At 72.7% G+C, this 56,424-nt stretch carries 53 protein-coding genes (1 of these 53 only partly in view); 32 read left to right on the forward strand and 21 right to left on the reverse strand.

Annotated features, from left to right (window positions below; all coding sequences use genetic code 11):
- Positions 1–495: phosphorylase family protein (locus ACZ7BZ_RS22015; RefSeq protein WP_470359757.1), on the forward strand; the 495-nt coding region annotated here is incomplete at its 5' end.
- A 117-nt stretch (positions 496–612) separates the two neighbouring features.
- A complete protein-coding gene (locus ACZ7BZ_RS22020; protein WP_470359758.1) occupies positions 613–2,226 on the forward strand; it encodes a purple acid phosphatase family protein in 1,614 nt (537 codons plus the stop codon).
- Positions 2,227–2,495: 269 nt separating this feature from the next.
- Here the strand turns inward: ACZ7BZ_RS22020 and ACZ7BZ_RS22025 are convergent, their stop codons facing one another.
- The 7 genes from ACZ7BZ_RS22025 to ACZ7BZ_RS22055 form a co-directional block, all read right to left on the reverse strand.
- Positions 2,496–2,990: a hypothetical protein gene (locus ACZ7BZ_RS22025; protein ID WP_470359759.1), complete on the reverse strand. Its 495-nt coding sequence runs from the start codon at positions 2,988–2,990 to the stop codon at positions 2,496–2,498.
- An 86-nt stretch (positions 2,991–3,076) separates the two neighbouring features.
- Positions 3,077–4,252 carry a methyltransferase domain-containing protein gene (locus ACZ7BZ_RS22030; protein WP_470359760.1) on the reverse strand — a complete coding sequence of 392 codons (1,176 nt, stop codon included), beginning with the start codon at positions 4,250–4,252 and terminating at the stop codon, positions 3,077–3,079.
- A complete protein-coding gene (locus ACZ7BZ_RS22035) occupies positions 4,252–4,383 on the reverse strand; it encodes a hypothetical protein (protein WP_380455740.1) in 132 nt (43 codons plus the stop codon). Before ACZ7BZ_RS22035 ends, ACZ7BZ_RS22030 begins: the two co-directional genes overlap by 1 nt.
- Positions 4,384–4,494: 111 nt before the next feature.
- Positions 4,495–5,346 carry a helix-turn-helix domain-containing protein gene (locus ACZ7BZ_RS22040; protein WP_470359761.1) on the reverse strand — a complete coding sequence of 284 codons (852 nt, stop codon included), beginning with the start codon at positions 5,344–5,346 and terminating at the stop codon, positions 4,495–4,497.
- 27 nt (positions 5,347–5,373) lie between these two features.
- A complete protein-coding gene (locus ACZ7BZ_RS22045) occupies positions 5,374–5,910 on the reverse strand; it encodes a DUF6879 family protein (protein ID WP_470359762.1) in 537 nt (178 codons plus the stop codon).
- Positions 5,879–6,148, reverse strand: coding sequence for a hypothetical protein (locus ACZ7BZ_RS22050; RefSeq protein WP_470359763.1), 270 nt, complete (start codon positions 6,146–6,148; stop codon positions 5,879–5,881). The genes ACZ7BZ_RS22045 and ACZ7BZ_RS22050 overlap by 32 nt, the downstream gene beginning before the upstream one ends.
- 114 nt (positions 6,149–6,262) lie before the next feature.
- Positions 6,263–6,589 carry a hypothetical protein gene (locus ACZ7BZ_RS22055; protein WP_470359764.1) on the reverse strand — a complete coding sequence of 109 codons (327 nt, stop codon included), beginning with the start codon at positions 6,587–6,589 and terminating at the stop codon, positions 6,263–6,265.
- A 150-nt stretch (positions 6,590–6,739) separates the two neighbouring features.
- Between ACZ7BZ_RS22055 and ACZ7BZ_RS22060 the strand changes: the two genes are divergently transcribed.
- From ACZ7BZ_RS22060 to ACZ7BZ_RS22085, 6 genes are all read left to right on the forward strand, one after another.
- Positions 6,740–7,591, forward strand: coding sequence for a helix-turn-helix domain-containing protein (locus tag ACZ7BZ_RS22060; protein WP_470359765.1), 852 nt, complete (start codon positions 6,740–6,742; stop codon positions 7,589–7,591).
- 11 nt (positions 7,592–7,602) lie between these two features.
- Positions 7,603–7,800 (forward strand): DUF397 domain-containing protein, encoded by a 198-nt coding sequence (locus ACZ7BZ_RS22065; RefSeq protein WP_470359766.1) that lies wholly within the window; start codon positions 7,603–7,605, stop codon positions 7,798–7,800.
- Positions 7,801–7,814: 14 nt separating this feature from the next.
- Positions 7,815–8,708, forward strand: coding sequence for a phosphorothioated DNA-binding restriction endonuclease (locus tag ACZ7BZ_RS22070; protein ID WP_470359767.1), 894 nt, complete (start codon positions 7,815–7,817; stop codon positions 8,706–8,708).
- Positions 8,709–8,800: 92 nt separating this feature from the next.
- Positions 8,801–9,588, forward strand: a protein-coding gene (locus tag ACZ7BZ_RS22075; protein ID WP_470359967.1) for an IS5 family transposase whose coding sequence is annotated in 2 segments (ribosomal slippage) — positions 8,801–9,116 and positions 9,116–9,588 — 789 coding nt in all. Because the reading frame shifts where the segments join, the coding sequence is not laid out codon by codon here.
- A gap of 116 nt (positions 9,589–9,704) precedes the next feature.
- Entirely contained in the window at positions 9,705–10,343 is a 639-nt protein-coding gene (locus tag ACZ7BZ_RS22080) for a ClpP family protease (protein WP_470359768.1), read from the forward strand.
- A 1-nt stretch (position 10,344) separates the two neighbouring features.
- The gene (locus tag ACZ7BZ_RS22085) at positions 10,345–10,947 is read left to right on the forward strand and encodes a ClpP family protease (RefSeq protein WP_465740523.1); all 603 of its coding nucleotides are present in this window, start codon (positions 10,345–10,347) and stop codon (positions 10,945–10,947) included.
- Between the two features lie 70 nt (positions 10,948–11,017).
- On the opposite strand, the gene ACZ7BZ_RS22090 is transcribed toward ACZ7BZ_RS22085, so the two are convergent.
- Complete coding sequence (locus ACZ7BZ_RS22090; RefSeq protein WP_470359769.1) at positions 11,018–11,419, reverse strand: helix-turn-helix domain-containing protein; 402 nt, start codon at positions 11,417–11,419, stop codon at positions 11,018–11,020.
- Between the two features lie 381 nt (positions 11,420–11,800).
- Positions 11,801–12,373, reverse strand: a complete 573-nt coding sequence (locus ACZ7BZ_RS22095) for a TetR/AcrR family transcriptional regulator (protein ID WP_470359770.1) — start codon at positions 12,371–12,373, stop codon at positions 11,801–11,803.
- A 66-nt stretch (positions 12,374–12,439) separates the two neighbouring features.
- Between ACZ7BZ_RS22095 and ACZ7BZ_RS22100 the strand changes: the two genes are divergently transcribed.
- From ACZ7BZ_RS22100 to ACZ7BZ_RS22110, 3 genes are all read left to right on the forward strand, one after another.
- The gene (locus ACZ7BZ_RS22100) at positions 12,440–13,411 is read left to right on the forward strand and encodes an SDR family NAD(P)-dependent oxidoreductase (RefSeq protein ID WP_470359771.1); all 972 of its coding nucleotides are present in this window, start codon (positions 12,440–12,442) and stop codon (positions 13,409–13,411) included.
- Positions 13,412–13,792: 381 nt separating this feature from the next.
- Positions 13,793–15,226, forward strand: a complete 1,434-nt coding sequence (locus tag ACZ7BZ_RS22105; protein ID WP_470359772.1) for a class I SAM-dependent methyltransferase — start codon at positions 13,793–13,795, stop codon at positions 15,224–15,226.
- Between the two features lie 97 nt (positions 15,227–15,323).
- Positions 15,324–16,580, forward strand: a complete 1,257-nt coding sequence (locus ACZ7BZ_RS22110) for a cytochrome P450 family protein (protein WP_470359773.1) — start codon at positions 15,324–15,326, stop codon at positions 16,578–16,580.
- A gap of 177 nt (positions 16,581–16,757) precedes the next feature.
- Here the strand turns inward: ACZ7BZ_RS22110 and ACZ7BZ_RS22115 are convergent, their stop codons facing one another.
- A complete protein-coding gene (locus tag ACZ7BZ_RS22115) occupies positions 16,758–17,201 on the reverse strand; it encodes a DUF6210 family protein (protein WP_470359774.1) in 444 nt (147 codons plus the stop codon).
- Positions 17,202–17,297: 96 nt separating this feature from the next.
- On the opposite strand from ACZ7BZ_RS22115, the gene ACZ7BZ_RS22120 reads away from it, so the two are divergent.
- The gene (locus ACZ7BZ_RS22120; protein WP_470359775.1) at positions 17,298–18,545 is read left to right on the forward strand and encodes an MFS transporter; all 1,248 of its coding nucleotides are present in this window, start codon (positions 17,298–17,300) and stop codon (positions 18,543–18,545) included.
- Between the two features lie 40 nt (positions 18,546–18,585).
- On the opposite strand, the gene ACZ7BZ_RS22125 is transcribed toward ACZ7BZ_RS22120, so the two are convergent.
- Complete coding sequence (locus tag ACZ7BZ_RS22125; RefSeq protein ID WP_470359776.1) at positions 18,586–19,164, reverse strand: TetR/AcrR family transcriptional regulator; 579 nt, start codon at positions 19,162–19,164, stop codon at positions 18,586–18,588.
- A 57-nt stretch (positions 19,165–19,221) separates the two neighbouring features.
- On the opposite strand from ACZ7BZ_RS22125, the gene ACZ7BZ_RS22130 reads away from it, so the two are divergent.
- On the forward strand, positions 19,222–20,115 hold the full coding sequence (locus ACZ7BZ_RS22130) for an alpha/beta fold hydrolase (protein ID WP_470359777.1): 894 nt from the start codon (positions 19,222–19,224) through the stop codon (positions 20,113–20,115).
- Between the two features lie 44 nt (positions 20,116–20,159).
- On the opposite strand, the gene ACZ7BZ_RS22135 is transcribed toward ACZ7BZ_RS22130, so the two are convergent.
- The gene (locus ACZ7BZ_RS22135) at positions 20,160–20,855 is read right to left on the reverse strand and encodes a sirohydrochlorin chelatase (protein ID WP_470359778.1); all 696 of its coding nucleotides are present in this window, start codon (positions 20,853–20,855) and stop codon (positions 20,160–20,162) included.
- Entirely contained in the window at positions 20,855–22,006 is a 1,152-nt protein-coding gene (locus ACZ7BZ_RS22140; RefSeq protein ID WP_470359779.1) for a uroporphyrinogen-III synthase, read from the reverse strand. The genes ACZ7BZ_RS22135 and ACZ7BZ_RS22140 overlap by 1 nt, the downstream gene beginning before the upstream one ends.
- Before the next feature lie 192 nt (positions 22,007–22,198).
- On the opposite strand from ACZ7BZ_RS22140, the gene ACZ7BZ_RS22145 reads away from it, so the two are divergent.
- From ACZ7BZ_RS22145 to ACZ7BZ_RS22180, 8 genes are all read left to right on the forward strand, one after another.
- Entirely contained in the window at positions 22,199–24,325 is a 2,127-nt protein-coding gene (locus ACZ7BZ_RS22145) for a molybdopterin oxidoreductase family protein (RefSeq protein WP_470359968.1), read from the forward strand.
- Positions 24,322–25,524 (forward strand): NAD(P)/FAD-dependent oxidoreductase, encoded by a 1,203-nt coding sequence (locus tag ACZ7BZ_RS22150; RefSeq protein ID WP_470359780.1) that lies wholly within the window; start codon positions 24,322–24,324, stop codon positions 25,522–25,524. The genes ACZ7BZ_RS22145 and ACZ7BZ_RS22150 overlap by 4 nt, the downstream gene beginning before the upstream one ends.
- A gap of 65 nt (positions 25,525–25,589) precedes the next feature.
- Positions 25,590–28,127: a nitrite reductase large subunit NirB gene (gene nirB, locus ACZ7BZ_RS22155; RefSeq protein WP_470359969.1), complete on the forward strand. Its 2,538-nt coding sequence runs from the start codon at positions 25,590–25,592 to the stop codon at positions 28,125–28,127.
- The gene (gene nirD / locus ACZ7BZ_RS22160; RefSeq protein ID WP_470359781.1) at positions 28,124–28,528 is read left to right on the forward strand and encodes a nitrite reductase small subunit NirD; all 405 of its coding nucleotides are present in this window, start codon (positions 28,124–28,126) and stop codon (positions 28,526–28,528) included. The genes nirB and nirD overlap by 4 nt, the downstream gene beginning before the upstream one ends.
- Positions 28,525–29,871 (forward strand): nitrate/nitrite transporter, encoded by a 1,347-nt coding sequence (locus ACZ7BZ_RS22165; RefSeq protein ID WP_470359782.1) that lies wholly within the window; start codon positions 28,525–28,527, stop codon positions 29,869–29,871. Before nirD ends, ACZ7BZ_RS22165 begins: the two co-directional genes overlap by 4 nt.
- Positions 29,872–30,048: 177 nt before the next feature.
- Positions 30,049–30,795 carry an O-methyltransferase gene (locus tag ACZ7BZ_RS22170; RefSeq protein WP_470359783.1) on the forward strand — a complete coding sequence of 249 codons (747 nt, stop codon included), beginning with the start codon at positions 30,049–30,051 and terminating at the stop codon, positions 30,793–30,795.
- 98 nt (positions 30,796–30,893) lie between these two features.
- The gene (locus ACZ7BZ_RS22175; protein ID WP_470359784.1) at positions 30,894–31,964 is read left to right on the forward strand and encodes an LLM class flavin-dependent oxidoreductase; all 1,071 of its coding nucleotides are present in this window, start codon (positions 30,894–30,896) and stop codon (positions 31,962–31,964) included.
- Between the two features lie 61 nt (positions 31,965–32,025).
- Entirely contained in the window at positions 32,026–33,930 is a 1,905-nt protein-coding gene (locus ACZ7BZ_RS22180; protein WP_470359785.1) for a condensation domain-containing protein, read from the forward strand.
- A 69-nt stretch (positions 33,931–33,999) separates the two neighbouring features.
- On the opposite strand, the gene ACZ7BZ_RS22185 is transcribed toward ACZ7BZ_RS22180, so the two are convergent.
- The 7 genes from ACZ7BZ_RS22185 to dpgA are packed head-to-tail and all read right to left on the reverse strand — an operon-like array spanning position 34,000 to position 40,851.
- Positions 34,000–34,902 carry a hypothetical protein gene (locus tag ACZ7BZ_RS22185; RefSeq protein ID WP_470359786.1) on the reverse strand — a complete coding sequence of 301 codons (903 nt, stop codon included), beginning with the start codon at positions 34,900–34,902 and terminating at the stop codon, positions 34,000–34,002.
- A 34-nt stretch (positions 34,903–34,936) separates the two neighbouring features.
- A complete protein-coding gene (locus tag ACZ7BZ_RS22190) occupies positions 34,937–35,134 on the reverse strand; it encodes a ferredoxin (RefSeq protein ID WP_470359787.1) in 198 nt (65 codons plus the stop codon).
- 45 nt (positions 35,135–35,179) lie between these two features.
- Positions 35,180–36,382 (reverse strand): cytochrome P450, encoded by a 1,203-nt coding sequence (locus ACZ7BZ_RS22195; RefSeq protein ID WP_470359788.1) that lies wholly within the window; start codon positions 36,380–36,382, stop codon positions 35,180–35,182.
- Complete coding sequence (locus tag ACZ7BZ_RS22200; RefSeq protein WP_470359789.1) at positions 36,379–37,671, reverse strand: aminotransferase-like domain-containing protein; 1,293 nt, start codon at positions 37,669–37,671, stop codon at positions 36,379–36,381. Before ACZ7BZ_RS22200 ends, ACZ7BZ_RS22195 begins: the two co-directional genes overlap by 4 nt.
- Before the next feature lie 8 nt (positions 37,672–37,679).
- Positions 37,680–39,026, reverse strand: a complete 1,347-nt coding sequence (dpgC, locus tag ACZ7BZ_RS22205; protein ID WP_470359790.1) for a (3,5-dihydroxyphenyl)acetyl-CoA 1,2-dioxygenase DpgC — start codon at positions 39,024–39,026, stop codon at positions 37,680–37,682.
- Complete coding sequence (gene dpgB, locus ACZ7BZ_RS22210; RefSeq protein ID WP_470359791.1) at positions 39,023–39,751, reverse strand: enoyl-CoA-hydratase DpgB; 729 nt, start codon at positions 39,749–39,751, stop codon at positions 39,023–39,025. Before dpgB ends, dpgC begins: the two co-directional genes overlap by 4 nt.
- A gap of 20 nt (positions 39,752–39,771) precedes the next feature.
- The gene (gene dpgA / locus ACZ7BZ_RS22215) at positions 39,772–40,851 is read right to left on the reverse strand and encodes a 3,5-dihydroxyphenylacetyl-CoA synthase DpgA (RefSeq protein WP_470359970.1); all 1,080 of its coding nucleotides are present in this window, start codon (positions 40,849–40,851) and stop codon (positions 39,772–39,774) included.
- Positions 40,852–40,991: 140 nt separating this feature from the next.
- Here dpgA and dpgD point away from each other — a divergent pair, with 140 nt between their 5' ends.
- Complete coding sequence (gene dpgD / locus ACZ7BZ_RS22220; RefSeq protein ID WP_470359792.1) at positions 40,992–41,840, forward strand: enoyl-CoA-hydratase DpgD; 849 nt, start codon at positions 40,992–40,994, stop codon at positions 41,838–41,840.
- Positions 41,841–41,908: 68 nt separating this feature from the next.
- On the opposite strand, the gene ACZ7BZ_RS22225 is transcribed toward dpgD, so the two are convergent.
- On the reverse strand, positions 41,909–43,069 hold the full coding sequence (locus tag ACZ7BZ_RS22225; RefSeq protein WP_380455673.1) for a glycine amidinotransferase: 1,161 nt from the start codon (positions 43,067–43,069) through the stop codon (positions 41,909–41,911).
- A gap of 793 nt (positions 43,070–43,862) precedes the next feature.
- Here ACZ7BZ_RS22225 and ACZ7BZ_RS22230 point away from each other — a divergent pair.
- From ACZ7BZ_RS22230 to ACZ7BZ_RS22275, 10 genes are all read left to right on the forward strand, one after another.
- Positions 43,863–44,906: a methyltransferase gene (locus ACZ7BZ_RS22230; protein WP_470359793.1), complete on the forward strand. Its 1,044-nt coding sequence runs from the start codon at positions 43,863–43,865 to the stop codon at positions 44,904–44,906.
- 137 nt (positions 44,907–45,043) lie between these two features.
- Entirely contained in the window at positions 45,044–46,681 is a 1,638-nt protein-coding gene (locus ACZ7BZ_RS22235; protein ID WP_470359794.1) for an ABC transporter ATP-binding protein, read from the forward strand.
- A gap of 53 nt (positions 46,682–46,734) precedes the next feature.
- The gene (locus tag ACZ7BZ_RS22240; RefSeq protein ID WP_470359971.1) at positions 46,735–48,453 is read left to right on the forward strand and encodes an ABC transporter ATP-binding protein; all 1,719 of its coding nucleotides are present in this window, start codon (positions 46,735–46,737) and stop codon (positions 48,451–48,453) included.
- A gap of 83 nt (positions 48,454–48,536) precedes the next feature.
- A complete protein-coding gene (locus ACZ7BZ_RS22245) occupies positions 48,537–51,122 on the forward strand; it encodes an amino acid adenylation domain-containing protein (protein ID WP_470359795.1) in 2,586 nt (861 codons plus the stop codon).
- A complete protein-coding gene (locus ACZ7BZ_RS22250) occupies positions 51,122–52,495 on the forward strand; it encodes a preATP grasp domain-containing protein (RefSeq protein WP_470359796.1) in 1,374 nt (457 codons plus the stop codon). Before ACZ7BZ_RS22245 ends, ACZ7BZ_RS22250 begins: the two co-directional genes overlap by 1 nt.
- Positions 52,496–52,498: 3 nt before the next feature.
- A complete protein-coding gene (locus ACZ7BZ_RS22255; protein ID WP_470359797.1) occupies positions 52,499–53,032 on the forward strand; it encodes a flavin reductase family protein in 534 nt (177 codons plus the stop codon).
- Positions 53,033–53,296: 264 nt separating this feature from the next.
- Complete coding sequence (locus ACZ7BZ_RS22260; RefSeq protein WP_470359798.1) at positions 53,297–53,533, forward strand: phosphopantetheine-binding protein; 237 nt, start codon at positions 53,297–53,299, stop codon at positions 53,531–53,533.
- A gap of 594 nt (positions 53,534–54,127) precedes the next feature.
- Positions 54,128–54,601 carry a hypothetical protein gene (locus ACZ7BZ_RS22265; protein ID WP_470359799.1) on the forward strand — a complete coding sequence of 158 codons (474 nt, stop codon included), beginning with the start codon at positions 54,128–54,130 and terminating at the stop codon, positions 54,599–54,601.
- Between the two features lie 228 nt (positions 54,602–54,829).
- Positions 54,830–55,447 carry a hypothetical protein gene (locus tag ACZ7BZ_RS22270; RefSeq protein WP_470359800.1) on the forward strand — a complete coding sequence of 206 codons (618 nt, stop codon included), beginning with the start codon at positions 54,830–54,832 and terminating at the stop codon, positions 55,445–55,447.
- Between the two features lie 364 nt (positions 55,448–55,811).
- A protein-coding gene (locus ACZ7BZ_RS22275; protein WP_470359801.1) for a putative Ig domain-containing protein crosses the window boundary here: on the forward strand, positions 55,812–56,424 show its 5' end (the start). The gene runs 1,379 nt beyond the window's last position; only the first 613 of its 1,992 coding nucleotides appear in the window; it begins with the start codon at positions 55,812–55,814; its stop codon lies off the right edge, out of view.

Consider the following 56,424-nt stretch of genomic DNA (forward strand, 5'->3'; position numbering starts at 1 on the left):
ACCTTCTACGACGGGCGGGCGTTGCCGGACGGTTCGGTGCCGGGGGTGGTGCACGTGTCGATGGCGGATCCGTACTGTCCGGCGGGGCGGCGGGCAGTGCTGGGGGCGGCGCGTTCGGCGGGCTGGGAGCCGGTGGACGGCGGGACGCTGGTGGTGATCGAGGGTCCGCGGTTCTCGACCCGGGCGGAGTCGCGCTGGTTCACCGCGAACGGCTGGTCGGTGGTCGGGATGACCGGGCACCCGGAGGCCGTCCTGGCGCGTGAACTCGGGCTCTGCTACAGCTCGTTGGCTCTGGTCACCGACCACGACGCCGGTGTCGGGAGCGGGGACGGGGTGACCCACGCGGAGGTGCTGGAGGTCTTCGCGGGCAACGTCGACCGACTGCGCACGGTGCTGTTCAAGGCCCTGGAGGCCCTGCCCGCCGAGCGGGACTGCGTCTGCTCGCACGCACTGGACGGCGTGACCACCGGACTGCCGGGTGTGGTCGCGGGCTGACTCCCCGCCCGGAGCAGCGTTCGGCTCCCGTTCGCCTTCCCCACACGTGGACGTGGGGTGGACGTATCCCCCGGCTGGGAGCCTCCTCGGCGTTTCTCATAGCCAGGAGGTTCCGGCATGGCACACCCCTCTCGCAGAACGATCCTTCGGACGGGCACGGCGGTCGGCGCGCTGACCGCCGTGCCCGCCTCCACCCTGCTGTGGACCCAGCCGGCCGTCGCCGGCACCCCCGGACCGGAGCAGATCCACCTCCAGTGGGGCAACGAGCCGTCCCGTCAGATGACCGTCTCCTGGGCCACCGCCGCATCGGTGCAGCGCCCCCGGGTGCGCATCGGCACCCCGCGCGGCGGCGCCGGCCGCACCGTCGACGCGCGCAGCCGCAGCTACGTCGACGGGCTCAACAAGGTCGAGACCTTCACCCACCACGCCCGGCTGGACGGGCTGCGCCCCGACACCACGTACGTCTACGAGGTGCTGCACGACGGGGCCGAGCCCGTCCGCGGCACCTTCCGCACCGCGCCCGCCCGCGGCCGCGCCGCCTTCCGGTTCACCAGCTTCGGCGACCTCGGCACCGGCGACAACGTGTTCAAGAAGTCGTCGATCCACGGCGCCGCCGCCGTCCGCCAGGTCGAACAGTTCAACCCGCTGTTCCACCTGCTCAACGGCGACCTCGCGTACGCCAACAACAACCCGCAACTCCAGCCGCAGGCCTGGAACGCGTTCATGAACAACATGGCCGGGTCCGCCGCCAACCGGCCCTGGATGCCGGCCCCCGGCAACCACGAGGTCGAGGCGGGCGGCGGCGACCTCGGGTACGCCTCCTACCTCACCCGCTTCGAGCTGCCCGACAACGGCACCCGCGACCACTGCGGCAACTGGTACGGCTTCCAGGTCGGTTCGGTGCTGTTCGTCAGCCTGGACGGCAACGAGATCGCCGTCGAGGACGACGCCAGCCTCGACCCGGCCACCGGGCAGTCGATCTACATCAGCGACTACAGCGATGGTGCCCAACTCCGTTGGCTGGAGCGGGTGCTGTCCCGGGCCAGGAGCGGGAGCGCGGTCGACTGGATCGTCGTCAACCTGCACCAGTTCGCGATGTCCTCCTCCGCCGCCAGCCACGGCGGCGACATGGGCATCCGGGAGAAGCTGCTGCCGCTGCTCGACCGCTACTCCGTCGACCTGGTGCTGGCCGGACACGACCACGACTACGAGCGCACCCACCCCGTCCGCGGCACCGAGCCGGGCGGGCTGCTCACCCCCGCCGTCGTGGACGACGACCTGCGGCAGATCGACACCTCCGAGGGCACCGTCCACCTCATCCTCGGCGGTGGCGGCACCGCCGGCCACGACGACGTCTACCTGCCGGTCGGTCCGGACGGCGTCCGCGAGGCCGCCGTCCGCACCCAGCGGCTCACCTTCAAGGCCGACCCGGACGCCAAGGAGAAGGCCCACTGGTCCGCCGTCACCGACCCGGACACCAAGTACCCGTACGGCGTCGCCGTGTTCGACGTCGACCCGGGGCTGGTGCCCGGCGGCCGCACCACCATCACGGTCTCCTACTACCACTCGGTGCCGGCCACCGCCGCGAACCCGGTGCCGACGCCGGTGCTGTACGACCGGTTCACGCTGTACCGGGACCGCAGCGACGGCTGGGGCGGGGACGACCAGGGCGAGGACGACCAGGGCGAGGACGAGAACTCCCAGGGCGAGCGTGCCGCCGCCCGGCGGTAGCCGACCCCTGCTGGGCCCGTCGCGCCGTTCCGGTGCGGCGGGCCCGTCCCCGGCGGCATCGGCCGGCGCCCCTGCGCAGGAAGTCGGCCCGTCGACTCTGCTGGCAAAGTCGAGGGCTGGATCTGTGGTATTGCGCCAGATTTGTCTCACAATATGAGACCCCGAGACGGGTACTTCCAGATTATTTGTCACGAATTGCTCGCTGCGACATACCCGGCAAATCGACTTTGCCAGCAGAGTCGCCCGTCCGACTTCCTGCGCGGGCGCTCTCAGGTGCCGGTGGCCCGGACGTAGATGTCGGCGGCGCCCCTGCGGCCGGAGGGCCACGGCGCGACGAAGACCTGCCGCCCGGCCCGCCCCTCTGTCACCAGCGCGCCCTCCGCCGGCTTCGCGCCCGGCAGCGCTGATCTGAGGTCCTCCGGCAGCGGGGCGGCGGCGCCGGGCTGCGGCAGGTCGTAGGTGGAGAGGAAGTCCTCGACGTCGGCACCCTCGCCGCCACCGACCTCGTAGCGCAGGTAGGCGACGCGCGAGCCGTCGGCGGCTCGCGCCAGCACGGCATTCGTCGGATGGTAGTACCGCCCCTTGTGGGGATGCTGCTCCCGGTCCAGGCCCGCCAGCCGCTCCGCGCGGGCGGTGTCGCCCTCCGGCTGCTGGCCGAACCGGAGGAACGCCGTCACTATCCACCAGACGCACCCCACGGTGATCAGCACGCACACAGTGAGGAACGCCCCCAGCACCCAACGCCCGAGTCGGCGAGACGCCATGTCAGTGCCTTACCTCTCGCCCGGGACGGTCCTGGTCCTCACGCTAGCGAGAGGGGTGGGCGGGCGCAGGTGATCGGTGCGATTCGTCACGGCAACGGCCAGGAGCCCGCCGGGTCGTCCAACCAGGCCCGGTGACCTTCGGGGGTGACGGTGAGGCCGAACCGCTCCGGTCCGGGGGAGTCGTTTCCCTCCCACCACGAGTGCGCCTGTTCGATCTCGTCCCACAGGCGACGCGGACCGTGCTGCCGCACCGTGAACACGTCGTGCTCGCCGCCGTCGTGGTCCACGGCCGCCCACGAGGTGCGGTCCGTGGTGGCGATCCAGAGCCGGTCCGCCACCCCGTCGATCGGGCTGTCCTGCCAGGCGTACCAGATGTCGCCGATGCGGTGTCCGATGGCGAACGCCGCATCCCCCCACACCACCCCGCGGCGCGGCAGGGTGGTGGCGGACACCTGCGGGGTATGGCCCTCCTTCACCACGTCGCCGTAGATCTCCAGGTCCTGGCGCTGGGTGCGCATGAGCATGAACGAGCTGACCGGCAGGTACCTGCCGACCGCCACCCCGTCCCCGCCGACGGTGAGCCGTAGCAGGCCCCAGCAGATCCACGGGTTGTCCCACGGAGTGAGGATGACGCCGCCGGGCTTGGTCTGACCGATCCACCGGGTGGGGATGCGGCGTACGGAGCAGGTGGACACCACACGGTCGTAGGGGGCGTGCCGGCCCCACCCGAGCGCCCCGTCTCCGCAGACCACCTCGGGGCCGAACCCGGCCTCCTTGAGTGCCACGCGGGCGCTCAGGGCCAGAGCCGGGTCCACCTCGATCGTGGTGACGTTGGCGTCGCCCAGGCGGTGGGACATGAGGGCAGAGGTCCACCCGGTCCCGGTGCCGATCTCCAGCACCCGCACGCCCGGTCGCAGGTCGAGCAGTTCGAGCATCCGGAAGACGACCGAGGGGGCGGAGGACGAACTGGACGGCCACGCCTGCGAGGGGTCGTCGGGTACGGCACCGTCGTTGAGCTGGGTCACCACCGGCTCGTTGGCCAGGGCGCTGGCCAACCAGGCGTCGGCGTCGTCGCGGCGGTCCACATTGCGGTAGGTCCCGTCGCGGTCGAGCCAGATGCGGTCGGGGAGGAAGGCATGGCGCGGGGCCGCGTCGGCGGCCTTGATCCACTCGGGGGCCACGTCGTGACCGAGGACGTCGCTGACGGCTCGGAGCAGGTCGCGCATGGCGGCCTGCTCCGCAGAGTGCTGGTCGTCCGTCATCAGCGGTGCTTGCCGCCCTTGTCGGGGCCCTGGCCGTCAGGACTGGGCTTCGGGCCGATCACGGGACCGCCGGGCTTGGCGTGCTGCCCTCCGCTGCCGTCGTTCGGGCCGCCCTTGTTCTGGTCTCCCATGGGGGTTCTCCTACTCGGTCGTTGTGGTGGCTGGAGCCGGCGGGCTCGCAGAAACCACGGTGCCGAGCAAGCGCCGTGCGAATCAAAGGAGTTGCTGGAAGTTGCGGAGATTCACCCGATCGTGCTGATCGCCGAATCGATCAACTGCCGTGCTGCGTCGCCGTGGACGGCCACGGCCGCCAGATCCCGAAACGCCTTGAGATAGTCGGCGACCTCGCGTGGCTGTGTGATGTTGATCTCGGCCGTCAGCGTCTCCACCAGGGCCCGCCGGTCGTCGTAGACGTAGTACGCCTCCAACGGCCAAGTGCCCTCCCGCTGCGCGGTGGAGGGGATCACGCCCAGCGAGAGAGACGGCAGCGGCATCACGGCCAGCAGATGGCGCAGCTGGCCGACCATGGCCTCCGGTGGCGCGATGCGCGAGCGCAATACCCACTCCTCGATCAGCACCACGAACCTGCGGTGCCCCTCGTACAGGAACCGACTGCGGGCGATCCGGGCGGCCACGGCCTCGGTGACGTCGTCCGGGGTGTTCTGGAAGCGTGTGATGGAGGTCAGCAGTGCCGTTGCGTAGGCCGGCGTCTGGAGGAAGCCGGGGACGACGTTGGAGACGTAGGCGCGCACCAGGCTGGTCCGCTCATGGCGGGTATAGAAGTCCTCCTGGGTCCTGCGCATGCCGTTCCGGTGCAGGCGACGCCATTCCAGGTACATCGAGTCCACGGCGCGAGCGGTGGCGATCAGGTCGTCCACCTGGTCGTCGGCCCCGCAGGCCGCGCACCACGCGCGGATGTCGGCGTCGGTGGGCTGGGTCTCGCCCTTCTGGATGCGGGTGGTCTTGGCGGGGTGCCAGCCGCACCGGGCCGACAGCTCGCGCCCGTTGATCCCGGCGTCCTTGCGGAGGTGCGTCAGGCGCACCGCGAGCGCTTCACGAGCACCTTGGGCGCTGGAGGACGGGGAAGCGGGCATGAGCTGTCATTCCGGTGGGTGAGAGAGTCAGACGGAGAACTGCTTGTGGGGGGTGGCGCGCTGCCACACCTGCTCGAACGCGTCGGCACACAGCTTGATCGTCGCCGGGTCGTCGCTCCACACCTTGGGTTCCTCGGGGTGCCAGTCTCCGGCTCCCGTCCAGTTGTGGAACTGGACCAGACGTTCGTCGAACAGCCAGAAGTCGGTGCCGGGCAATGCGAGGTCGAAGGCGAAGCGGCGCGGCAGCCACCGCACCAGCTCGCCGGCGCCGATGTTCAGTGGCGTGGAGGCGTGTTCCCAGCGGATGTAGTCCGTCACGGGTTGCGAGACGATCCGGGCCCGGCGCATCACGACACCCCTGTCGACGGCCTCATGCACGGTGCCGAGCCACTCGGGCCACCACCGTGCGGTCGGGTCGAGGTTCACATGGCCGGTGCGCCGGAACTCGTCGAACTCCTGCACTTCGTCGCCCACCGCATAGGAGTCGCGCATCTCCAGGTGGACGGCCGAGTGCCGGGTGTCGGCCAGCAGCTCAGCGAAGCTCTTCGGCGCGGCGTTCCGCACGATCACATGCCTCCCTCAAGATCGGCACCATGCGGGCGGGAATGCGGAACACCTTCTCGTGGGCCGGGATTCCGACCGCGTGCCCGGCTACCCACTCCGCCTTGCCCACCAGTGCCTTCAATAGTTCGTCGGCCTCTTCGGCCTGGACCACCAGGTCGGCCGTCTCCTCGTCCACCCACACCGTGGGCGAGCCCTCGCCGCCGGTGTTCGGGTCCATTCCGATGAACCGTAGATCCACGATGCTCTCCAGTGCCAGGTCACTTGCGTGGATTTGCGTGGTCGTGCAGGTCCAGCCTGCCGGGTGGTCGAGGTCGCTCGACAGGGCCGATCCGGCCAACGCGGTGGGCGGCCGTCAGGCGGCTTCGGGGTGGTCCAGGGCGGCGGTGTCCGGGTGGGTGAGCCAGATCAGGCGGGCGGTGAGGCCCGGGTGGCGGGTGAAGTGGCGGAGGGCGCGCTCGGGTGAGGCGAGGGTCAAGCGGGTCCGGCCGTCGAGGGTGATCACGTGGGTCGGCCCGTTGGGGTCGGAGAGCCCCCAGGCTGCCACCCACCCGTCGGCGTCCGCACTGCTGGCGCCGCACATCTGGACGACGGCGAAGAGCCGGGGTGCGGTGTCGAGCACGAGTTCGCACAGCTCCTGGTCGAAGGACCGGTCGGGGTTCGGCGGGGGCGTAGCGGTCACGGAAGTCTCCAGCCTCAAGACATGGTTGAAGCGTGGCCAGCACGTTTTGTGACCGGCCCGTTTCATACCGTAGCGCTAACATGGCATAGTTTCCATGCTGGCTATTGAAGGCTTGCTATTTCACTCTTGGTGGTGAATGGGAGGATCGCGATGTCGTCGAGCGGTGCCCCGACGCTGCGGCAGCAGCGTCTTGGGTTTGAACTGCGGAAACTCCGCGAAAGGGCTGGGCTCACCTCAACTGCGGCTGCAGCTCTGGTCGGTGTGAATCAGGGCCACATGAGCCGGATCGAAGCGGGTCGGTACGCGGTGAGCGCGGAGCGTGTGCGCGCGTTCGCTCGCGCGTACACGTGTACGGACCAGAGCCTGATCGAGGCCCTCGCCGGCATGACCGGGAGGCGGACTCGGGAATGGTGGGAGGAGTACCGTGACATCCTGTCGCCGAACATGCTCGATCTTGCCGAAACGGAACACCATGCCACGGCGATGCGTATCGCCTCGGTGATTCACATTCCCGGCCTCCTTCAGACACTTGACCACGCTCGTGCGATCTTCAGGGACACGTTCCCTCCTCTGTCGCCGCCCGAGGTGGAGCATCGGGTCTCCTATCGCATCAAGCGGCAGGCGGTGCTATACGGTCAGCGGGCGATTCCGCTCACTGTGATCGTCCATGAGGCGGCCCTGCGGATGGAGTTCGGTGGGCCGGTCGTAGCCCGGGCGCAGCACCGGCACCTCATCGAGGCGAGTACTCGCGAGAACATCACAGTGCGCGTGATCCCCTTTGGTTCCGGCACGTTCCCTGGCTCCGGGCAGTCCATCGTCTACTGCTCCGCAGTCGTGCCCCAACTCGACACCGTGCAGCTCGATACGTATCACGGCTCCGAGTTCCTCGATGCCCATGCGCAACTGGTGAAGTACCAGAAGGTCCTGGACATCATGGAAGACCGGGCCCTCAGTCCCGAGGAGTCACGTGATCTCATTGCCCGTATCGAGAAGGACACCTGAGGGGAGACGCCGTGGCGGTAATCAACTGGCAGAAGTCCAGTTACAGCTCTGAGTCCGCGAACTGCATCTGTCTTGCCGCGGCTCCCGAGCGTGCCGTCAAGATCCGCGAGAGTGACGAACCCGAGGTCGTCATCACGACCACCTCCGACCGGCTCCACGCCCTCCTGCGCGGGATCAAGGCCGGGGAGTTCGACCACCTGGCCCCGTAGCTACCCTGGCACCCATGGACTGGCTGGAGCGGGTGGCGAACCTGAGGCGCTGGACGAAGAGCGGCGTCCGGGCACCGCACAAGCCGTTGTTGCTGCTGTACGCCCTCGGCCGCTACCAGGAGGACAGCGACGGGGAACTGCGCTACAGCGCGGTGGAGGAGGAGCTCAGGCGGCTGCTCGTCGAGTACGGGCCGTCGAATCCGACCACTCCCGGCTATCCGTTCCACCACATGGTCACTGACGGGGTGTGGGAGGTCCGGACCGACGACGGCCCGGGGAGTCCCGGGAGCGGGGTCGGGGTGCTCCGGTCCAGTGGGGCGACGGGCCGGCTCGCGGCGGAGCTGCGCCTGGCGCTCGGGCGGGAGCCGGCCCTTTTGGGGCGGATGGCCAGGGTGGTGCTGGATGCGCACTTCCCCTCCTCCCTGCACGCCGACCTGTGCGAGGCGGTCGGTCTCGACCTGGAGCAGACCGAGGCGGCCGCCGCCCTCGTCGCCGCCCGGCGGCAGCGGGACCGGCGGATGCGGGAACTGGTACTCACCGCCTACGAGTTCCGGTGCGCGTTCTGCGGCTACGACGGTGCCATCGGCGCGAGCACGGTCGGCCTGGAGGCCGCCCACGTGCGCTGGTGGTCGCACGACGGGCCGGACGAGGTCGACAACGGCCTGTGTCTCTGTTCGCTGCACCACAAGCTCTTCGACAAGGGCGTCCTGGGCCTGGGGGAGGGGCGTCGGATCCTCGTCTCGCAGTGGTTCGTCGGCCGCAGCGAGGCGAGTCGACAGCAGGTGCTGAACCTCGCCGGACGGCCGGTGATCGGCCCGCAGCCAGGGGTCCCGCCGGTGGCGGACCGGCACCGGGAGTGGCACACGAGGGGGGTTTTCCGCGGGGCGCCGCGCCTGGTGCACGGTTAGAACTCGTAACACGATCTTGCTGATCGTTGCTGGTGGGACGTGACCGATGTGACGATCCGTCTGTTCGTGATGGCGTGAGCAACAAACCGTGGATCGTGGACGACGAGCTGTGGGCCCGGATCGAGCCGCTGCTGCGGGCCTGGCCGGAGCGCTCGCCGAGCCCGCGCCCCGTGGACGACCGGCGGTGCCTGCAGGGCATCCTGTTCGTGCTCTACACCGGCATCACCTGGCAGCAGTTGCCGCTGGAGCTGGGCTTCGGCTCCGGGCAGACCTGCTGGCGGCGGCTCGGCCGCTGGCAGGAGGCCGGTGTGTTCGAGGCCCTGCACCGCATACTCCTGGCCGAGTTGAACGCGGCCGGACTGATCGACTGGACGCGCGCGTGCGTGGACGCCTCCCACGTGCGCGAGAAAAAAGGGGTGAGGCAACCGGCCCATCGCCGGTCGACCGCCGCAAGACCGGCAGCAAACACCACCTGATCGGCGACGGCGGAGGTATCCCGTTCCACGTGATCACCACCGCCAACGTCAACGACGTCACCCAGACCCTCACCCTGGTCGACGGCATCGCGCCGGTCGCCGGCCAGGTCGGCGGCCCCCGCAAGCGCCCGGACGCCCTGCTCGGCGACAAGGGCTACGACAGCAACCCCAACCGTCGCGAGCTGCGCAAACGCCGGATCCTGCCGGTCATCTCCCGCAAAGGATCTCGGGACATCATCGGTCTCGGCAAGCTCCGCTACGTCGTCGAGCAGACCTTCGCCCCCCTCCACCAGTTCAAGCGCCTCGCCGTCCGCTGGGAACGACGCCTCGCCCTCCACAACGCCTTCGTCTCACTCGCCTGGGCGGTCATCTGCTGGCGACGCCTCAACGCCCAAGACCGGTGATCGTGTTACGAGTTCGTAGCGCTCTGCCCTCGGCGAATCTGCGGCGGGCAGATGCACGGCATCCGGGGGGCGGTGCGGGGTGAGAGTGGAGTCAACGGCTCGACAAGGAGGAGCAGATGACTTCGCTCAGTACGTTGTTGCCCCGGGCGGGGCAGGGGGAGACGGCGCCGAGTGCCTTCGACGACCATCTCGCCGCCCAACTGCTCGCCCAGCGCATCGTGTTGCTCGGCACGCAGGTCGACGACGTGTCGGCGAACCGGGTGTGCGCGCAGCTCATGCTGCTGTCGGCGGAGGACCCGCGCAGTGACATCGGCCTGTACGTCAACAGCCCGGGCGGGTCGGTGTCGGCGGGGCTGGCCATCTTCGACACCATGCGGCTGATCCCGAACGACGTGTCGACGCTGGCGATGGGGTTCGCGGCCAGCATGGGGCAGTTCCTGCTCACGGTGGGGGCACGCGGCAAGCGGTTGGCGCTGCCGAACGCGCGGATCATGATGCACCAGCCGTCGGCGGGGATCGGCGGTACGGCTGCGGACATCGAGATCCAGGCGGAGAACCTGGAGTTCACCAAGCGGACCATCGAGCGGATCACCGCCGAGCACACCGGGCAGAGCGAGGAGACGATCGCCCGGGACGGCGACCGGGACCGCTGGTTCACGGCGGAGCAGGCAGTGGAGTACGGGCTGGTGGACCGGGTGGTGGAGTCGGTGGCCGACATCCGCCCGGCCTCGTCGCGGCGACGGATGGGGCTCTGACATGGGGTCGTACACGGTTCCGTACGTGATCGAGCGGACCGCGCAGGGTGAGCGGTCCTACGACGTGTTCAGCCGGCTGCTGAACGAGCGGATCATCTTCCTCGGCACCGACATCGATGACGGGGTCGCGAACGTGGTCATCGCCCAGCTCCTGCACCTGGAGTCGGAGAACCCGGAGCGCGAGATCTCGATCTACCTCAACTCGCCCGGGGGATCGTTCACTTCGCTGATGGCGATCTACGACACGATGACCTTCGTGCAGGCGCCGATCTCGACGTTCTGCGTCGGCCAGGCGGCGTCGACGGCGGCGGTGCTGCTGGCCGGCGGGGATCCCGGGCGGCGGTTCGTGCTCCAGCACGCGCGGGTGCTGCTCGGGCAGCCGGCCAGCGGCGGGCGGCAGGGGATGGTCTCCGACCTCACCCTCGCGGCCAAGGAGATGGTGCGGATCCGCTCCCAGGTGGAGGAGGTGCTGTCCCGGCACACGGGGCACGACGTCGCGACGCTGCGCGCGGACATGGACCGGGAGAAGGTGCTCACCGCCGAGGAGGCCGTCGGGTACGGGCTCGCGGACGAGGTGCTGAGCCGGCGGCTGGCGTTCGGCTGATCCCCGGTGCGTGATTCCCGGCGCGTGACCGGTGGCCGGTACCACGGGGGTGTACCGGCCGCCGGTCCGTTCAGGCGGCCAGGCAGAGGCCGTTGGTCCGCGCCGACGGAGCCGTGCGGCGGTGGGCCGGCCGGCTGCGGGCGTGCCGGACCAGTTCGTCCTGGGCGAGCGAGAGGAGGTCGCCGAGGCCGAGTCCGAGGGCCCTGGCGGCGGCCGAGAGCACCTCGGAGGAGGCCTCCTTGCGTCCGCGCTCCAGCTCGGACAGGTACGGCATGGAGATCCGGGCCTCCTCCGCGACGTCCTTCAACGTGCGCTCCTGGGCGAGCCGTTCGCGCCGCAGTACGTCGCCGACCAGGTCACGCCAGAGCGGTTCCTTGGGGGCGGCGGGTTGGGGACCCGGGCCGGAATGCGGCGGCGGGGTCTGCGGGCGCAGCGGGATGACGCGGGCTTCGTTCGGCGCTTGAGTGCTCACCCCTTCAGCCTAGGGATCCGGGGCCCCGGGGGAAGGGGGCGGAGTTCTGCCCTGGGTGAAGTCGTGCGCACCGAGCGGCCTTTGGCCGCTGCTGCGGCAGGCCGATGTCCCGTATCGGTCAGCGTGGCGAGTTCGGCCTCGTCCGTCTCGGTGAACTTGGCGAAGGTGGTGTCCTGTCGCACTGCAGATGGCGGGTTCTCACTCGGTCCCATCCGTGTTGTCGCGATCTCACCGCTTCGCGTGCGGCGTGCGGGTCTTTGCCTCGCGCAGGCGGTTTGGTGTCGCTTCGCAGGCGGCCTTCTCGTCGCTCCTGCCACCGTCGGCCGAGTGTTCGCTGGGACCGTAGGTGCCGGCTCTGGGTGTGCGGCGTGCCGCATGCCTTCAGTGCACCAGGAGATCGACGGCGACCTTCAGGCGTTCGAGGTAGAACTCCCGCGACTCGGCCTGGTGCTTGAGGCCGATCGATGTGCTGATCATCGTCTGCGCTACGAGGGCGGCCCGCTTCTGGCCCGAGTCGACGGCGATCGCGTCCGTGATCAGCTCCTCGAAACGCCGTGGGGCGGTCCGCGCGATCTCTCCGAGGAGGTCGGGGTTGTCCTCGACGACCACGGCGACATCGCGGGCCATCGGGCCGACGTAGCGGCCCGCCCATCGGTCGAAGGCTTCGAGGAGACGTTGCGGAAGCGGGCGGTCGACATCGCTCAGGACGTGTTCGACCGCCGCGATGTCGCGTTCCAGTGCTTGGGTGACCGCCGCACGGAACAGGGCTTCTTTAGAGGAGAAGAGGAAGTAGAGCCCTGGGCGGGAGATGTGTGCCGCCCGCGCCACTTCCTCCATCGAGGTCTTCCGGTAGCCGAATCGAGCGAAGGTGGCCAGGGCGGAGTCCAAAACCGTGGTCCGACGGTCGGTCTCGGTGGTCGGTGATGCCAGGGGGCCGGCCTCGGGGCTGTTCATGGGGCGATCGTAGAGGGCAGGAGTCTTGCTATACAACTTCAGTAAAGCGTGTATAGCATCGGAATCATGGCAGCTCGCGAACCTCTCTCCACCTCCTTCACCGCCGCGACCACGGCCGCCGAGGTGGTGCGGGACGTTGACCTCACCGGTGTCCGGGCGATCGTGACGGGAGCTTCCTCCGGAATCGGGGTCGAGACGGCTCGCGCGTTGACCGCGGCCGGGGCACGGGTGACACTCGCCGTGCGGAACACGGCCGCGGGTGACGCCGTCGCCGCAACGATCGAGAACTCGACCGGACGGATCCGTCCACGGGTTGTCCGGCTGGACCTCGCCGACAGGGCCACCGTCGCGTCCTTCGTCGAGGCGTGGAGCGGCCCGCTTCATCTGCTGATCAACAACGCGGGCGTGGTGACGGGCGGCCTCGAACGAACCCGCGAAGGTTGGGAGTTGCAGTTCGCGACAAACCACCTGGGTCATCTCGCCCTCGCCGTCGGCCTGCACGACGCCTTGGCCCTCGGAGCGTCCGAGCGCGACGGGGCACGGATCGTCTCGGTCAGTTCGACGGCGCACATGCGTTCCGGCGTCGACTTCGACGACCTCCACTTCGAGCGGCGCCGCTACGATCCGCGGATCGCCTACGCCCGTTCGAAGACGGCGAACTCCCTGTTCGCCGTCGAGGCGACCCGCCTGTGGGCGTCCGATGGCATCGTCGCCAATGCGGTGAATCCCGGTGGTGTCGCGACGGGCCTGCAGCGGAACTTCACCGCGCAACAGAAGCGCTCACTCGATGCGGCCGAGGCCGCCGGAGTCTTCACGTACAAGACGCTCCAGCAGGGAGCCGCCACCACGATGGTCGCGGCCGTCGCCCCGCAGTTCGCCCACTCCGGAGGCCACTACCTCGATGATTCGCAGGAGGCCTACACCGTGCCGAACGACGCCGACCTCGCGCAACACCCGCACGGTGTCAAGGAGTGGGCACTCGATCCCGCTCTCGCCAAGCGCCTCTGGGCGGTCTCGACCGACCTGCTCAGCACCTGATCTCCCGACGCCACGGCACCGCGCGCCCGCTCTCCGGACGGCGACAAGCCGGCCCATTCTGCCCTGCCCTGCCCTGCCCTGCCCTGCCCGGCTGCGGCGGCCGGGGGCCGGGGTTCGCGCTCAGGGGCCGGTTGACGGGACATGGGTAGCGGGCGGCTGCCCGGGCGATGCAAGAGCACTCGATGGGGTGATCCCATAGGTTCTTGATCGTTTACGCATGATCGTTCCTGTTCGCCAACTCCGGCCTAGACACGCCCGGTTGGCAAGGTGGCGGCGCGACGATCATGGTTGCGCCGGGAACCGTACGGTTTGCGCTCGCGCACTTGGCGCGCCACCCGTGCCGGGTGGCCCTTGTCGTACCGACTCCCTGGAGCCTTCTTCATGACCAGCGCCACCGGGCAGAGCCATGCTGCCTACTTCGCGTTCCGCGACGACCTGCTGGGCCCCTCGCGCACCCGTGTCCTCGGCGGGGACGAGCTGTGCGAGGCCGGCCGCCTGATCTACGGCACCCCGCAGGGGTTATCGCTCTACGGAGTCCCCGCGCCGGACATGGCGGCCAAGGGCCTGAGGTTCCTGGGCCGCACCACAATCGAGTGCTCGGTGGACGCCTACTCCGCGGCCGTCGCGCGGGCGGTCGCCGAACTGCAGGCCGCCATGGCCCCGGCGAATGACGCCATGGTGGTGGACCTGTTCTGCGGCTCGGGCAACTTCGGGTTCCACCTCGGCAGGCAGCTGGGCCGCCCCGTGTTCGCCTCCGAGCTCGACCCGGACGTCTTCGAGGCGACCCGCCACAATCTGGACCGCATCGGCTCCGACGTCGAACTGCACCTGCTGGACTACCGCGACCTGCTCGGAAAGCTCCCGCCCAGCAGCCCACAGGACACCTACATCGTCGAGCCGCCCTGGGGCCCGGCGTTCACCGCCGCCGGCCTGGACCTGACCCGCACCTCACCGCCGGTGCCCGAGATCCTCGACGACATCATGCGCTCCCGCGACGGGGAACCGTGCATGGTCGTCATCAAGACCAACGACCAGATCGCCCACGACTCCCTGAACATCGCCTTCAAGGGCGCCGTCCACCTGCGCTCGGTCACCCCCGCCCCGACCCTGCCGCACGGCGCGAACATGGACTTCCACATCTACCGCCTCGGCGCCGGGGGCACGGCCGGGGAATCGGTCGCCTCGGCCGAGGCGGTGGCCGGACTGTTCGACACCGTCGGCCTGCGCTACGAGCAGGCGTACCACCACCTGCCCGAGCAACTCGCCTCCCTGGAATGGCTCCTGGGCCGCCTGCCCGCCCACGCCCGGGTGCTGGACATCGGTTCGGGCACCGGACGCCCCACCGCCGAGCTGCTGGCCCAGGCCGGCCACCGGGTCACCGGCATCGACGTCTCGGCCACCATGGTGGACCTCGCCGCAGCCCAGGTTCCGACCGCACACTTCGAGCTGGCCGACGTACGCACCTACCCCGGTCTGGCCTCCGGATGGGACGCGGTGTGCGCGTTCTTCCCCCTGCTGTCCATGCCCCGCCCCGAACTCGACGCCACCCTCGCCGCCATCACCGAGGGCCTGGCCCCGGGCGGCTATTTCATCTTCGCCACCGTCCCCTGCGACTGGGACGACGACACGATGATCTGGATGGGCCACCAGGTCAAGGCCACCAGCTACCCGGCCGAGACCTACCTGGAGAAGCTGCGCGACTGCGGACTGGAGCTCCTCCACCACGCCGAAACCAGCTTCCGCCCCCGCTTCCCCGGCATGGACGACGAGAACCACCTCTTCGTCTACGCCCGCAAGCCGGCAGCCGGCAGCTGACCACAGCCCGCCCTGTCCGGCACGCCACCCCCGTAACAGGAGGCGGTGTGCCGGACACCAGCCCCAGCCACCACGGCCGCCCTGCAAGGAGCCCCGAATGACCCCCGCTGAAGCCGACCTGCGCTGCCCGGTCACCGACCCGGGATCCATCGCCGCCCACGGCACCCACGATCCCGCCTCCCTCTACGCCCACCTGCGCCGCGAGCACCCGATCTACCACGACCCGGCCCTGAACGTCTGGGTGGTCTCCCGGCACCGGGATGTCGAGGAGGTCCTCCACGACCGGACCGGCACCTACAGCCCGGCCGAGACCTACGCACCCCTGCAGCGCCTGGACCCCGCCGCGAAAGCGGTCTACGACCGCATCGCCTTCGTCCCGGTCACCGCCTCCACCGATCCGCCCCAGCACACCCGCTTCCGCCGCGCCCTGACCGCCCTGTGGCCCACCAGCGCCCCCCAACTCGAGCCCTGGGAACCACAGGTCCAGACCCGGGCCAACCAAGCCGCACACGCCTTCGCCGCACGCCCCGACCGCACCGGCGACCTGGAAGCCGACTACGCCCAGCCGCTCGCCGCCCAGATCATGGGCGACATCATCGGCATCCCCGACGACGGCCTGGCCCTCGTCTCAGCCGGATCCTCGGCCATGTCCGACCTCCTCTGGGGCCACCTGCCCCCCACCGCCCAACACCACGCCGCCGAAACCGTCGAACAGCTGTGGAACTACTGCCTCCACCTGACCGACCAACGGCAGGCCCACCCCCAGGACGACCTGATCACCTCCTGGCTCCACTACCAAGACCCCAACGGCGACAACCTCACCCCCACCGAGATCGCCTCCATGCTCATGGAAGTCCTCAGCACCAACGCCGAAACCACCGCCCTACTCATCTCCACCACCCTCCACCACCTCCTGGCCACCGACACCTACCCCCACCTGGCCACCCACCCCGAACAGATCCCCGCCACCGTCGAAGAGACCCTGCGCCACGACCCGCCCCTGATCGGCTGGCTACGCAACACCACCCGCCCCACCCGCCTCGGTCAGACCGAACTGCCGGGAGAAGCCCGCCTCCTGCTCCTGCTCGCCTCCGCCGCCCTGGACGAACACCACGGCCTCGCCGACCCCCACACCTTCAACCACCACCGCACCGACACCCCCTCCACCCTCAACCTCGGCGCAGGCATCCACTTCTGCCCCGGCGCCCTCTACGTCCGCCTCACAGCCAGACACGCCATCGAAGCCCTCACCCACGCCCTTCCGCTCCTCACTCCCACCCCACATCCGCACCCCCCCGCCCGGCCGGCCAACACCATCCTCCGCAGCCCCCGCCGCGTCCCCGTCACCTGGTAGACCAACGGCCAGCCCAACACGCACCCCCGCCGAAGCAGGGGCGGGGCCGCCTCGTCAGCGAGACCGGACAGGACCTAGTCGCAATGCCACTGACTTAACAGTGACCGCAAGCCTCTGAACTGCGGTGACGCTGGATCCAGAAGGCTCTGAAAGGCCTCAGAGTCAGTGGCGTTGGACCTAGTCGGAGTTCTCCCAGACCAGGATGCCGGGCCCGTCCGGGGTGAGGACCGGGACCCAGGCCTCGTCGGCCTGGGCGAGGCGGGACTCGTCGAGGACCAGCGGGGTGGGGAGGGCGTCGTCGCGGTTGTCGGAGGCGTAGACGGAGAAGCCGACGGCGGCCCGCAGGCGGTCGAGGAGGTCGGCGGGCCAGTCCAGGCCGCTCGATCCCTGCTTCTTCAGCTCGCGGACGAAGATCGCCCGCAGTTCGTCGTCCAGCCGGCGGCCGAGGAGGGGGATCAGGTAGCCCTCCTGCTCGTACTGGGCGCAGCGGAGGCCGCCGCCCTGGTTCTGGTAGACCACGCCGGTGGGCGCCGCCACGATGACGAACATCCAGCCCAGGCCCGTGCCGGAGCTGACCGGATCGAGGAAGACGTACCGCTTGCCATGGTTCGGGTGAGACATGGTCGGAGCGTCGCACAGAACTGCCGATTGCCGCACCGGGATTGACCGGGGGCGGGCCGAAGGGCGGCGTGTGGGGCCTCTGTTAGCCTGCTTGACGTGATCAGGAGGGGGCCGGGGACGGGTGCGCAGCGGGCCCTGATCGCCGCGAGTTTCGTCAGCAGGGTCGGCAACGGGCTGTTCAACAGTGCGGCCATCCTCTACTTCACGCTGGTGGTGCACCTGCCCGCGACCCAGGTGGGGGCCGGGCTGACGGTCGCCGGGCTGTGCGGCCTGGCGGCGGGCGTGCCGGCGGGGAACCTGGCCGACCGGTACGGGCCGCGCCGGGTCTGGCTGACGGCCCTGGCCGTGCAGGCCGTCACCATGGCGGCCTTCGTGCTCATCGACGGCTGGCTGGTGTTCGCCCTGGTCGCCGCCCTGGACCGGCTGGCCGCCACCGCGGCGGGTGCCGCGGGCGGAGCGCTGATCGCGCGGGTCGGCGGGGAGCGGCCGGCGGCGTTCCGGGCCAGGCTCCGGACGTTCGTCAACCTGGGGGTGGTCGTGGGCACCCTGGGGGCGGCCGTCGCCGTCCAGTCGGACACCCGGGCCGCGTACACCGGGCTGATCCTCGCCAACGCCGCCAGCTTCGCCTTCGCCGGGCTGATCGCCCTCCTGCGCGTCCCGGACTACCCGCCGCTGGCGCGGCCCGCGGCGCATGGGCGGTGGTCGGTGCTGGCCGACCGGCCGTACGTGTCCTTCGTTGCGCTGTACAGCGCCATCGGGCTGCAGTACCAGACCGTCTCACTGCTGCTGCCGATCTGGCTCAGCGCCCACACCGACGCCCCGCGCTGGACGGTGGCGGCGGTCTACGCGGTGAACAGCGCGGTCTGCGCGCTGCTGCAGAGCAGGCTCGGCTCCGGGGTGGAGACCCCGCGGCAGGGCGGTCGGGCGTTCCGGCTCGCCGGGCTGGTGTTCCTGGTGAGCTGCCCGTTGATGGCGCTGACGGCGGACGTGCCGACCTGGGTCGCGCCGGTGCTGGCCGTGCTCGCGGTCTGCGTCCACAGCGTCGGGGAGGTGTGGGAGTCCTCGGCGGGCTACGCGCTCGGTTACGGGCTGGCGCCCGATCACGCCCAGGGGCAGTACCAGGGCCTGTTCGGCGTCGGCTTCGACGCGGGCCAGGCGCTCGCCCCGCTGGTGCTGACCGGGCTGGTGCTCCCGCTGGGCCGGCCGGGGTGGCTGCTGCTCGGGGTGTTCTTCGCCGTCCTGGGGGCGGCGGGGCCGTCGGTGGCCGCCTGGGGCGAGCGGACCCGCCCGGTGCCGCCGGGCGCGGGGTCCGCCGCCGAGGCCGGGCTGACGCCCACAGGCTGAACCCCGGTGCGTCCGCCGCGCCCGCCGCGCCTGGGGCCGATCAGGGGAAGAGCCGGCCCAGGTGGTGGTGCAGGGCGGCGGTGGCGTCCTCGGGCGTGCGCTGGTGGAGGAGGACGCTGAGGCCGAGGCCGGCGGAGAGGGCGAGCAGGACGACGGCCTCCTGGCGCGGGTCGGCGGCGCCGGCGGCGGTGAGCTGGGCGGTGAGGAAGGCTTCCATCTCGTCGGGGGCGGCGAGGAAGGCCCGGCTGGCGAGGGTGGGGTCGGTGACGGAGAGCACGGCGTACTCGGTGTAGATCAGGTGGAAGGCCCGGCTCTCCTGGTCGGTGGGGACGGCTTCGAGCAGGACGGCCTCGATGATCCGGCGCGGGTCGGTGCCGGCCCCGGTGGCGCGGACGCGCTGCTGGACGCGTTCGCCCATCCGGGTGGCGAGGCGGGTCATGGCGGCGAGGAGCAGCTGCTCCTTGGTGTCGAAGTAGTACTGGACGAGCCGGACGGAGACGCCGGCCTCGGCCGCCACGGAGCGCATGGTGACGGAGTGCAGGCCGCTGTGCGCCGCCGAGCGGAGCAGGGCGTCGATGAGGTGGGCCCGTCGTTCCTCGTGATCCACCAGCTTGGGCATCGGGTTCCCTCCGGATGTTTTCGTGGTACAACAATACCATCAAAACCGGGAGGGATCATGACCAGGACCAGCGTCGGACACTTCGCCAGCGAGGCGGCGAAGGCGAAGTTCCTCAAGGCGTACGACCGGGCGATGGAGCTCTGGCCGGGCCCTCGACGGGAGCTGGACGTCGAGACCGGCCACGGCACCGTCCACGTCCACCACTACGGGCCCACCGAGGGCGAGCCGATCGTGCTGCTGCACGGCCACGCCGGGCACGCGTCCAACTGGTACCCGCAGATCGCCGCCCTCGGCGAGCACCACCCGGTGTACGCGATCGACACCCTGGACGACCCGGGCCGCAGCGTGCAGCGCGCCGTCGCCGCCGGGTCGCCGGAGAACGCGGCATGGCTGGGGGAGGTGCTGGCCGGGCTCGGGCTGGAGCGGGTGCACCTGGTGGGGGTCTCGTACGGCGGCTGGCTGGCGCTCAACCAGGCCGTCCACGGGCCCGAACGCCTCTCCTCCGTCACGTCGTTGGACCCGGGCGGGATCGAGAAGGTCCCCGCGCGGTTCTACGCCCACATGATCGGCGGGCTGTTCGGCATGCTGGCCCCGCGCCCGCTGCGCCCCGCCGTGGGGCGACTGCTGGCCAACCCGGCGCTCGGCGCGCCGCGCGAGATGATCGCCCCGCTGATGCTCGCCATGCGCAGCTACAAGCCGAGCAGCCGCCCGTCGGCCCGGCCGTTCACGGACGGGGAGTTGGGCTCGATCGGGGTACCCGTGCTGATGCTGGTCGGCCGGCGCAGCGCGCTGCTGCGGCCGCGCCAGGTGGTGGAGCGGGTCACCGCGCTGATCCCGGGCGTGCGGGCGGAGATCGTCGAACGGGCCGGGCACGGGCTGAACCTGGAGCAGCCCGAGCTGGTCAACGAGCGGCTGCTGGGCTTCATCGCTTCGGTGCAGCAGTCGGCGTAGGCGGGGCCCCCGTCAGGAACCCGCCAGGCCTCCGTCAGGCCCCGTCAGGCGGCGACGGCCCCGGTCGCCCCGGCCCGGGCCTGGTCGTAGCGGTGGAGGACCAGCCGGGCGACCGCCGGGTGGTCGGCCAGCGGGGCGCTGGTCCAGCGGGCCGGCGTGCCGGCCGCGCGGCGGGCGAAGAAGCCGGGGGAGAGGAGGTAGGTGGCGAGGCCGACGTGCGGGTGCCCGGCGGCCCGGAGCGCGGCCACGGCCTGCTGGGGGGTGGGGGCGGCGGCCGAGAGGTGGGCCGGGGTGACGGGGCGGCCGAGGCGGGCGGCGAGCAGCCGGGCGGTGTGCGCGGTGTCGGCGAGGGCGGTGGGGTCGGAGGAGCCGGCGCCGGCCAGCACCACGGGGGCGTCGGCGGGGGCGCCGGCCTCGGTGAGGCGGTCGGCGAGGGCCTCGGCGAGCAGCGGGTGGGGGCCGAGGGCGGGGGCGAGGTGGGCCGGCGGGAGGCCGGCGGCCGCGAGCGCGGCGGGCAGGTCGACCCGCAGGTGGTAGCCGGTGCCGAGCAGTAGCGGGACCAGGACCGGCCGGGCGCCCGCGAGTCGGTCGAGGGCCTGGTCGAGGGACGGCTGCGCGAGGTCCAGGAAGCAGCACCGGACCGGGAGTTCGGGCCGGAGCGAGCGGACCGTCCGGAGCAGTGCACGGATCGAGGCGGCGGCCGACGGGTCCCGGCTGCCGTGTGCGACCGCGAGCAGCATCAGCTCGCCGCCAGCCGGTAGCCGCGTTTGGGGACGGTGCGGATCAGGGCGGCGTGCGGTCCCAGGGCGGCCCGGAGCCGGCCGACCGCCGCCTCGACGGCGTGTTCGTCGGCGGCTGCGTCCGGCCAGGCGGCGCGCAGCAGGTCGGCGCGGCTGAGCACCCGGCCGGGCCGTTCGGCGAGCGCGCGCAGCACGGCGGCGCCGCGCGGGCTGAGCCAGTGGCTCTCGCCGTCGACCAGGGCGGCGTTCCCCTGAAGGGTCAACACCATTCCCGCGAGGGTGACTTCACGGCTGGAGCGGCCCGGCAGGGTGTCCGCGAGCAGTCGGACCAGGGCGCCCAGCCGGCCGCGTTCGGGGTGGACGGCGGGCAGCCCGAGGTCGGTGAGCGGCCGGGCGCACAGGCTCCCCACGCAGACCGGCAGCACATCGGCGCGCAGGGCGTCCAGCAGCGCCTCGTAGCGGCCCTCGGCCCGGGCGGTGACGAGCAGTGCGCTGATGGCGGGGGCGCTGGTGAAGGTGAGTGCGTGGAGCTGGCGGCGGACGGTCTGGTCGAGCAGCCTGCGCACCGCGCCCGGGTCCTCCGGGGGCGCCCAGCGGTAGACCGGGACGGAGATCACCTCGGCGCCGCGTTCGCGCAGGGCCGCCGCGAAGGCGTCCAGCCGCACCCCGTGTTCCTGGACGGCGATCCGGCACCCGGCGAGCGGGCGGGCCAGCAGCCAGGTGAGCAGCTCGTCGGTGGCCTCGGTGTCGGGGGAGTAGCCCTCGCCGAGCCCGCTGGCGCGGACCGCCCCGGTGGCCTTGGGGCCGCGGCTGAGCACCACCGAGGCGCGGCAGGCCTCGGCGAGGGCGGCCCCGCGGCCCCAGCCCTCGGCGGCGCTCATCCAGCCGCGCCAGCCGACGCCGGTGGTGGCCACCACGTAGTCCAGCGGGGCGGCCAGGCAGCGCTCGGTGGCCTCGCGCAGGGCGAGGTCGTCGGCGAGCGGCAGGATGCGCAGCACCGGCGCCTCGACCACCTGGGCGCCGCGCCGGGTGAGCAGGGCGGTGAGCTCCTCGCGGCGGCGCGCCGCGGTGACGCCGACGGTGAAGCCGGTGAGCGGGCCCGGCGGTCCTGCCGGTAGGGCCGGTCCCGGCGTGGTGGGGGTTGCTGCCATGCGGGCCAGCCTGCGGGGCGCTTGTTACGGGGGCATTGCCCGGCCGTCACCTGCCGGTAAGCGAAGGTGCCGCTGCGGTTACGCCGGATGTCGTGGTGTGCACCCCGGTGGCCGGGCGGTGTGAGCGAGGCGTACCGCGCCCGCAACATCCGCGACCCGGTCGCGAAACAGCGGGCGGCGACCTTTCTCGGCATGACACCGATCGCCGCCCCGGCCGCCCCCGCCGCCACGGACACCCACTGCCCGTACTGCTCGCTGCAGTGCGGCATGCGGCTGTCGCCCGGCGCGCCGGGCGCCGGGCTGCCGGTCGAGGTGCTGGAGCGCCCGGACTTCCCGGTGAACCGGGGCGCGCTGTGCGGCAAGGGCCGGACGGCGCCCGCCCTGCTGGCCCGGGGCGCCCGGCTGGACGGACCGCTGCTGCGGGACCGGCCCGGCGGTCCGCTGCGCTCGGCCGGCTGGCCGGAGGCGCTGGACCGGGTGGCCGCCGGGCTGGCGAGGGTGCGGGCCGAGCACGGGCCGGACGCGGTGGGCGTGTTCGGCGGCGGCGGGCTGACCAACGAGAAGGCCTACCTGCTGGGCAAGTTCGCGCGCGTCGTGCTGGGCACCGCCAACATCGACTACAACGGCCGGTTCTGCATGTCCTCGGCCGCCGCCGCGCACCGCCGGGCCTTCGGCCTGGACCGCGGCCTGCCGTTCCCGCTCGCCGACCTCCCGCACACCGGCTGCCTGATCCTGGTCGGCGGCAACCCGGCCGAGACGATGCCGCCGGCCGTCCGCTACCTGCGCGAACTACGGGAGAACGGCGGGAAGTTGATCGTGGTCGACCCGCGTCGCACGCGCACCGCCGAGCTGGCCGACCTGCACCTCCAGCCGCGCCCCGGCGGGGACCTCGCGCTCGCCCTGGGCCTGCTCCACCTGGTGATCGCGGACGGCCTGGTGGACAAGGAGTTCATCGCCGAGCGGACCACCGGCTTCGACGCGGCCCGGGAGTCGGCGATGGCCCACTGGCCGGACCGGGTGGAGCGGATCACCGGCGTGCCCACACATCGACTCCGTGCCGCCGCCCGGATGTTCGGCGAGGCGGCGACCGGCATCGTGCTCACCGCGCGCGGCCCCGAACAGCAGAGCAAAGGCACCGACACCGTCGGCGCCTGGATCGACCTCTGCCTGGCCACCGGCAAGGCGGGCCGCCCGTACAGCGGTTACGGCTGCCTGACCGGGCAGGGCAACGGACAGGGCGGGCGCGAGCACGGCCAGAAGGCCGACCAGTTGCCCGGCTACCGCTCGATCGAGGACCGGGCGGCCCGCGAACACGTGGCCGCGGTGTGGGGCGTCCCCGCCGAGCGCATCCCCGGTCCCGGCGTGTCCGCGTACGAGCTGCTGGACGGCCTCGGGCAACCGGGCGGGGTGCGGGCGCTGCTGCTGGCCGGCTCCAACCCGGCGGTGTCCGCGCCGAACGCCGGGCACGTCACCGAACGGCTGCGCGCCCTGGACCTCCTGGTGGTCGCCGACGTGGTGCTCTCCGAGACCGCCCGGCTGGCCGACGTGTTGCTGCCGGTCACCCAGTGGGCCGAGGAGGACGGCACCACCACCAACCTGGAGGGCCGGGTGATCCTGCGCCGCCGCGCCCTCGACCCGCCCGAGGGCGTGCGCAGCGAACTGTGGCTGCTGCGCGAACTGGCCGCCCGGCTGGGCGTGCCGGAGGGCTTCCCCGCCGAGGCCGAGCAGGCCTTCGACGAACTGCGGCGCGCCTCGGCCGGCGGCGACGCCGACTACGCGGGCATCAGCTACGCCCGGATCGCCGCCGAGGACGGCGTGTTCTGGCCCTGCCCGACGCCCGGACACCCCGGCACGCCACGGCTGTTCCTGGACCGCTTCGCCACCCCGGACAGCCGGGCCCGGTTCGCCGGGGTCACCCACCGCCCGGCCGCCGAGGAGCCGGACGACGCCTACCCGCTGTTCCTGACCACCGGCCGGGTGCTCTCCCAGTACCAGAGCGGCGCCCAGACCCGCCGGGTCGCCGAGCTCAACGCGGCCGCGCCCGGCCCGTTCGTCGAGCTGCACCCGCGGCTGGCCGAGCGGCTCGGGATCGCCGACGGCGAGCCGGTCGCGGTGACCAGCAGGCGCGGACGGGCCGTCGCGCCGGCGCGGATCACCGACGCCATCCGGCCGGACACCGTCTTCATGCCCTTCCACTGGGCGGGCGCCGGCCGGGCCAACAGCCTCACCAACCCGGCCCTCGACCCGGTCTCCCGGATGCCCGAGTTCAAGCTCTGCGCCGTCCGGGTGGAGCGCGCACAGACGGAGGTGACGCCATGAGGATCGCGGTGGTCGGCGGCGGCATGGCGGCCGCCCGCTTCGCCGAACGGTACGCCGCCCTCGGCGGGCCGGGCACGGTGACCGTGTACGGCGCCGAGCCGCGCCCCCCGTACAACCGGGTGCTGCTCGCCGAGGTGCTCACCGGCCGGTACGACGCCGAGGCGATCGCGCTGCCGCTCGGCGGCGCCCTGGCCCGGCCCGGCTGCGAGGTGGTCGCCCTCGACCCGGCGGCCCGGACCCTGCGGCTGGCCGACGGCACCGAGGAGGAGTGGGACGAACTGGTGCTGGCCACCGGCGCCAACCCGGTGCTCCCGCCGGTGCGCGGACTGCGCCGCCCCGACGGCCGCGGCCTGGCCGAGGGCGTGCACACGCTGCGCACCCTGGGGGACTGCGCCCGGCTCGCCGAGGAGGCCGTCGGCGCCGAGCGGGCGGTGGTGATCGGCGGCGGGGTGCTCGGGGTGAGCGCCGCCCGGGCGCTGGCCGCGCTCGGCGTGCGCACCGAGATCGTCCACCAGGCGCCCCACCTGATCGAGCGCCAGCTCGACCCGGAGGCCGCCGCCGTGCTGCGCGAGCGCCTGCGCACCCTCGGCGTCGACTGCTACCCGGGCAACCGGGCCCGGGCCGTGCACGGCGGGGAGAGGGTCGGCGCGGTCGAGCTGGCCAACGGCTACCGGCTGGACTGCGACCTGGTGGTGCTCGCCTGCGGCACCCGCCCGCGCACCGCGCTGGCCCACGCCGCCGGACTGCCCGTCGGCACCGGGATCCTGGTGGACGACCGGCTGGCCGCCGCCCCGCGGGTGTCCGCGATCGGCGACTGCGCCGAGCACCGCGGCACCGTCCACGGACTGGCCGGCCCCGCCTGGGAACAGGCCGACGTGCTGGCCCGCCGGCTCTCCGGCGCCGAACCCGACGCCCGCTACCCGGGCACGAGCCCGCGGGCCCGGCTCACCACCGGGGACCTGGAGTACGCGGCCTTCGGCGCCGTGGACGAGACCCTCGACCCGGACCTCGACGTGCTGCGGCTCACCGACGCCACCCGCGGCAGCTACAAGAAGCTCGTCCTGCGCGGCGACCGGCTGGTCGGCGCCATCCTGCTCGGCGACCTGGCCACCGTGGACGCGCTGGCCGGCGCCTTCGCCGACGGCGGCGCCCTCACCGGCCACCCCCTGCACCTGCTCACCGGAGGAGTACCACAGTGACCCTTGACGACCGCACCGCACGGGACCGCGGTGCCGTTCGGGACCTCGTCCTGGTCGGCCACGGCATGGTCGGCCAGCGCTTCCTGGAGGCCTGGAGCGAGCAGCCGGCCGCCCGCGGCTGGCGGGTCACCGTGCTCGCCGAGGAGCCCCGGCCCGCCTACGACCGGGTCCACCTCAGCTCGCTGTTCTCCGGCAGCACGCCCGAGGACCTGGAGCTCTGCCCGTCCGGCTTCCTCGCCGAGCACGGCATCGACCTGCGGCTCGGCGACCCGGTCGCCACCATCGACCGGGCCGGCCGCACCGTCACCACCCGGTCGGGCTCCGAAGTCCGGTACGACGTCCTGGTGCTGGCCACCGGCTCGGTGCCCTTCGTGCCGCCGGTGCCCGGCACCGACGCGCCCGGCTGCCACGTCTACCGCACCATCGAGGACGTCGACGCGATCCGTGCCCAGGCCGCCGACGCCGCCACCGGCGTGGTGGTCGGCGGCGGACTGCTCGGCCTGGAGGCGGCCGGCGCCCTGCGGGCCGGCGGACTGGCCACCCACGTGGTCGAGTTCGCGCCCCGGCTGATGGCCGTCCAGGTGGACGACGGCGGCGGCGCCGCGCTGCGCCGCAAGATCGAGGAGCTGGGCGTCACCGTCCACACCGGCGCCGGCGCCAGCGGGGTGCTCACCGGCCCGGACGGCCGGGTGCGCGGCCTCGCCCTCTCCGACGGCCGGGAACTCCCCGCCGACCTGGTGGTCTTCTCCGCCGGGGTGCGCGCCCGCGACCAGCTCGCCCGGGACTGCGCACTGCCGGTCGGCCAGCGCGGCGGCATCGTGGTCGACGCCCACTGCCGCACCGAGGACCCGGCCGTCCTCGCCATCGGCGAGTGCGCCCAGGCCGTCGACGGCCGGGTGTACGGGCTGGTCGCCCCTGGCTACCAGATGGCCGAGACGGCGGCCCGCACCATCGCCGAGCAGCAGGGCGGGGGCTTCACCGGCGCCGACACCTCCACCAAGCTCAAGCTGCTCGGCGTGGACGTCGCCAGCTTCGGCGACCCGCACGGCAGCGCCGAGGGCGCGCTCGACGTGCTGTACAGCGACAGTCGCAGCGGCGTCTACCGCAAGCTGGTGATCGGCGCCGACGGCGCGCTGCTCGGCGGCGTCCTGGTCGGCGACACCGAGGGCTACGGTGCGCTGCGCCCGCTCGCCGTCGCCGGGAAGCCCCTCACCGTCGCCCCCGAACAGCTGGTGCTGCCGGCCGGGTTCGCCTCCGCCGGGCCGGTCGCGCTGCCCGACGAGGCGGTGCTCTGCTCCTGCCACAACGTCACCCAGGGCGCCGTCCGGGCCGCCGTCCGCGAGCAGGGCGCCGACAGCGTCGCCGCCGTCAAGAAGTGCACCCGGGCCGGCACCGGCTGCGGCAGCTGCCTCAAGCAGCTGGGCACCGTCGTCAAGGAGGAGCTGGAGGCCGCCGGGGTCGCCACCGTCCAGGGCCTGTGCGAGCACTTCGCCCACAGTCGCGCCGAGTTGTACGAGATCGTCCGGGTCACCGGGCTGGCGAGCTTCTCCGAACTGCTGGCCAAGCACGGCACCGGCGGCGAGGGCTGCGAGGTCTGCAAGCCGACCGTCGCCTCCATCCTGGCCAGCCTCGGCAACGGCCACATCCTGGACGGCGAACAGGGTGCCCTCCAGGACTCCAACGACCACTTCCTGGCCAACCTCCAGCGCAACGGCTCCTACTCGGTGGTTCCCCGGGTGCCCGGCGGCGAGATCACCCCCGAGGGCCTGATCACGATCGGCGAGATCGCCCGCGACCACGGCCTCTACACCAAGATCACCGGCGGTCAGCGGATCGACATGTTCGGCGCCACCGTCGACCAACTCCCGGTCATCTGGCGCAAGCTGGTCGACGCCGGCTTCGAGTCCGGGCACGCCTACGGCAAGTCGCTGCGCACCGTGAAGTCCTGCGTCGGCGAGACCTGGTGCCGCTTCGGCGTCCAGGACTCCACCACCCTCGCCATCGAACTGGAGCTGCGCTACCGGGGGTTGCGCTCCCCACACAAGCTCAAGGCCGCCGTCTCCGGCTGCGCCCGGGAGTGCGCGGAGGCGCAGAGCAAGGACTTCGGCATCATCGCCACCTCGGCCGGCTGGAACCTCTACGTGGGCGGCAACGGCGGCATGACCCCCCGGCACGCCGACCTGCTGGCCGCCGACCTCGACCGCGACACGCTCATCCGCACCATCGACCGCTACCTGATGTTCTACATCCGCACCGCCGACCGGCTGGAGCGCACCTCGGTCTGGCTGGAGCGGCTGGAGGGCGGACTCGACCACCTGCGGGCCGTGGTGCTGGACGACTCGCTCGGCATCGCCGCCGAACTGGATGAACTGATGGAGCGTCACATCAGCGGTTACCGGGATGAATGGGCCGAAACCCTGGCCGACCCGGAGCGGATGCGCCGCTTCGCCTCCTTCGTCAACGCCCCCGGCACCCCCGACCCCGCCGTGACCTTCGTCCCCGAACGCGGCCAGATCCGCCCCGCCCGCCCCGGCGAGGCCGGCCGCCCCCTCAACGCCCCGGTGCTGATCGCCGGGCCCCGACCGGAGGTGCTCACCCCGTGACCGTACAGATCCACGACGGCAGCCACTGGCGCACCGTCTGCGCCCTCACCGACCTCCAACCCGGCCGCGGCGTAGCCGTGTTGCTCCCCGACGCCGGGCAGGTCGCGCTGTTCCGCGGCCGCTCCGGGGAGCTGTACGCGGTCGACAACCTGGACCCGTTCAGCGGCGCCCCGGTGCTCTCCCGCGGCCTGCTCGGCAGCCGCGGCGACCGGCCGACCCTCATCTCGCCGATGTACAAGCAGGTGTACGACCTCACCGACGGGCGCTGCCTGGACGAGGACACCGCCCCCGACGGCGCCCCGGCCGTGCTGCGCCGCTGGCCGGTCCGGGCTCTCGACGGGAAGGCCGTCTACGGGAACGCCGTCGACGGCGAGGCGCTCGAAGAGGAGGCGGCGGCATGACCACCGCGGTCGCCACCAGAACGCCCTCCCCGCTCGCCGACTGGGACCCGGAGGACGAGGAGTTCTGGGCCCGCACCGGCGCCCGGATCGCCCGCCGCAACCTGGTCCTCTCCGTCCTCTCCGAGCACATCGGCTTCTCGGTGTGGAGCCTGTGGTCGGTGCTGGTGCTCTTCCTCGGGCCCGAGTACCACATCGACACCGCGGGCAAGTTCACCCTCACCGCCCTGCCCACCGCGCTCGGCGCCCTGCTGCGGCTGCCGTACACCTTCGCGGTGGCCCGCTTCGGCGGCCGCACCTGGACGGTGGTGAGCGCCCTGCTGCTGCTGGTGCCGACGGCGCTGGCGGCCGTGGTGCTGGAGCCGGGCGTCTCCTACGGCACGCTGCTGGCGGTCGCCTGCGTGGCGGGCGTCGGGGGCGGCAACTTCGCCTCCTCGATGGCCAACATCAACGCCTTCTACCCGCACCGGCTGAAGGGCTGGGCGCTGGGCGTCAACGCGGGCGGCGGCAACCTCGGTGTCCCCGCCGTTCAGCTGCTCGGGCTGCTGGTGCTGGCCACCGCGGGCGCCGCCCACCCCCGGCTGCTGCCGCTGGTCTACCTGCCGCTGATCGTGGCGGCGGCGGCCGGGGCCTGGTGGCGGATGGACGACCTGCCGGCGTCCGCGCACGGCCGGGGCGCGGGGCGGGCCCTGCGCGAGGTCGCCCGGGATCCGTACGGCTGGGCCGTCTCCGCGCTGTACATCGGCACCTTCGGCTCCTTCATCGGCTTCGGGTTCGCCTTCGGCCAGGTGCTGCAGGTGCAGTTCCACCAGCACTTCGACACCCCGGTCAAGGCTGCCGCGCTGACCTTCCTCGGGCCGCTGCTGGGCTCGCTGCTGCGGCCGGTGGGCGGGCGGCTGGCCGACCGGTTCGGCGGTGCCCGGGTGACGCTGGCGACCTTCGTGGCCATGGGCGCCGGGACGGCGCTGGTGCTGGCGGCCTCCCGGGCGGGCTCCCTGCCGCTGTTCCTGGGCGGGTTCATCGCGCTGTTCGTGCTCAGCGGGATCGGCAACGGCTCGACGTACAAGATGATCCCGGCGCACTACCGCGGCGTCGCCCGGCGCGCGGTGGCGGCGGGCGCCGATCCGGCGACCGCCGAGGCCGACGCACGCCGGCGGTCGGCGGCGCTGATCGGGCTGGCGGGCGCGGTCGGGGCGTTCGGCGGGGTGCTGGTGAACCTGGCCTTCCGGCAGTCCTTCCTCTCCAGTCACAACGGTGACACCGCGTATCTCGCTTTCCTGGCGGCCTACTTGGTGTGCTCGGCGCTGACCTGGGCGGTGTGGCTCCGGCCGTCGGTGCGGGTGTGACGGGTTGGCCGAATGTCCTGACGAGATGTCAATTCGGCTTGATGTGACCCGAACAAGCCGTATGTGAACCAAGCGTACGGTTCCCGCCCTCGGGGGGCCTGGGAGGGCTGCTACAGTCCGAAGGTCAATCCACCTCACTCCCTCCCCCCGAACAGGGCAACCGACGGTAGGTGTTGCATGATTGATGACGCGTTCGCCGCGACCGTGAAGTCCCTCCACGTCCCCGAGATGGGAACCGACTCCACCGCCCCGCTGCTCTACTGGCTGATCCGGACGCTGCGGCCGCAGCGCGTCCTGGAAGTGGGCATGGGATACACCACCCCGTTCCTGGCCAAGGCCCTCCAGGACAACAAGGAGTCCTGGGAGGCGGAGCGGGCGCTGCTCGGTACCCCGGAAGCGGCCGAGGTCCAGCCGCTCGCCCACACCGCCTACTACGACGAGCCGTACGAGCCCCAGCTCATCTGCATCGACCGGATGACCGACCCGACCTCCTCCGCCCCCCGGGCGCTCAAGGTCATGGACGAGCTCCAGCTCTCCGGGGTCTGCCGGATCATCGAGGGCGACCTGCGCGGCTCGGCCGACAAGGTCCGGGACGCCTTCGGCCTGGTCGACTTCGCCTGGATCGACACCTGGGACACCCTCGCCTTCGTCCGCGAGTACTGGGACCTCGTCAACCCGGCCGGCGGACTGTTCGCCGCCCACTACCTGATGGCCTACCCGGAGGGGCGCGCGGTGCTGCGCTACCTGGAGTCCCTGCGCGGCCGCGAGGGCGGCCGGCTGGAGATCACCAACCTCCGTGAGCCGCACCGCTTCGGCCAGAACAGCACCACCCTGATCCGCCGCATCCGCGACTACGTGGACCCGGAGGACCTCCGGCCGCAGGGCAGCAGCAACGACCCGACCGGCGTCCTCGGCATCGGCTGACGTCCGGCCGTTCGGGGCCGCCCAGGCCCGCGGCCAACCATGGTGACCACCCTGAACCGCGGGAAACGGTTCCGCGGACGGCATCGAAGGCGGCGATCGTGCAGCTCTACTCGGTCACTCCGGAATCGGCGAGCGAGCACCAGGTGCTCGACCAGGACTTCCTCACCCGCGTGCGGGAGACCGCCACGGCCTGCGAGCGCGCGGGCTGGGGCGGCATCCTCGTTCCGCACAACCTCCACGAGGTGGACCCCTGGCTGGTGGCCGGCTACCTGGGGTCGGTCACCAGCGGACTCGTCCCGCTGATCGCCGTCCAGCCGGCCTCGGTGCCCCCGCACACCGCCGCGGCCATGGCGGCGGCGTACGCCGCGCTGTACGGCCGCCCGGTGCACTTCAACCTGGTGGCCGGCGCCCGCGACGACGAACTGCGGCGCACCGGAGACCACTTGACCCACGACGAGCGCTACGATCGGATGCGCGAGTACGGCCGGGTGCTGCGAGCGCTGCTGCAGGGCGAGGAAGTCGACGGCCGGGGCAGCTACTACGCCTTCGAGCGGTTCAGCCTGGAGCCGAGGCCCGACGCGCTGTCCCGCTGCAAGCTGTTCGTGGCCGGCTCCTCGCCCGCCAGCCTCGGTGTGGCCCGGGAGATCGCCGACGTGGTGGTCACCCACCCGGCGCGCTTCCCGGAGTGGGAGGAGACCTTCCTGCGGCCGCTGCTGGCCGACGGCTACACCGGAGAGATCGGGATCCGGATCGGCATCCTGGCCAAGCCCGCGGCGGAGGAGGCCTGGGCGACGGCCGGCAAGCGGTTCCCGGAGTCCTGGCAGGGCCGACAGGAGACGCTGCTCAAGACCATCTCGCAGAACGCGTGGTCGCGGCAGCTGGCCGTGCACGCGGTGGCCGAGGAGCAGGAGCCGGGGTGGGAGCCGGTGCAGGTGCAGCAGGCCGACGGCTCCGCCCCGGACCCGTACTGGCTGGGGGCCTTCCGCAGCGGCCGGGCCAGCGCGCCCTTCCTGGTCGGGGGCTACCAGGAGGTGGGTGCCGGGCTCGCCGACTACCTGCGCGCGGGCGTGGGCCACGTCCTGCTGAACGGCAGTTACGAGGACGACTACGACGACGTCAACGCCGCGATCCGGGCGGCACGGCGGCACATCGGCACGCCGGAGTCCTAGGCCCTGTCCGGCCGAAGGCGGGCCCGACCGGGGCCGCGCCCCGCGAACGGTTCATGGAGGTGTGGAGAAGTTGAGTCTGGTGGAGCGAAGCGGCCCCCTCACCACGTTGCAGACCCGCTGGTGGCTGCGGATCTACTGGCGGGAGCAGGGTGCGTTCGACGTCGCCTGGTCCAAGCGGTGGGACCTCCCGCCCGGGATCTCCGTCGACACGGCGACCGAGGCCCTGACGGTGCTGGTGGAACGGCACGAGAGCCTGCGCACCGCGATCGCCCTGGGCCCGGACAACCTGCCGGTGCAGCTCGTCTACGCCCCGGAGGGCCTGCGACTGCCGGTGTCCGTCGCCGAGTTGGACACCCTGGAGGAGTTCGGCGACCTGGCCGGGGTGCACCCGCTGCTCGGCGGCTCGATCCTGATGCGGCCGCCCTGGTCGGCCCGGCTGTTCGTGGAGAACGGCGAAGTCCGGGTGCTGGCCCTGGTCTTCGAGCACGTCATCGTCGACGGCTCGGGCACCCAGAACCTCCGGGAGCAGTTCCTGGCGCTCTGCCGGGGCGCCGAGGAGCCGCGGCTGCGGATCACCCACCCGATCGACCGGGCGACCGGCGACTCGGTGCACTCGCACGCGCCCGAGCGGGAGGACCACAGCCCCGACCCGCGCGGCCTGGTGCCCCAACTGCTGGTGCCCGCCGCGGAACGGGAGACGACCGGCCCGCGGTTCGTGATCTCCTCGACCGAGTACGCCGGACTGCTGCCGGTCATCGACCGGATCTGCCGGCGGCACCGGGTGTCCCGGGCGATGGTCCTGATGCACGCCCTCGGCTGGCTGTTCTCGCGCCACTCCGGGATCCCCCGGATCATGTTCGGCAACGCCGCCGGCCACCGGCTGCCCACCGACGACAGCATCGACGACCTCGCCCGGACGGTCGAGGTGGTACTGGACTTCGCCGAGGACCGGACCTTCGCCGAGTCGCTGGCCGACGCCTCCGCCACCCTGCTGCGGGTCTACGCCGAGGACCTGCGCCTGGGCATGCGCTCGCTGGACTCCCGGGCGCGCCTCGCGGAGCGGCGCGGGGTGGCGACCGTCCGGGGGCTGTACTTCAACTTCCAGGGGCCCTCCCAGCCCGGGGAGAACGCCCCGGACGGCGAGGCCGCCGACACGCCCGTGGAGATCACTCGCACCGACGAGTGGCGGCCGGACGACAACCACTGGACCACCGCCCTGTGGCTCTACGTCGACGACACCACGGTCTCGGTCGACTTCGACATCGACACCGTGATGTTCCCCGCACCGCTCATCCACACCATGGGTGACCTGCTGCCCCGGTTCATCCGGTTGATCGACGAGCAGCCGGACGCGCCGCTGGCGAGCGCCCGCGCGATCCTGCCCGAGGGCTACCGGCTGGACCCGGACGCCCTGCTGGTCCAGGGCGCCTGGGTCGACCTGGACGCCGTCGGCCGTGCGGTCGGCGCCGTCCCGGGCGTGCTGGACGCCGAGGTGTCGGTGGAGGCCGACGAGATCGTGGCGCAGCTGGCCCTGGACGAGTCGGTCTGCCTGTTCGACGTGCACGAGCACGTGCTGGCCCTGCTGCACGACGCCGTCGACCTGGTCGCCCCGCACCGCTACCGGCTCACCGACGCCTCCAAGGGCCGGGCCGCCGGGCGCGGCCTGCCGGACCTGGCCGAGGGCGCCGACTGGGTGCCGAGCCACGCGCTGCCGGTGCTGGCGGCGGAGACCGAGCCGGAGCGCGAGCTGCTCGCCGCCCTGCGGGAGACCCAGGGCCTCGAACCGGCCACCCTGGCGCTCACCTACACGGGGGCCGGCGGCCGGGCCATCCTGGCTCCCTCGGTGGTGGAGAGCCTGCGCCGCCGCGGCCTGACCGGTCTGCGGCGCTGGCACTTCGACTCGCCGTGCACCCTGCGCGCGATCGCCCGGGCGCTGGTCCGGGAGTCGCGGGGGCACCCGCTGTAGGGCCTGCAAAGGCCTCGAACTCCCGTTTTCCGGTGGGGAGTTCGAGGCCGGTCGGACACCGGGCGGGGCCTACTGTCCGTCGGCGTACTCCAGCGCCATCGTGGACCAGGAGTAGGGCCCGCTCACCGAGGCCAACAGGCGCTCGCCCGGTGCGAGTTCGCCAGCTGCGGCACGCCGTTGCAGGGTGATCAGGACGTCGGCCGAGAAGCAGTGCCCGAGTTCGGTGACCGGGCCGAGCAGCAGCCGGTCCGCGGGTAGCTTCATCGCCGCGAGCAGGAACTTCTGCGCCGCCGGGCGGTAGTTGGGCAGCACCACGTGCCGGAAGTCCTCGCGGCCGCGGTCGAGCCCGTCCAGCAGGGCGGCGACACCCTCCGAGGCGAGTCGGACGGTGCCGAGGACGCCGTCCTCGGCGGGGCCGACTCCGGCCGGCCGCACCGCCGTCCGGGTGCCGGTGGCCGCCACCCGGAACCGGGGGCCGGCCGGCTCGGGACCGGCGGTGAGCACGCAGGCGGCCGCGCCGTCGCTGAACACCGACAGGCCGCTGGCCATGATCCGGTGCCGGTCCGCCGTCCGGTCCGCGAGCACCAGCAGGACGCGTTCGCAGCGGCCCGCGGCCAGCGCGTCGGAGGCCGCCCGGACGGCCGGGACGAGGTTGCCGCAGTCCTGCCCGGACAGCGCCAGGTGCTCCACCGAGGCCAGGCCGAGCCGGTCGGCGATCCGGGCCAGCGAGCCGGTGGTGTCGGGGTCGTTCTCGCTGACGTAGAGCACCAGGTCGGGCGGGCCGGAGGTGGCGGCCAGGCTTTGTTCGGCGGCCGCCACCGCCAGCTCCCAGATCTCCTGCCGGCTCTCCCGGAAGTGGACGATCTCCGCGATCAGCGGACCGAGGTCGGTGGTCGTCGTCCCGGCCAGTTCCGACACCTTGCGGGCCTCGCCGCAGGCGTGGCCGATGGCCGAGATGGTGGTGCCGGGCATGGTTCCCCTCACTGCTCGGTGTCACTGCCGGGTATCACTGCTCGTTGGCCGAGACGGCCTGGACGGGACAGCTCCTGACGGCGTCGCGGACGGCGTCGTGCAGCTCCGGGGCCGGCTGGGCGTCCAGCAGGACGACCGTGCCGTCCGCGTCGTCCTGGTCGAAGACCTCGGGCATGGCCAGGGCGCACTGCCCGGACCCGACACAGACCCCGGTGTCGACGGTGAGGTGCACGTTTCCTCCTCGCGGTTGCGGGTTGCGGGCTTACGCGGCTGCGGGCTACCAGGTGACCGGCAGCCGGTGCACCCCGTAGAAACCCATGTCGGTGGAGAGCGGCACCTCCTCCGGCGGGACGGCCAGGGCGAGTCGGGGCAAGCGCCGGAACAGGGCGGGGAGGGCGATCCGCATCTCGACCCGGGCCAGGTTCTGGCCCAGGCACTGGTGGATCCCGTACCCGAAGGCCAGATGGCCGGTGGCCCGGCGGGTGAGGTCCAGCCGGTCCGGGTCGGCGAACTGCGCCGGGTCCCGGTTGGCCGCCGACAGCGAGACGGTGACCGACTCCCCGGCCCGGAGCGTGCGGCCGGCCAGCTCGACGTCCTCCAGCGGGGTGCGCGGCACCCCGAAGTGGAAGATCGTCAGGTAGCGCAGCAGTTCCTCCACCGCGTTGTCGGCCAGCGACGGGTCCCCGGTGAGCGCGGCCAGCTGCTCGGGGTGCGACAGCAGGGCGAAGGCGCCCAGGCTGAGCGAACTCGCCGTGGTCTCGTGCCCGGCGGTGAGCAGCAGGACGCCGACGCCGGCGATCTCCTCGGTGCTCAGGGTGCCGTCGGCGACGAGGGCGCTGAGCAGGCCGTCGTCCGGGCGGCCGCGCTTGTGCTCGGTGAGCTCGCGAAGGAAGGAGTCCAGCTGGTCCATCGCCAGGGCGGCCTGCGCCTCGGAGGCGTCCAGGCTGAACAGGGTCGCGCTGTTGCGCTGGAAGGCGGCCCGCTCGGCGTAGGGCACCCCGAGGAGTTCGCAGATCGCCAGCGAGGGGACGGGCAGCGCGAACTGCTCGACCAGGTCGGTGGGTGGCGTCGACTCGGCCATGGCGGTGAGGTGTTCGTCGACGACCCGCGCCAGCTGCGGCCGCAGGTCCTTCATCTTGCGGGCGGTGAACCGGCCGGCCAGCCGCTGGCGGATCCTGGTGTGCTCGGGGGCGTCCATGTCGACCAGCCAGCCGGGCAGGGCGGCGCGGCCGTAGAACGGGTCGGCGCTGGGCCGGGCCACCGGGGCCCGCTTGAACTCGGAGCGGGCGCTGAACCGGGGGTCGGCCAGCACGCTGCGGGCCAGGGCGTGGCTGGTGACCAGCCAGCCGATGTGGCCGTCCGGGTAGCGCAGCGGGCGGATCGGCTCGTTCTCGCGGTCCCCGGCCAGCTCCTCCGGCGGGTCGAACGGGCGGGCGCGCACGGTGGGCAGCATCGGGGGCAGGACGGTCGGACGCGTCATCGGATCTCCTTCCTCAGGAACTCGGCCAGCCGCTGCACGCCGGTCTCGATCTGCCCGGGATCGAGATAGCTGCAGGAGAGCCGCAGCTGGCGGTCGCCGCCGCCGCGGAGGTGGAACTGGGCCATCGGGGTCCACAACACGCCGTAGTCGGCCGCCGAGACCTCCAGCAGGGCGGTGTCGGCCGGCACCGGCAGCGTCATGCGCAGGAAGAACCCGCCCTCGGGCCGGGTCCAGCTGATCCCGGCCGGCAGCGGCCCGGCGAGGTGCCGGTCCAGCGCCTCGGCGAGGTGGGTCAGGTTGCGCTGGTAGAGCGCGGCCTTGTGCCGGCTCAACTCCACCAGCGAGCCGCCGTGTTCGAGCAGCATTCCGCCGATGATCGCCTGGCAGACCGGGGAGGTGTTGACGGTGACCATGCTCTTGGCGGCCGCGAGTTCGTCCGCCAGCAGGCTCCGGGAGCCGTCCGCGTCGGCCACCGGTTGGTCGGCGACCACGTAGCCGACCCGGGCGCCGGGGAAGCACACCTTGGCGAAGGTGCCGATGTGCACCACCCGGCGGTCCCGGTCGAGCGCCTTCAGCGGCGGCAGTTCCGCCCCCGGGGCGGCGGTGAAGCCGTAGGCGTTGTCCTCCAGCACCAGGAAGTCCTCGCGGTCGGCGAGTTCGAGCAGCCGGTGGCGGACCGGGAGCGGCATCCGGCTGCCGCCCGGGTTGGAGAAGTCGGGCGCCACGTAGCAGGCCCGGATCCGCCGCCCGGCCCGGCGGGCGGCCCGGCACTCGGCCGCCAGGGCGTCGAGGTCGATGCCGAGCGGGGTCTCGTCCACCGGGACGAGGTCGACGCCCAGCAGCCGGGCGGCGCCGGTGATGCCGACGAAGCACGGGTTGGCGACGGCCAGCAGGTCGGCCGGGCCGGCGAACAGCGCCCGCAGCACCAGGAACATGGCCTCCTGGGCGCCGACGGTCACCACCACGGCCGCCTCGGCGGCGTCGATGCCCTGGTCGCGGCGGAGCGCGTCGGCGACGATGCCGTTGACCAGGCCGCGGCTGGGCCCGTACTCGTAGAGCAGTCGGCGGGCGCGCTCCGGGCTGTGGCCGCGGTCCCGGACGAGGTGGTCCAGGAAGCGCTCGACGTAGCGTTCGGGGGCGAGGTCGCGCAGCAGCTCCGGGTGGGGGGCGCCGGGGGCGAAGGAGATGGCATCCGGGTAGCGGCTCATCACCTCGTTGAGGAAGCCGATCGAGCCGAGCACCGGCTCCCGGAGCGAGGCGTGCAGCTCGGCGGCGGCCAGTCGCACCATGTCGTGGCTCACCCCCTGGCCGCAGAGCGCTGCCAGCGGCGCTCCACCTTGGCGAGGACATCCGGGCTGTAGGCCCGTTCCACCTGGGCGACGGCGAACTCGGCCAGGTACTCGCGGTAGAGGTCGAGCGGCTCCTCGGCCAGGTTGAGCATCCGCCGGTTGGCGGCCACGGCGGGGGCGGCCAGCTCCCGTACGGCGCGCTCGACGGCCTCGTCCACGCCCCCGGCGGGGACCACCTCGTCGCAGAGCAGCCGGGCCTCCGGGTCGGTGGCGTGGATCCGGTGCCCGCCGAGGATCACCTGCCGGGCCAGCCGCCCGCCGGTGAGCCGGGTGAGCCGGAGGTTGCCCAGCCCCGGGACGATGCCCTCCTCGGCGGCGGGGAGGCTTAGGTGGGCGTCGGTCTCGGCGATCACCCGGTCGAGGACCAGCAGCAGCTGCATCCCGCCGCCGATGGCGAAGGAGTCGACCGCGCCGACCCACGGCTTGGCGACCGTACGGTCCGACCAGGCGCCGGGTGCCTGGTCGGTGAGCAGCCCGCGGGCGATCTTGTGGAGGTAGCCCAGCTCCCGGCCGAGCAGGAAGTCGACGAAGGAGATGGCACCGTTGCGCAGGTCCTTGAGGTTGATGCCCGCGCTGAACACCCGCCGGCCCCGGTACCTCGGGTGGTCGACCGGGCCGCCGCGCAGTACCCCGACCCGGACCCGGTCGTCCAGCAGGGCGAGGTCGACGGCGGTCTCGACGTCCGCGATCAGCCCGTTGTCCTCGGCGTTCAGGCAGTGGGCGTTGTGGAAGGTCACGTGCGCGGCCGCGTCCCGGCGCTCGACCACCACGGAGTCGAGGTCGGCGCGCCCCTTGGCCCGGAAGCCGTCCAGCAGGTCGAGGGCGCGCGGGGTGGGCGCCAGCATGGACTCGATCAGGTGCCGGCCCGCCGTGCGGGAGCGCAGCACGGCGGCGCAGAAGACGCCCTGGTCGATCTCCCGGCCCTCCTTGTCCGCCTGGATGCGATCCCGTTCGGCGGCCAGCTGGGCGCCGTCCGGGACGAGCCCGGGGAAGCGCCCGGCGGCGGCGTCGAGGAGTTCGGGCAGCCGTGGGCGGCGGGTCAGGCCGTCGGTGAGCAGGCTGTACACCGCGTCGGTGTGCCGGGCGAGGAAGGCCCGGCGGGCGGCCCGGACGGCGGTGTGGACGGCGTCGGCGCGGTGCTGCTGGGCCGCGCTGCGCCCGGGCCGGGCCGGGAGCGCGGCGAGCACCTCCTCGCCGGCCCGGGCGTACCGGGCCAGGGCGGTGGCGTCCTCGGCGAGGTCGCCGGTGGGGGCGGGCGGGGCCTGGTCCGGGCCGGCCGGCGGGGTGGCGGTCATCGCCGGCCGCTCCTCGGCGTTCCGGGGGCGGGGGCGGCGCCCTGCTGCAGCCTGCGCAGTTCGCGGTCGCAGGCGGCCAGGTGCACGCCCACGGCGTCGTCGTAGTCGGCGGAGCCGGCCTCCAGCAGCAGCAGGCGGCGGATGGTCAGCTCCTGGTCCGAGATCCGGCCCATCAGCACGGTCGCGGTGTGCACGGCCTCGGCGACGTCCTCGCTGATCTGGTCGATCAGGCCGAGTTCCAGGGTCTTGTCGACCGAGATGTCGTTGCCCCAGATGACGATCTGCCGGGCCTTGGCGAGGCCCAGGTGCTGGACCAGCCGGTAGACCGACATGCCGGGCCAGAAGTGGCCGTCGTTGACGGGCAGCATCAGCAGCAGGTCCGGGGCGCCGATCCGGAAGTCGGCGGCCAACAGGAGGTCCAGGGCGGGGCCGCCGCAGGCGCCGCGGGCGGCGGCGATGGTCATCGCGGTGAGGCGTTCGAGCCGGCGCACCGCCCGCTCCCAGCGGTTGACCTCCTGGATGGCGACGGCGCCCGGCCAGGCCCGGACGTCGGCCGGGGTGGGTTCCAGCCGCAGCACCACGACGGACTTCTCGGCGCGGTTCTCCACCTCGTCGCAGACCGCGTTCAGCAGGGCGGTGAGGTCGGTCAGCGGCCGCGTGCCGTCGACCCGCACCATCAGGCCGAGCCCGTCGGGCAGTTGTGTGAGGTCGGGGTTCTCGTTCATCCGGACCGTCCTTCCTTCCGTCACCAGCCCACCAGGGCCATCTCGATGGTCGATCCGGGGCCCATGGTCATGAATACGCCGAATTCACCGGACTTCGCGCGGCCCTCGGCCGCCAGGCGTTCGTACGAGAACAGGAAAGAGCCGCTGGACAGGTTTCCGTGGTCGCGCAGGACCCCGGTGGTGTGCCGGACGTCCCAGCGGCTCAGCCCGAGATTCACCCGGACCGAATCGATGACCTTCTTCCCGCCGGAATGGACCACCCAGTGGGAAATGTCGGAGGGACGCAGTCCGGTTCCGCGTAGGAGCCGGTCGAGCGATATCTCCGCGTGCGCGCCGACGACGTAGGGGACTTCCGGGTCGAGGTAGAAACTGAATTTCCCCTGGGCGTCGTCCCAGTCGTAGCGCATCGCGCCGGAGGCCTCCGGGACGATGCAGCTGGAGAAGCGCAGCAGCGCCGGGTGGCCGGCCGGCTCCCGATCGACCGGAACCTGACCGACCGGCCGTTCGTCGCCAGGCTGTTCGGAGGCCAGCAGGGCGACCGCGGCCGAGCCGTCGCCGAACAGGCTGTTCACCACCGAGGAGCGCATCGTCCCGTCCAGCACATAGGCGGCCGAGCACGGCTCGATGCACACCATGACGGCCAGCTCGCCGGGGTGCGCGGTGGCCCAACCAGCCACCGCCGTCAGACCGTTGAGGCCCGCGTTGCACCCCATGCCGACCACGTCCAGCCGGGAGCAGTGCCGGCTGATGCCCAGCTCCTTGATCAGCAGCGCGGAGAAGCCCGGGGTGAGGAAGCCCGTCGAGGTGACGCAGCACAGGTAGCGGAGGTCGGCGAGGGTCGCGCCGGCCTCCTTGAGGCAGGCCTCGACGGCCTGCCGGCCCATGGTGATGCCGCTGCTGACGTGCTTGGCCAGCAGCTGCCCCTGGGTCTCGACGCCCCGCGAACCGTCCGGCAGCGGCGGCGGCAGGGTGAGGCCGCGGCGCTCGATGGCGCTGTTCAGGAATATCGACCGGATCCGTGGATCGGTGATGGCGAAGATGTCCAGCAGTTCGCGCTGGGTGTACGAGGTCTCGGGTACCGCGGTCCCGATGCCCAGGATTCTCGGCGAGGTGACCCGGGCTTTCCTGGCGAAGGATTCCGGACTGGGTCGGACGCTCCTGTCGGCGAGTTTCACATCAATCTCCTCCGGGCCGAATTCCGGTATTGGATCCGGTGGTTGCCGCCGCTATGATCCCTGCCATGTCAGAGGAATCCAGGAGCAGCGATGGTTCGGTTGCCGCGCGCACCCCGGACGACCCGAGGGTGCGGTACGAGAAGGACGGCCACGTGGCCCGCGTGACCCTCGACCGGCCAGGCGTCCTGAACGCCATGGACCAGCGCATGCACGAGGAGCTGGCGACGGTCTGGGACGAGGTCGAGGCCGATGACGAGGTGTGGGTGGCGGTGCTCTCCGGCGCGGGGGAGCGCGCCTTCTCCGTCGGCCAGGACCTCAAGGAGCTGGCCGAGCGGGTCCGGTCCGGCACCGCCGGGACGGCCACCTTCGGCAGCCGGGGCAAGCCGGGCTGGCCGAGGCTGACGGAGCGCTTCGAGCTGGCCAAGCCGGTGGTCGCCAAGGTCCGCGGCTACGCGATGGGCGGCGGCTTCGAACTCGCCCTGGCCTGCGACCTGGTGATCGCCTCCGAGGACGCGACCTTCGCCCTGCCCGAGGCCAGGCTCGGCCTGATGGCGGGCGCCGGCGGCGTGTTCCGGCTGACCAGGCAGCTGCCGTGGCGCACGGCGATGGGCCACCTGCTGACCGGCCGTCCGATGGACGCCCGGCGGGCGTACGAACTCGGGCTGGTCAACGAGGTGGTGCCGGCCGCCGAGCTCGACGCCTGCGTGGACGGCTGGGTGGCCGACATCCTGCGGTGCGCGCCGCTCTCGGTGCGGGCGATCAAGGAGGCGGCCGGCAGGTCCGTCACCATGCCGCTGGAGACGGCCTTCGCCACCCGCTACCCCTGGGAGGAGCGGCGGATGGCCAGCCGGGACGCCGAGGAGGGGCCGCTCGCCTTCGTGGAGAAGCGCGACCCCCGGTGGCAGGCCCGCTGAGGCCCCGCCGCTCCGCTCGGTCCGCCCTGCCCGGCCGGCCCGTCCGCCGTCGCACGCCGTCGGGCTCATCAGCTCAGGTAGTCTTCGGGGCCGCCGTCGCGGACCGTGTCGAGGGTGAAGCAGTGGAACCCGCCGCCGAACAGCCGCCGGTGACGGTGCCGCACCGGTACGACGGTGAAGCCGTGCCGTTCCAGCTTGCGCATCAGCTCCGGGCAGGCCTCGTTGACCAGTACGGTGTCCGGGCCGGCCGAGAGCACGTTCAGGTCGATGAACGGGCTGGTGAGGATGAGGTCGTCGTCGCCGTACTGCGGGAAGTTGTTGCCCTCGGGGGCCGGCGGGACGATGAGGTCCCAGGAGCGCAGCGCCTCGGGGAGCTTCTCGGCGACCTTCTCCGAGCGGACCAGCAGGGTCCCGGGGCGCAGGGCCAGCACCATGCTGTCGATGTGGCTGTCGCTCAGCTGGTGCACCCGGTGGATGCGGAAGCGGCCCTCCAGGTGGCGCTCCAGCCAGTCGCAGGCCAGCGCGTGGTTGGCGGTGGAGATGTTGACCACGAGGTCGCGGCCGAGCCGGAGGCACTGGGCGCCGTCGAACATCATCTCGAAGCCGACGTCGTACGGGGAGGGCTGCGGGTCCGCGATCGGCTCGGTGGGCCCGCCGACGGTGCTGGTGCGGGCGTAGCTGAGGTCGAAGGAGGCGTCGGTCATCAAGGGCCGGGGCATGACGGTCCACCGGGCGCCCTGGCGGAAGTACTCGTTGAAGATCGGGGTGAGGAACTGGGTCTCGAAGTAGCGGGAGCGGATCATCGGGGGCGTCTCGATGATCTCGTCGCCCACGATCAGGGTGTTGTCCCGGACGTTCAGCGGCGGGACGACCGACGCCTCCCAGGCCAGGGTCTCGACCCGGGCCGTCGTCGGGTCGACGTCCAACGGGCGGTGGACGGTGACGTCCAGGGACTCCAGGGCCTTGACGATGCCGTCCAGGTCCTCGTTCAACTCGTCCACGTAGCGCTGCTTGATCGGCTGGCGGCTGGAGTTGGCGGCCTGCCCGTCGCGGCCGGCGGCGGACAGCCGGGGGTAGTACCACTCCGAGCGTGACGAGTTGTCCTTGGCGATGTTGTCGTGGAAGAACAGGTCGAACGAGAGCTCGCGCTCGTGCGAGGTGTAGTTCAGCGCGGAGCCGACGATCACTTCCCTGAGCGGCGACCATTCGTCGAAGGTGTTCAGCTGCATCGCAGGCTCCTCCAGTGGTGGATCCGTTGGCACATGGCTTACTCGAAGCAGTGATCGATGACCGGGCGGGTGCGCCGGCACCGGATGTGTCACGGGCGCCGACCGTGGCGGCGGGAATCCTCAACGCAGCCGCGGGGTGGCTCCGGCCCGCAGGGGCAGGGCGGTTCTGGCACCTTGGATAGTTCGACATGCAAGCACACTTGGGTCGCCGTGACCAGAGCGGGGCCTACAATCCGCCAACCTGTGCCGGGATCCGGGGGCGTGCGCAGTCATGCGCGCTCTCACCATTACTTCACCGCGCCGAGACCGTTCGTCAACCCCTGGTTGTTCAAAGGGAGTTTCTCCGCCTGTGAGCGATTCACCCAAAAGCTCGCGGAGTCTCCGCCGGAAATTCATGATCTTGGTATCATTGGCGACCCCGCCGTGAGTTGACGCTACGTCAGAACAGCAGTCGCCCCGGCCGGCAGTCCCTTGAACTCTCCTTTCGAGCACGGGGATTGACCTGGCATCGGTAGGTCGGAGAGGCTCGGGGTAGCTGGGTCGCGGCATCCGAGTGGCTGTGGATCTCGGGATTGACGGCTTGGCTGTACATGTGCAAGACTCGACTTCGAGTAATAATCCGCCATTGTGCGCGGACATGGATCGCGTAAGAAGCGACATCTCCACTCAGGACCCATTTCCGACGGATCGAATCGCCAGGGCCGCAGCCGTGCCCGGATCGGCGATCCCCGCGTCGGAACCCCTCAAGGTCGGAATTCGTCAGCTGATGGTCCAGGAAGGGAATGCTCATCCCATGAGCGACTCGCACGAGGGTGACCCGGTCTACGAGCGCTTCCGGTTCTTGGTGAATGCCCCCGCCCTCTTCAACGCGGTGGCGACGGCCGTCGAACTGGACGTCTTCCGGTTCCTCGCGGACCACCCCGGGGCAACGTTCGAGCGGATCCACGCGTTCGCCGGAATCCCCGCCCACCAGCTGCGCGTGCTGCTCCAGGCCGTCTGCGCGACCGGGCTGCTGGAGCGGACGGACGGGGCGTACGCCAACTCCCCGGTGGCCCGGGACCTCCTGGCCTCGGACGCCCCGGACAGCTGGGCCCACATCGTGGTCGGCTGGAAGGAGGTCTACTACCCGGCCTTCTCGCACATGACCGCCGCCCTGCGGGCCGGCACCAACCTCGCCCTCGCCGACCACCCCGGCGACGAGCCCACGCTCTACCAACGGCTCGCCCGGAACCCGGAGTTGGAGGCGGTGTTCCACCGCGCCATGAGCGCCTTCACGCTCCGCTCGGTGGACGCGCTGGTGGACCGCGGCGAGTTCGCCCCGGTGCGGCACCTGCTGGACGTGGGCGGCGGCGACGGCACCACCTCGGTCCGGCTCGCCCGGCGCCACCCGGACCTCCGGTCGACGGTCTTCGACATGCCCAGCGTGTCGCGGCTCGCCGAGCACGCCGTCACCCCGGAGCTGGCCGACCGGGTGGTCCTGCACCCCGGGGACATCTTCACCGAGCCGTTCCCGGCCGGCGCCGACGCCGTGCTGTTCAGCCACGTCCTGGAGATCTTCGCAGAGGACCAGATCCTCGCGCTGCTGGCCAAGGCGTACGACGCCCTGCCGTCCGGCGGCAAGGTCTTCGTCTACGGCTACAACGTCTCCGACGACGAGACCAGCGGGATCTTCTCCGCCCGGCTCGGCCTCTACTTCAACGTGCTCGCCAGCGGCCAGGGCATGGCCTACCCGGCCAAGGACTACGAGGCGTGGCTGCAGCGGGTAGGCTTCGGCGACGTCAAGACCATAGGCGGGCTCCCGTACGAGCACGGGCTCAGCATGGGCACCAAGGCCTAGTCCCTTCCGTCGCACCTGCCCTGCCGACGCGGGGGGTGCCCCCCAGATGACAAGTGTTGGACGACATGCGCCAGTTCCCCGAACCAGATCCGGGCAGGCCCGCACTCGGCTCCCCAAGTCGCTACCTCCTATGGCTGGTGGCCAACCACCGCACCTCGGTCATCCTCGCCGTCTGCTACGGAGTGGTCTGCACGCTGGCCCAGGCCTTCGTGCCCGCCGTGATCGGCCGGGGCATCGACGAGGGGCTGATCGCCCGGGACAAGGGGGCGCTGGTGCTGTGGAGCGCCGTCGTCCTCGCCCTGGGCGTCATCCAGGCCGTCACCGGAACCCTGCGCGACCGCTGCTCGGTGACCAACCGGTTCGGCGCCAGCTACCGGACGATGCAGCTGGTCACCCGTCAAGCCGCCACAATCGGAGCCGAGTTGCCGCGCCGGGTGTCCGCCGGCTCGGTGGTCAGCGTCGGCGCCACCGACATCACCCGGATCGGCATCGCCCTGGAGAGCACCGCCCGCGGCGGCGGCGCCGTGGTGTCCATCGTGGTCATCGCGGGCGTGATGCTGACGGTCTCCTGGCCGCTCGGCCTGGTCGCCCTGGTCGGCGTGCCGCTGTCGGCCTGGGCCATCGCCCGGCTGATGCGGGTGCTGCACGGCCGTCAGCAGGGCCTGCGCAAGGAGCAGGGGGCGCTCGCCGACCTCGCCGTGGACATCGTGGAGGGCCTGCGCGTGCTGCGCGGCATCGGTGGCGAGAAGGTCTTCGCCGCCCGCTACCACGAGCGCTCCCAGCGGGTGCGCGGCGAGGGCGTCCGCGTGGCCGCCGTCGAGGCCAACGTGATGGCGGGCCGGCTGCTGCTTCCGGGGCTCCTGATCACCGCCATCGTCTGGCTCGGCGCCCACTTCGTCGACAGCGGCCGGATGAGCCCGGGCGAACTCGTCGCCTTCTACGGCTACGCGGTGTTCCTCGCCGAGCAGCTGCGCCGGGCCACGACCATGGTCGACCAGTTGACCCGAGCCCTGGTCGGCGCCCGGATGGCATCCGAATTCCTTTCCCTGGAGCGCGAACTGACCTCGGGTGACCGGGATGCGGCCGACCTCCCCGAGCAGGGCGCGCTGCGCGACCCGGAGTCCGGGATCGACCTGCCCACGGGCCGGTTCGTCGCGGTGGCCTGCGCCACCGCCGGGGACGCCCAGCTGCTGACCGACCGGCTCGGCCGGTACACCGACTCCTCCGCCAGCTACGGCGGCGTCCCGCTGGCGGACCTCCCGCTGGACGAGGTGCGCCGCCGGATCCTGGTGGTGGACCACGGCGCCCGGCTGTTCTCCGGCACCCTGGGCGCCCAGCTCGACCCGGACGCCCGCGCGGCCGAGGACACGGGCCGGCTGGAGCGCGCGATCGACGACGCCTCGGCGGCCGACATCGTCGACGCGCTCCCGGACGGCCTCGGCCAGGAGATCCTCGGCAGCCGCGAGTTCTCCGGCGGCCAGCAGCAACGGCTCAACCTGGTACGGGCGTTGGTCGCCGACCCGGAGACCCTCATCCTGATCGAGCCGACCAGCGCGCTGGACGCCCACACCGAGGGCCGGGTGGCCGCCCGGCTCGGCGCCCACCGACGGGGCCGGTCGACGGTGGTGTTCACCACCAGCCCGATCGTGCTGGACCACGCCGACCACGTGGTCTACGTGGAACACGGCAAGGCCGTGGCGGAGGGCAGCCACGAGGAACTGCTCGGCAACGCCCGCTATCGATCCGTCGTGACCCGAGAGGTAGCAGTGGCGTGACCATCCTGCCCGTGGCAACACCCGAAGAGGTGCGCTCCTACGCCCGGCGCCTCATGCTCCAGTACCCCCGGCAGCTCTCCCTGGCGCTGCTGCTGCACGCCCTCGCCACGGTGGCCGGGCTGGTCGCCCCGAAGCTGCTGGGCGGCCTGGTCGAGGACGCCGGCAAGGGAGTCGACGACGTCACCCGCGTCGCCGTGACGATCTGCGTCGCCGTCGTCGCCCAGGCGGCCTTCACCCGCTTCGCCATGCTCGCCTCGCTGAAGCTCAGCGAGAAGGTGCTGGCCCGGCTGCGCGAGGAGTTCGTCGACCGGATGCTCGCCCTGCCGCTGGCCACCGTGGAGCGGGCCGGCCCCGGCGACCTGATCAGCCGCACCACCCGGGACATCGACGTCCTCGCCAACACCGTGCAACTCGCCGTCCCGGACACCCTGGTGGCGCTGGCCACGGTCGCGCTGACGCTCGGCGCGATCGCCCTGACCGCGCCCGTCCTGGTGCTGCCCTGCCTGGTCGCGGTACCGGTGCTGTGGCTCTCCACCCGGTGGTACCTGCGCCGGGCCAGGGCCGGCTACCTGCGGGCCAACGCCTCCTACGCCCGGCTCACCGGCGGCCTCAGCGAGACCGTCGACGGCGCCCGCACGGTGGAGGCCATGCGGCTGGCCGACCACCGCTCCGCCCGGGTCGACGGGGACATCGCGGAGTCCTACGCGGCCGAGCGCCGCACCCTCTACCTGCGCAGCGTCTACCTGCCGATCGCGGACACCGGGTACATCCTGCCGGTGGCCGCCACCCTGCTGGTCGGCGGGCTGCTGTACCTGGACGGGCACGTCTCGATCGCGGCCGTGACGGCGGCGACCCTCTACGTCCAGCAGATCATCGGCCCGGTCGACCGGCTGCTGTACTGGATGGACGAACTGCAGGTCGGCGGCACGGCCCTGGCCCGGATCCTCGGCGTCAGCAGCCCCGCCGAGGAGGCGGCCGGCACCGGCGGGGAGGCGGCCGAGGCCGGTGCGGAGCACGTCCCCAGCGGCAAGGACATCGTGGTCCAGGGTGTCACCCACGCCTACCGCGACGGGCAGGACGTCCTCCACTCCGTCGACCTGGTGGTCGAACCGGGGGAGCGGCTCGCGATCGTCGGCCCGTCCGGCGCCGGGAAGAGCACCCTGGGCGCGCTGCTGGCCGGCATCCACACCCCCCGGGCCGGCGCGATCACCATCGGCGGCACCGCGCTGACCGACATCCCGCTGGCCGAACTGCGCCGGGAGATCGCCCTGGTGACCCAGGAGCAGCACGTCTTCCGGGGCACCCTGCGGGACAACCTGCTGATCGCCCGGACGGACGCCTCCGACCAGGAGCTGGAGAAGGCCCTCGACTCGGTGGACGCCTGGGACTGGGCGTCCGAACTCGGCCTGGACGCCGAGGTGGGCTCCGGGGCGATCGCGCTCACCTCGGTCCAGTCCCAGCAACTGGCGCTGGCCAGGCTGGTGTTGACCGACCCGTACGCGGTGATCCTGGACGAGGCCACCTCGCTCTTCGACCCGCGCGCCGCCCGGCAGCTGGAGCGCGCCCTGGCCGCCGTCCTGGCCGGACGCACCGTCATCGCCATCGCCCACCGGCTGCACACCGCGCACGACGCCGACCGCGTCGTGGTCATGGAGGACGGCCGGATCAGTGAGACCGGCAGCCACGACGAACTGGTCCGCCAGGGCGGCCCTTACGCCCGGCTGTGGCACTCCTGGCACGGAGACCCGGCCGACGTACTGCCCTCCGGCTGACCGGCGGGCGCTCCCCGGCGGGACCAGGCATGACGGATCGGACCGGTAATCCACCACCAAGCTGAAGCCCGGAAGGAGCAGTCATGGAGGGCACCGAGCCGACCGGCGCCGGTCGCCGGCCCGATCTCGACGGGGAGGCGACGGCGGGAGCGGCGCCGCTCGACCTGGCCACCGACCGGCCCCGGCTCACCGCCGGACCGTACCGGGGCGAGACCGAGAGCGTGCCGCTCCCCGCCGGGACGACCGCCCTGCTCGTCGAACTGGGCCGCAGCACCGGCGTCCCGGCGGCGATCACCCTGCTCACGGTGTGGGCGGCCGTGCTGCACCGGCACACCGGGCAGACGGACCTGCTGCTCGGCCTGGACGCCGGCTCCTTCGCCGAGGCCGTACCGGCTTCTGCACCGACGGCCCCACCGGCTGCCGGCCCGACGGCCGGGCAGGCCGCCGCACCGACGACCGGGTCGGCCGGCGGGCCCGGGATCCGCCCGCTGCGCCTGGAGCTGCGGCCCGACGCCCCCTTCGCCGAGGAGCTGCTCCGCTGCCGGGCCGCCGCGGCCGAGGCCCTGGGCAGCCCGCCGCCGGTCACCGCCCCCGAGCTGCGCGCCGTGGCCGGCCGCCCCGCCGAGCCGGAGCTGCGGGCGGTGGCGCCCGACCTCGCCCTCGAACTGGCGGACGACGGCGGCGCGCTCGCCCTGCACTACAACGCGAGCCTGATCTCCCGCGCCACCGCCGGCTGGATCCTCGGCCACTGCCTGACCCTGCTCTCCGAGGCCGTGGCCAAGCCCGGCCAGCCGCTGCGGGACCTCCGGGTGCAGGACGGCCCGGTCCCCCTCCCCGAGTGGCGGCTGCCCGTCCCCGCGGGCCACCGCGCCCCCGCGCCCGCCGAGCGGGGCGAGGACCTGGTCGACCGCTTCCGCCGCACCGCGCGGGCCCACGGCGAGCGGCCCGCGCTGACCGGCCCGTCCGGCACGCTCAGCTACGCCGCACTGGACCGGATCACCAGCGCGACGGCCCGCCGGCTGCGCCGCGCCGGCGGCCCGGGCAAGCGGGTCGCCCTGCTCTGCGCCCATGACCTCGGCTCGGTGGTCGGCGTCTGGTCGGTGCTCAAGTCCGGTGCCGCGTACGTCCCGCTGGACCCGCGCCAGCCGGACGCCCGGCTCACCCGCCTCCTGCTGGACGCCGAGGTCGGCGCGGTCGTCTGCGACCCCGAACTCGCCGACCGCGCCGCGGCGGTGTTCCGCGGCCGGCACGTCCTCCCGCTGAACCTGACCGATCCGGGGAACCGGGCCGACCCGGGGGAGCCTCCCGACCCGGGGGAGCCGGGCGATCCCGGACGGGCCGTCGACCCCGGCGCACCCGCCTACCTGCTGCACACCTCGGGCTCCACGGGCAAGCCGAAGGCGGTCACCCAGACCCGGCACAACGTCCTCACCCACGGGCTCTGCTACGCCGACCGGCTCCGGCTCGGCCCGGGCGACCAGGTGCCCCTGCTGGCCCGCTACACCTTCGACGCCGCCGTCATGGACCTCTACGGCGCCCTGCTCACCGGCGCCACCCTGCACGTGCTGGACCCGCTGCTGCCGGCCCCCGAACTGCGCGGCCGGCTGGCCGCGGCCGGGGCGAGCATCGTGCACTGCACCCCGACGCTGTTCCGGCATCTCACCGGGGACCTCCCCGCCGACGCCGTCCGGCCCGAGCCGACGCTCGCGGCCGTCCGTGCGGTGGTGCTCGGCGGCGAGGAGGCCACCCAGCACGACCTGCGCAGGTTCCTCGGCGCCTTCCCGGAGGGCAGCGCGCTGGTGAACGGGCTGGGCCCGACCGAGTGCACCCTGGTCACCCAGCACCTGGCCGGCCGGGCCGACCTCGGCAGCGGCGCGCTGCCGGTGGGCCACCCCGTCGACGGCGTCCGGATCCGGCTCGTCGACCAGGACGGCCACCCCACCGAGCTCTGCGGCGAACTGGAGATCCACAGCGAGCGGGTCGCCGAGGGGTACTGGCGGCAACCCGACGTCACCGCAACGGCGTTCGGCACCGGGCCGGACGGAACGCCGTTCTACCGCACCGGCGACCTGGTGCGCCGCCGGGCCGACGGAGCCCTGGTCTTCCGCGGCCGCAAGGACCGACAGATCAAGATCCGCGGCCACCGGATCGAACCCGGGGAGATCGAGGCGGTGCTGCGCGGCCACCCCACCGTCGCCGAGGCCGTGCTCACCGTGGACACCCGGCAGCCGGTGGCCCGGCTGGTCGGGTACGTCACCCCCGCGACGGCCTTCCCGCCCGACCCCGAGGAACTCCGGCGCTACCTGGCCCGCACCCTGCCCGAGTACGCGGTGCCCTGGCGCCTGCTCGCCCTGGAGCGGATGCCGCTCGGCCCGACCGGCAAGCTGGACCGCTCCGCGCTGCCCGCCCCCGAGGAGGTCGCGGCCGGCCCCGGCGAGGCACCGCGGACCGCGACCGAGATCGCGGTGGCCGCCGTCTGGTGCCGGGTCCTCGGTGTCCCCTCGGCCGACCTGCACGGCAACTTCATGGCCAGCGGCGGGGATTCGATCCGGCTGCTGGAACTGCTGTCCGCGCTCCAGGACGGGTTCGGCGTCGAACTCGACCTCGTGGAGGTCCTCGCCGCCCCGACCGTCGCCACCATGGCGACCCTGATCGAACGGGAGAACTGATGCTGATCCTGCCCAGCGAGCGGGCCGCCCGCGCGGCCCGCGGCACCGGCGACGGGACCCGGATCCTGATCGCCAACGACTTCAGCGAGGACGTCCGGACCGACCGCGGCTGGACCGGCTGGTGGGTGCAGCGGATCGCCTGGTTCGCCGAGGAGGGCGACGTCCTGGTGCTGCCGGTGCGCCCGGAGGAGGCCTTCCTCGACTACGTGACCTCGCACACCGGGGTGCGGCGGCAGAGCCTGACGGTCGTCGTCCCGCCCGCCCACGCCGGCAGCGAGGGCACCCTCTCCCCGGCCCGGCTGGCCGACCCGGAGTTCGTCGAGGCGCTGGAGGAGGCCGTCGGCGACCGTACGGTCGCCCATCTGTCCGCGCTCTGGCCGGACGCGGCGGTGGCCCGGCTGGCCCGCACCCTCGGCGTCCAGGACGCGATGCCCGGCTACGGCTTCGTCGACCAGGCCGGCGGCGTGCTGGCCAACAGCAAGTCCGCGTTCCGCACCATCGCCGGCGGCGCCGGGGTGCCGCTGCCCGAGGGCGCCGTCTGCACCAGCCCGGAAGCCGCCGAGGAGGCCATCCTCGAACTCCTCGGCGGCGGACCGGTGGTGGTCAAGCACGACTACCTCTCCGGCGGGCGCGGCAACGAGATCCTGACCACCGGCGAGCGGTTCCGCCCGATCGGCGCCCGCCGGGTGATCACCGTGGACGGCCGCGCCGAGGTGCGGTCCTACCTGCGCGAGCGGTGGGAGTGGCTGACCGCGGCCGGCCGGGGGCGTCCGGTGGCGGAGCGCTACGTCCGCGACAGCTCCGCCTTCTTCACCGAGTTCCTGCTCACCGAGGACGGGGTGGAGCTGACCGGGGACGGCGAACTGCTTTCCGCCCCCTACGCGGTGGGCCAGATCATGCCCTCCCAGGGCCTGGAGCCGGACGTGCTGGAGCGGATCATCGAGGGCGGCCGCCGGCTCGCCGAGGCGCTGCACGCGATCGGCTACCGCGGCATCCTCGGCCCGGACGCGATCGTCACGCCCGAGCGCGAGGTGCTCTTCACCGAGTACAACGGCCGGGTCACCGGATCCACCCACATCTACGGGCGGATCGGCCGGTACGGGGTCGGCGAGGGCTTCGGCAAGGACCGGGTCATCCTCGAACGGGTCTGGCCGGAGGGCTGGTCCACCCCGTCGTTCCCGGCCGCCCACGCCGCCATCCGACAGGCCGGCCTCGGCTACGACCCGGCCACCCGCACCGGAGTGGTGCTGACCAACGCCTTCGACGGCAACAACGGCGTCATGTACTGCGTGGTGGCCGAGGACCTCGGCTCCGCCTGGGCCCGCGACCGCGCGCTGAAGCCGCTGTTCGCGGCCGACGGGCCGACGGGCTGAGCCGTGGCAGCCGCCCGGGGAAGGACCCGCACCGCGCCCGCCGCCGGACTCCGCGGACCACAGCCGGCGTCCGGCGAGCTGTTCCGGTCCGCCTTCCGCCGGCACGCGGCCGGGGTCGCCGTGATCACGGCGTGCGGGGAGCGGCCGGTCGGACTGACCGCCACCTCGCTCACCTCGGTCGCCGCCGACCCCCCGATGGTCTCCTTCGGCATCAGCACCGGCTCCTCCGGCTGGCCGGTGTTCGCCGACGCCGAGCACGTCGGCGTGCACATCCTCGGGGAGCACCAGCAGGAGCTGGCCGCCACCTTCGCGCGTAGCGGGATCGACCGCTTCGCCGCGCCGACCCGCTGGGCGCCCGGCCCCCGGGGGATACCGATCCTGGACGACGTGCCCGCCTGGCTGGTCTGCCGGGTGGTGGCGAGGGTGCCCGCCGGGGACCACCGGGTGCTGCTGGCCGAGGTGATCGCGGGGGACGCCGGCGGGCCCGGTCGTCCACTGCTCTACCACCGGGGGCGGTTCAACGTCCTGAAACACTGACCGACTTCCCGGGGCACCGGGAATGACTGACCGGCGCGCCCGCCGGAATGCCGGTGGGTTCGTTCGCACCTTGACGCAATAGGCCGTGCGTGAAAGAGTTGACGGGTCATCGGATCGATATCAGCTCGTGTGCCGCCCGTGACGTTCGCCGACACCCACCGAGTTCGTGCGCGAATGCGGATCCGGGCCCGCCGGATCCCGTACTTTCCGTTTTCCACGAATGTCCTGTGAATTCGCCGGGACTCCCACCGGGAGGAATGTGACATGGATCTGAACAGCCAGCTGGCGGCGATCTGGACCGAACTGCTCAAGTGCGACGAGGTCACCGCCGGGACGGACTTCTTCGAGTGCGGCGGAACCTCGATCGTGGCCGTCTACCTGGCCGCCGACATCCAGGAGAAGCTCCAGGTCACGGTGGACGCGATCGAGATCGTCTCGCACCGGAAGTTCGGCGACCTGGTGGCCCTGGTCGCCGAGCGGCACGCCGCAGCCCCGGCCTGAGCGCGGGCCTGAGTGCCGCCCCGGCCTGAGCGCGGTCCTCGGGATCCTGCTGTTCGGCATCGGCTCCCTGTTGGCCGCGGACCTCGGAAAGGTCGTCACCCGGAATGACGAACGGACGCCGCGGGACCGGGCCAGGATTCCCGGCCGCTGCGCTGGGCGTGGGCCCCGGTCGTCGCGTCCCGGAATCCAGCGGTGATTGTGGCCGGCGGTGGCCGTCGGCGGATTCGCCCTGGCCTGGTTCGTCGCCCGTGGAATCCACTGAACACCGGCCGGTGGCCGTCCGGCATTGCGGGACCTTTCCGGGTCCGCGTTTCCGGGTCCGCGTTTCCGTGCGCGCGTTTTCGTGCGGGCGTCTCCGGTTCCGCGTCCCCGAGCCCCAGCAGGGGGCGGACGTGCCGGGGGAGGCCCGGGCGGCGGAGTTCACCGGCCGGCCGGATGACGCGTTGCGGGCGCTCGCCGCGACGGCCGGGACCGTTGCCCGATCGGCCACCCGCCGCCGGAGCGCCCGTACGACGATCGGACGACCCGGCGCGCAGGTGCTCTGAGTGACGGTTAGCGTCGGCCGCAACGCGTCCCCAACTCTTGGAGCCCCTCGTGCAGCGGTGGATCGTCCTGACAGCACTGACCTCGGCCCTCACCGGCCTCGCTGCTCCCGCCCTGGCCGCCGACCCGGCCCCGGCGCAGGCCCCGGCCCGGCGTGCGGTGCGGGATTCGCCCGGTACGGCGGTCACCCTCGGTGAGGCCCGGATCGACCCGAAGGTGCCCGGCCGGGTCCGGGTGGACGTGGGCTACCTCTGCTCGGTCGCCGACGAGGCCCGGTCGCTCACCGTCTCGGTCGAGCAGACGGACCCGGAGGACGCCGCTTCGAAGGCGTTCGGTTCCAGCCGCACCGCCGAGGCCGACATCGTCTGCGACGGCAACCAGCAGCAGCGCCAGCTGATCGTCCAGTCCAAGACCTCCAACTGGATCCCGGACGTCGATGCCGTCGTGATCGCCACCGTCTCCAACATCGGTGCGTCGCCGTCCGCCTCGGCCGACAGCCGCCGGGTGACGCTCGCCGCCGGCTGAGCCGCCCGGCCGGCCGCCCCCCGGGACCCCCGACCGCCCGTCACCGTCGCCCTCATCGTGGCCCGGCCCTCCGGCCGGGCCTCGGTGCTGTCCGGGGTGTCGGCGGTTCGCCGAGGCAGCCGTTCCGCTTCACGATTCCACAGGTGAAGGGGCCGGTCCGGCTCTGGCCCCCTGTTCTACAGTGCTGTAGAACTAAGGCTCGGAGTGAACAGCGAACGGGGGCACGGCATGGACAGGCCGCTTCGACTGCCGCAGCAGGATCGGGCCGACTTCGAGACGGAGTTGGGCAGGGCACTGGCCGCGCCGCAGGTGCGGGCGGCGCTGCGGGACAGCGGGGACGAGGCGCGCGGGGTGGAGCGGCTGCGGCGGACGGCGCGGGAGAACGCCGAGTACGTGCTGGCCGCCGCGGCGCCGGAGTACGAGCGCTACGCGACACTGCGGGCGGACGCCGACGCGGTGGCGCGGCTGCCGGTGGACGCGCCGGCGCGGGAGCGGGCGTCCGGCTGGTGGGGCGTGCTGGGGGTGATCGTGCCGGTCATCGCGGTCACCGCGGCCGTGGCCTTCCTGGTGCTCGGCCATCTGCTGGGCTTGGCCGAGGACTTGGCGGTGCTGGGGCACGCGCTGGTGGGGGCCGGCTGGGTGGCCGCCGGGGTGGCGGCGGTCTGTCTGCTGGTCGGCGGGCTGGGGCTGTTGGGATCGGCGGCGCGGGGGCGGGGCCCGGAGTCCGGGGCGGCGGAGGGGCCGGGCGAGCTGGTGCAGGCGCGGGACGCCTGGCGGTCGGCCCTGGCGGAGCGCGGGCTGGTGCCGTTCCTGGTGGCGCAGGCGAGCGCGGGGCGGCGGGTCTGACGGTCCGCCGCCCGAGCGGCCAGACGGTTCACCGCCCGGGTGGGCAGCGGGTCAAGACGGAGTGTGGTCGGGTAAGGGGCGGTTAAAATCGGTGCCCGGCCGGGGAGTCGGCACGCGGCAGGTTCGCGGGCGATCGGGCCGGGCGGGGCGGGCGTGGTGACCCGCCGAGGGGTGTGCGAGTGGTCGGGTGGCGCTGCCGGGCGTCGCGCGGAGGGCCTTGTGCGCGCCCATCAGTGAAATATCATATGGCGCATTGCACAGTGGTCGGCCCGGAGTGAGACCCCGTTCCCCGTCCTCCCGGACCGCATGTGTGCCCCACCCGTGCACCCCTCCCCCCCACGTCACGAGAGACGGAACCCGACCCGTGTTCAGATTCCGATCCCGCACGCCCGGACGCGCCCGACGCGCCCCGCGCACCGCCCTGGTGGCGCTCGCGGCCGCGCTGGCCGGTGCCGCGCTCAGCAGTCCGCTGTCCGCGATGGCCGACTCCCACGCGCCGCAGCCCACCACCGTGGCGGCCCGGCCCGGCACCCCGAAGGCCGTCTCCCCGCAGAAGTCCGCCCCGCAGAAGTCCGGCCCGCGCCGGGTCGGGGCGGCCAAGGCCGGGCCCGTCGGCGCCACCACCAAGGCGCCCCAGCTGGTGGACGGCGCCGACCCGGGCACCGGCGAGCACGGCGACGGCAACGTCGCCAACCAGTACGACCTCCAGGTCACCTACAAGGGCGGCCAGGAGTCGACCGGCGTGGTGATCGGCGCGCCCAAGGTCTACCTGGTGCTCTGGGGCTCCCAGTGGGGCACCCCGTCCACCAACGCCACCGGCGACACCGTGACCACCGGCGACCCGGACCAGGCGGCCCCCTACCAGCAGGACTTCTTCAAGGGCCTCGGCAGCGCCGGCGACGGCTGGAGCGCCGTGCTCACCCAGTACTGCGAGGGCATCGCCGCCGGCTCCGTCCAGTGCCCGGCCGGCTCCGCGC

It is taken from the genome of Kitasatospora sp. NPDC036934, assembly GCF_055608425.1.

Excerpts from the sequence above, each read along its gene's own strand:
- ACZ7BZ_RS22105 (WP_470359772.1), top strand. The coding sequence starts at position 13,793 with ATGACCAGCGCCACCGGGCAGAGCCATGCTGCCTACTTCGCGTTCCGC.
- ACZ7BZ_RS22020 (WP_470359758.1), top strand. The coding sequence starts at position 613 with ATGGCACACCCCTCTCGCAGAACGATCCTTCGGACGGGCACGGCGGTC.
- ACZ7BZ_RS22130 (WP_470359777.1), top strand. The coding sequence starts at position 19,222 with ATGACCAGGACCAGCGTCGGACACTTCGCCAGCGAGGCGGCGAAGGCG.
- ACZ7BZ_RS22165 (WP_470359782.1), top strand. The coding sequence starts at position 28,525 with ATGACCACCGCGGTCGCCACCAGAACGCCCTCCCCGCTCGCCGACTGG.
- dpgD (WP_470359792.1), top strand. The coding sequence starts at position 40,992 with ATGTCAGAGGAATCCAGGAGCAGCGATGGTTCGGTTGCCGCGCGCACC.
- ACZ7BZ_RS22225 (WP_380455673.1), bottom strand. The coding sequence starts at position 43,069 with ATGCAGCTGAACACCTTCGACGAATGGTCGCCGCTCAGGGAAGTGATC.
- ACZ7BZ_RS22080 (WP_470359768.1), top strand. The coding sequence starts at position 9,705 with ATGACTTCGCTCAGTACGTTGTTGCCCCGGGCGGGGCAGGGGGAGACG.
- ACZ7BZ_RS22185 (WP_470359786.1), bottom strand. The coding sequence starts at position 34,902 with ATGCCCGGCACCACCATCTCGGCCATCGGCCACGCCTGCGGCGAGGCC.
- ACZ7BZ_RS22230 (WP_470359793.1), top strand. The coding sequence starts at position 43,863 with ATGAGCGACTCGCACGAGGGTGACCCGGTCTACGAGCGCTTCCGGTTC.
- ACZ7BZ_RS22095 (WP_470359770.1), bottom strand. The coding sequence starts at position 12,373 with ATGAACAGCCCCGAGGCCGGCCCCCTGGCATCACCGACCACCGAGACC.
- ACZ7BZ_RS22270 (WP_470359800.1), top strand. The coding sequence starts at position 54,830 with ATGGACAGGCCGCTTCGACTGCCGCAGCAGGATCGGGCCGACTTCGAG.
- ACZ7BZ_RS22250 (WP_470359796.1), top strand. The coding sequence starts at position 51,122 with ATGCTGATCCTGCCCAGCGAGCGGGCCGCCCGCGCGGCCCGCGGCACC.
- ACZ7BZ_RS22115 (WP_470359774.1), bottom strand. The coding sequence starts at position 17,201 with ATGTCTCACCCGAACCATGGCAAGCGGTACGTCTTCCTCGATCCGGTC.
- ACZ7BZ_RS22030 (WP_470359760.1), bottom strand. The coding sequence starts at position 4,252 with ATGACGGACGACCAGCACTCTGCGGAGCAGGCCGCCATGCGCGACCTG.
- dpgC (WP_470359790.1), bottom strand. The coding sequence starts at position 39,026 with ATGACCGCCACCCCGCCGGCCGGCCCGGACCAGGCCCCGCCCGCCCCC.
- ACZ7BZ_RS22145 (WP_470359968.1), top strand. The coding sequence starts at position 22,199 with ATGACACCGATCGCCGCCCCGGCCGCCCCCGCCGCCACGGACACCCAC.
- nirB (WP_470359969.1), top strand. The coding sequence starts at position 25,590 with ATGGTCGGCCAGCGCTTCCTGGAGGCCTGGAGCGAGCAGCCGGCCGCC.
- ACZ7BZ_RS22195 (WP_470359788.1), bottom strand. The coding sequence starts at position 36,382 with ATGACGCGTCCGACCGTCCTGCCCCCGATGCTGCCCACCGTGCGCGCC.
- ACZ7BZ_RS22135 (WP_470359778.1), bottom strand. The coding sequence starts at position 20,855 with ATGCTGCTCGCGGTCGCACACGGCAGCCGGGACCCGTCGGCCGCCGCC.
- ACZ7BZ_RS22260 (WP_470359798.1), top strand. The coding sequence starts at position 53,297 with ATGGATCTGAACAGCCAGCTGGCGGCGATCTGGACCGAACTGCTCAAG.
- ACZ7BZ_RS22070 (WP_470359767.1), top strand. The coding sequence starts at position 7,815 with ATGGACTGGCTGGAGCGGGTGGCGAACCTGAGGCGCTGGACGAAGAGC.
- ACZ7BZ_RS22150 (WP_470359780.1), top strand. The coding sequence starts at position 24,322 with ATGAGGATCGCGGTGGTCGGCGGCGGCATGGCGGCCGCCCGCTTCGCC.
- ACZ7BZ_RS22140 (WP_470359779.1), bottom strand. The coding sequence starts at position 22,006 with ATGGCAGCAACCCCCACCACGCCGGGACCGGCCCTACCGGCAGGACCG.
- ACZ7BZ_RS22100 (WP_470359771.1), top strand. The coding sequence starts at position 12,440 with ATGGCAGCTCGCGAACCTCTCTCCACCTCCTTCACCGCCGCGACCACG.
- ACZ7BZ_RS22040 (WP_470359761.1), bottom strand. The coding sequence starts at position 5,346 with ATGCCCGCTTCCCCGTCCTCCAGCGCCCAAGGTGCTCGTGAAGCGCTC.
- ACZ7BZ_RS22110 (WP_470359773.1), top strand. The coding sequence starts at position 15,324 with ATGACCCCCGCTGAAGCCGACCTGCGCTGCCCGGTCACCGACCCGGGA.
- ACZ7BZ_RS22170 (WP_470359783.1), top strand. The coding sequence starts at position 30,049 with ATGATTGATGACGCGTTCGCCGCGACCGTGAAGTCCCTCCACGTCCCC.
- ACZ7BZ_RS22060 (WP_470359765.1), top strand. The coding sequence starts at position 6,740 with ATGTCGTCGAGCGGTGCCCCGACGCTGCGGCAGCAGCGTCTTGGGTTT.
- ACZ7BZ_RS22240 (WP_470359971.1), top strand. The coding sequence starts at position 46,735 with ATGCTCCAGTACCCCCGGCAGCTCTCCCTGGCGCTGCTGCTGCACGCC.
- ACZ7BZ_RS22245 (WP_470359795.1), top strand. The coding sequence starts at position 48,537 with ATGGAGGGCACCGAGCCGACCGGCGCCGGTCGCCGGCCCGATCTCGAC.
- ACZ7BZ_RS22035 (WP_380455740.1), bottom strand. The coding sequence starts at position 4,383 with ATGGGAGACCAGAACAAGGGCGGCCCGAACGACGGCAGCGGAGGGCAG.
- dpgB (WP_470359791.1), bottom strand. The coding sequence starts at position 39,751 with ATGAACGAGAACCCCGACCTCACACAACTGCCCGACGGGCTCGGCCTG.
- ACZ7BZ_RS22025 (WP_470359759.1), bottom strand. The coding sequence starts at position 2,990 with ATGGCGTCTCGCCGACTCGGGCGTTGGGTGCTGGGGGCGTTCCTCACT.
- ACZ7BZ_RS22200 (WP_470359789.1), bottom strand. The coding sequence starts at position 37,671 with ATGGTGCGACTGGCCGCCGCCGAGCTGCACGCCTCGCTCCGGGAGCCG.
- ACZ7BZ_RS22085 (WP_465740523.1), top strand. The coding sequence starts at position 10,345 with ATGGGGTCGTACACGGTTCCGTACGTGATCGAGCGGACCGCGCAGGGT.
- ACZ7BZ_RS22125 (WP_470359776.1), bottom strand. The coding sequence starts at position 19,164 with ATGCCCAAGCTGGTGGATCACGAGGAACGACGGGCCCACCTCATCGAC.